This is a genomic window from Bordetella bronchialis, assembly GCF_001676705.1.
In the GTDB taxonomy this organism is placed as follows: Bacteria; Pseudomonadota; Gammaproteobacteria; order Burkholderiales; family Burkholderiaceae_B; genus Bordetella_C; species Bordetella_C bronchialis.
In genome coordinates this window covers 1,366,073-1,422,693 of the sequence record NZ_CP016170.1, presented here as the reverse complement: position 1 = coordinate 1,422,693, position 56,621 = coordinate 1,366,073, and the positions used below count along the sequence as shown (strand labels likewise).

Below are 56,621 nucleotides of genomic sequence, written 5' to 3'. Positions count from 1 at the left end.
GGCATCCGGACCGGCCCGACCGGTTTTTCCTGCCGGTGTCGGGCGCGCCCAGCCGGGTGACGCCGGACGACATCATCGAATACGACATGAACGCCGAGCCGGTCGAGCCCACCGCGGCCGGCCTGTTCTCGGAACGCATCATTCATAGCGCGATCTACCGTGCCCGGCCGGACGTGGGCGCGGTGTGCCATCATCACTCACCGGCGATCATGCCCTTCGCGCAAACCGGCGCGCCGCTGCGACCCAGTTGCCAGACCGGCGCGGCCATGGGTGCGCAAGTGCCTTACTGGGACAGCCGCGACGAGTTCGGCGACACGCGACTGCTGGTGGTCACGCAGGCCGAGGGCGACTCCCTGGCGCGCGCGCTGGGACCCTGGTGGACAGTATTGATGCGGCGGCACGGCGCGACGGTGGCCGGCCGCACCTTGCACGAATGCGTCTTCCGCACGGTACATGGCTGCGCCGATGCGGCCAACCAGATCCGCGCCGCGGCCCTGGGCGCGGTGCAGCCATTGAGCGAACAGGAACAGAACCTGGCCGGCACCCTGCGGCCCGACCCCATCCTGCGCTGCTGGTCCCACTGGCTGGCGGTGATGGCGCCGCAATTGCGCCTGGAAGCCTGAGGTTGCAGTCCGGAAGCCTGTCTGGCAGTGCGAGCGCCGTCGACACGGCGCATCCCTATCGCCTCAAGATCCCGAACGCAGCGCCGCGCCGCCCGCCCCCTTGGCGCGCCCGCCCTTCTCGCGTCCGGCCTCGTCCGCGGCCAGCAGGCCGCGCAGATACTGGACGGCCGCCGCGCCCTTGAGCGCGGTTTTCCACGCATCCTTGACGATCTGGTCGTGCAGCTTCAACGCCTCCGGCGCCGAAGTCAGCATCGCCACGCCCACGCGGATATTGGGCTGCGCACCCAGGCGGAAGGGGCTGATCGTCAAGGTGCTGCGCTCGGCCTGGCGGAAAATCTGGAAGCCGTTCAAAGGCAGGGTGTCCGTCACCACGCCGATCTGCACGCCCAGGTTGTCGGCTTCGATCAGGCCGGCCAGATGTTCGATTTCGGCGCGGGTCGCTTCGTGGCGCGCGCGCAGCACCTTCTCCGGCACGTCGGCGCGGCCCAGCAGGCCGCCGTTCAGGAAGCGTTCGATCTGCTCGGCGGAAATCAGATTGACGATGCTGGGGCGCCGCCGCATATAGGTGCGTTTGCGCTCGCGCAGGATCTCCATGATCAGGTCGATATCCTGCATCGTGCGCTTGCGGCGCGGCGCATCTTCCGGGACGCTTTCGCGCAGCACCTGTTCCAGGTTGCCATCGAACTCGTCCGAAGCCAGCAAAAAGGACACCGGCCCGGCCAGCACGATGATCTGGTCGGCGCTTTCCTCCAATTGGCGGGTGCGTTCGAAATAGCTGACCGCGGAAGCCATGTACTCGATGCCCACGCCCAGCAAGGTGGGCATGGACACGTCCAGCAGCTCGGACAGGCGTTCCAGGGTTTCGACCTTGGCGATCTCCCCTTTTTCGACGCGGTACAGCGCCGTCCGTGAAATGCCGATCTTCTGCGCGACCTCGTCGGCGCTCAGGCCCGACGCCATGCGAAAGGCTTTTACCCGTTTTCCTATGTCTTCGTAGCGCCAGCGCATTCCCGAAACTCCTGTCCCCCGTGGGCGCGCGGAGGGCTACGGCGGCATCCCGCCGTAACGGCACCCCGCCGCGCAGTGTGCAAATTGTATAGCGCTGGACCAATTCTGGTACGGCGGCGCTGGGCGCCCGGCCAAGCGCTTCGGGCACCCGCGCCGGCGACCACCGGACATGGCGGCGGCCGGGGATCGGCGACCGCCGGCCGGTGATGTCGAGCTACCCCGCCAGCTTCGCGATCCAGGGCGCGAGCTCGGCCTTTTCCTCCAGCCCGAAGCCCGGCGCGGACGTGGGACGCACCCGCCCTTGCGCCAGGCCGCAACCCGGCGGATAGCCGCCAAAGGGCTGGAACACGCCGGGATAGGCCTCGCAGCCGCCCAGCTCCAGTCCCACGGCGATGTGCAGATTGATCAAGTGCCCGCCATGGGGATACGCCTGGCGGCGGCTATGGCCGCGCGATTCCAGCAGGTCGAGGATGGCGGCGTACTCGGTCAATCCATAGCACAGCCCCGCATCCATCTGGAAGATGTCCTTGCCACTGCGCGGGCCGCCGTAGTCCAGCAGATTCACGACCTCGCGGATCGAAAACAGGTTCTCCCCGGTGGCCAGCGCGCCGCCATAGGCCTGCGACAGCTCGCGGTTCAGGGCGTAGTCCAGCGGATCGCCCGGCTCTTCGTACCAGCGCAGGCCGTAGGGGGCGATGGCCTCCGCATAGCGCAGCGCGGCAGGCAGGTCGAAGCGGCCGTTGGCATCCACGGACAGGCGCTTGCCATCTCCCGCGATGGCAAGCGCTTCTTCGATGCGCGCCAGGTCCGCGTCCAGGGACGCGCCACCGATCTTGATCTTGTACGCGTCGAAACCCTGCTCGCGATAGGACAGGAGTTCGGCCCGCAGGGTATGGCCGCTGCCGGCAGGATAGTAGTAGCCGCCGGCCGCGTAGACGTCGACGTCGGCGCGGGCACCCTGGCGCTTGAACCGGCGGGCGATGGTGACGTGCGCGGGCTCGTCGGCCAGCTTGGCGTTCAGGTCCCAGATGGCCAGTTCCACGGCGGCCACCGCGCAAGCGCGGTCGCCGTGCCCGCCGGGTTTTTCATTGCGCATGGCGACGGCCGCCACTTTCGCCGGATCGAAGGCGCTGCCGCTTTCGTCCAGCAGCGACGCCGGATCCGCCGCCAGCACGCGCGGAATGACGCGATCGCGCAGGATGCCGCCCTGCGCGAATCTGCCGATGGAATCGAAGGCGTAGCCGACGACGGCGCGGCCGTTGCGGACGATGTCCGTTTCCACGGCAACCAGCGACACGGTGTGCTGTGAGAAGTTGACCAGCGCGTTGGCGATATTGCCGGCGAGCGGGACGGTGATTTCCTTGATGGCGGTGATGCGCATGATGATTGGCTTCCTGCTAGTCGATGGTGGCGCCCGATTCCTTGACGATCTTGCCCCATTTGGCGATTTCGCCGGACAGGAATGCGTCGAAGCGGGCGGGATCCTGGCGCGGCGCGGGCGTCACCGCCATCGTCGCCAGCTTGTCCCTTACCGCGGCGTCGCCCAAGGCCGCCTTGACGGCCTCGTTCAGCGTATCGATGGCCTCCGGCGGCGTGCCGGCGGGCGCGGCCAGTCCGAACCAGCCTATGGATTCGAACCCGGGATAGCCCTGTTCGGCCACCGTCGGCACGTCGGGCAGGAATTCCGAACGCTGCAGAGAGGTCACCGCGATGGCCTTCAGCCGGCCCGCCTTGATCTGCGCCAGGGATGCCGGCACGGAGTCGACCAGCATGGGGATCTGCCCGCCCAAGACCTGCGTCTGCGCATCCGCGCTGCCGCGGAACGGCACGTGCATCAGTTGGATGTCGGCCGTCTTTTCGAAATACTCCATGGTCAGGTGCTGCGTGGAGCCATTGCCCGACGAGCCGAAGGTCAGGCTTTTTTGCCTGGCCAGCGCAACCAGTTGCTTGATATCGCCGAAACCCGCCTGCGGGTTCGCGGCGAATACCTGTGGCGAGGTGCCCAGCAAGGCCACGCCTCGCAGATCCTTGCCGGGCCGGTAGCTCAGCTTGGGATAAAGGGCCGGTGCGATGGCGTAAGGACCGTTGCTGACCAGCACCAGCGTATAGCCGTCGGCCGGCGCGCGAGCCGCCACGTCGGTACCCAGCGTGCCGCCCGCGCCGGGACGGTTCTCGACCACCACGGATTGCCCCAGCCGCCGGGTGATCTGCTCGGCGAACACCCGGCCGATCAGGTCGCCGGATTGGCCCGCGGGAAAGGGCACGATAAGGCGTATGGGCTTGTCGGGATATTGCGCCGCGCCGGCGCTGCCCAGGGCCGCCAGCGACAGGGCGGCCGCGCCCAGGATGTGCTTGAACATGTCGTCCTCCGGATGCCGGGCACGACGAACGGCCCGTTCCTCATTGGTTTGCGTTGGGCACCCTGCCGCGCACGCGCCTGGCGCGCCCGCGCGGGACCCTGCCGGAAAGGCCCTCACGGACCTGTAGAATAGTACGTACCATTGAATGGTACGAACCAATAGTACGAAGGGCCGGCGACGCATGTCAAGTACAATCCCGGCCCATGCCGTGACGGAAAAAAGCAATGACCACGCGCTACGCGGAACTTGCCGAGACCATCGTGAAGGAGATCGGCGCCGGCCGGATGGCGGTCGGCGACCGCTTGCCCAGCGAGGTCGATATGGCGCAACAGCATGGCGTCAGCCGCGCCACGGTGCGCGCTGCGCTGGATATCGTCGAAGGACTGGGTTTGATTTCACGGCGGCGCCGCTCGGGCACCCGCGTGGAAGCCGTGGCGCCGGCCGCGCGCTATGCGCGCTCTGTCGCCACCGTGGAAGACCTGGTGCAATATGCCGCGGAAACCGAGCGGCACGTCCGGCACATAGAGGAAATCGTCGCCGACGACACACTGGCCGCCCGCCTGGACTGCCGGCCCGGCCAACGCTGGCTGAACGTAAAGATGCTACGCACCGAACCCGGCGACGGTCCCGCGATCTGCTGGACGGAGGTCTACCTGGAGCCGTCCATCGGCCAGCGTATCCGCCGCCACGTCAGGCAGGAAAAAGGCCTGATCTGCGACCTGATCCAGGCCACGTGCGGCGTAGTGATCGTGGACATCACCCAAACCATGCGCGCCGTGAAGATGGACGCGCGCCTGTCGCAAGTCCTGGGCTGCGCGCCGGACGACGCGGCCCTGGAAATCACCCGCCATTACAAGGACAGCTCGGGGCGCGTATGCCAGATCACCATCAGCACGCACCCCGGCGACCGCTTCCAGTACCGGCTGGGCCTGCAGCGCTAGGCCGTCAGCCGAAGCGGCCGGTGATGTAGTCTTCGGTTTCCTTGCGCTTGGGCTTCACGAAGATCTGGTCGGTTTCGCCGAATTCCATCAGTTCGCCCAGGTACATATAGGCCGTGTAGTCCGAGCAGCGCGCCGCCTGCTGCATGTTGTGCGTGACGATGACCACGGTGTACTCGTTCTTGAGTTCGGCGATCAGCTCTTCGATCTTCGCGGTGGAAATCGGATCCAGCGCCGAGCAGGGCTCGTCCAGCAGCAGGACTTCCGGCTTGATCGCCACGCCGCGCGCGATGCACAGGCGCTGCTGCTGGCCGCCGGACAAGCTGTTGCCGCTCTGATGGATCTTGTCCTTGACTTCGTTCCACAGCGCGGCCTTGGTCAGCGCCCATTCCACGCGTTCGTCCATTTCGCCCTTGCTCAGGCGCTCGAACAGGCGCACGCCGAAGGCGATGTTGTCGTAGATGCTCATGGGAAAAGGCGTGGGCTTCTGGAAGACCATGCCGACCTTGGCGCGGATCAGCGAGATATCCGTCCTGGTGGTCAGCAGGTTCTCGCCGTCCAGCAGGATTTCGCCTTCCGCGCGCTGTCCCGGGTACAGCTCGAACATGCGGTTGAAGGTACGCAGCAGCGTGGACTTGCCGCAGCCGGAGGGCCCGATGAAGGCGGTGACCTTCTTTTCCCGGATCGACATGTTCACGTTGCGGATGGCGTGGAACTTGCCGTAGTAGAAATTCAGGTTCTTGACCTCGATCTTCGAGGCGAGCGTTTGTGCGGTGTTTTCCATATCGTTTCCCCAGCGCCTGCGGCGCGAGCGGCGTATCAGGTCGGTCGGGTCAGGACTTGCGGAACATGTTGCGGGCGACGATGTTGATCGCCAGGACGACCAGCGTGATCAGGCCGGCACCGGCCCAGGCCAGGTTGTTCCATTCCTTGAACGGGCTGGCCGCGAACTGGTAGATCACCACGGGCAGGTTGGCCATGGGCGCGTTCATGTTCAGGGACATGAATTGGTTGGACAGCGCCGTGAACAGCAGCGGCGCCGTTTCGCCCGAGATACGGGCGATGGCCAGCAGCACGCCGGTCATGATGCCCGAGCGCGCGGCGCGATAGCAGACCATGGTGATCATGCGCCACTTGGGGCAGCCCAGCGCGGCGGTGGCCTCGCGCAAGCCATTGGGCACCAGCAGCAGCATATTGTCGGTGGTGCGTACCACCACCGGCACCACCAGGATCGCCAGGGCCAGCGAACCGGCCCAGCCGGAATAGTGGCCGACCTGCGCCACGTACACGGCGTAGATGAACAGGCCGATGATGATGGAAGGCGCCGACAGCAGCACGTCGTTCAGGAAGCGCGTGGCGGGCGCCAGCCAGCCCGTGCGGCCATATTCGGCCAGGTAGGTGCCGGCCAGGATGCCCACCGGCGTGCCGATCAGCGTGCCGACGCCGACCATCAGCAGGCTGCCGGCGATGGCGTTGATCAGGCCGCCCGCCTGCCCGGGCGGCGGCGTGATTTCGGTGAACAGCGCCAGCGAGATCGCCGCGCCGCCCTTCAGCACCAGGGTAACGATGATCCAGAACAGCCAGAACAGGCCGAATACCAGGGCCGCCATGGACAGGGTCAGCATGACCTTGTTGACGACACTGCGGCGCCGGTAGGTGGCGTTCTGCATATTGATGACGGATACGGCCATGACGATTTTCCGACGCCTCAGTTTTTCTTGCCTTCCTGCAGCGCCAGCCGGGCCAGCAGCAGCTTGGACAGCGCAAGGACGATGGTGGTGATGATGAACAGCACCAGGCCCAGTTCCAGCAGCGCGGACTTCTGCAATCCGCCTGCTTCGTTGAACTCGTTGGCCAGCGCGGAAGCGATGGAGTTGCCGGGAGAGAACAGCGAACCGCTCAGCGAGAAGGAATTGCCGATGACGAAGGTGACCGCCATGGTCTCGCCCAGCGCCCGTCCCAGCCCCAGCATGATGCCGCCGATGACGCCCGACTTGGTGAAGGGCAATACCACCTTCCACATCACTTCCCAGGTGGTGCTGCCCAGGCCGTAGGCGGACTCCTTGAGCATGGGCGGCACCAGCTCGAAGACGTCGCGCATCACCGCCGTAATGAAGGGAATGATCATGATGGACAGGATCAACCCCGCGGTGAATATGCCGATGCCGAACGGCGGGCCGGCGAACCAGCCGCCGATCAGCGGGATATTGCCCAGCACCTCGATCAGCGTCGGCTGCACATACTGCTGGAACACCGGCACGAAGACGAACAGGCCCCACATGCCGTAGATGATGGACGGGATGGCGGCCAGCATCTCGATGGCCGTGCCCAAGGGGCGGCGCAGCCAGGTGGGCGAGAGCTCTGTCAGGAAGATGGCGATACCGAAGGAGACCGGCACGGCGATGATCAGCGCGATGGCCGAGGTGGCCAGCGTGCCGTAGATCGGCACGACGGCGCCGAAGCTGCGCTTGACCGGGTCCCAGTCGTTGATGAACAGGAACGACAGGCCGTACTCCGCCAGCGTCTCCCGGCTGCCGTAGATCAGCGAGATCAGTACCGCCGCCAGCAGGCTGAAAACCAGGAAGGCGAATGCACGCGTCAGGTTCTTGAACAGCGCATCCATCAGCGCGTTGTTGTTTTGCTTCATTGGGGAAGGTGTGCCGTGAACGACAGAAACGTCCGCGTCATGCGGAATCGGCACTTTATTATCCACTACCGCGCTCATGGATGGGCTTTCCTTGGGGTAGAGAAAGGTCCGGGCGACCTTGCCCGGACCTTGCTGGGACGGCTTTTACTTCCAGACAGCCTTGCCGTCGGCGGATTTGATCTCGCTCCAGGAGGCGCGGATCTGGGTCGTCACGGCGTCGGGCAGGGGCACGTAGTCCAGCGCGGCGGCGGACTGCTGGCCGTTCTTGAAGGCCCAGTCGAAGAACTTCAGCACGGCCTCGCCCTGGGCCGGCTTGTCCTGCACCTTGTGCACCAGGATGAAGGTGGCCGAGGTCACGGGCCAGGACTTTTCGCCGGGCTCGTTGGTCAGGACCACGCCCATGCCGGGGGCGCTCTTCCAATCGGCGTTGGCGGCGGCGGCGGCGAAGGCGGTCTGCTCGGGCTGCACGAACTTGCCGGCTTCGTTCTTCAACTGCGTCCAGGCCAGCTTGTTCTGCTTGGCGTAGGCGTATTCGACGTAGCCGATGGAGTTCTTCAGCTGGCCGACGTAGGCGGAAACGCCTTCGTTGCCCTTGCCGCCCTGGCCCACGGGCCACTTCACGGCCTTGCCTTCGCCGACCTTGGATTTCCACTCGGCGGAAACCTTGGACAGGTAGTTGGTCCAGCCGAAGGTGGTGCCCGAGCCGTCGGAACGGTGGACCACGATAATGTCGGCCGACGGCAGCTTCAGGTCGGGGTTCATGGCCTTGATCTGGGCGTCGTCCCACTTCTTGATCTTGCCCAGGAAGATGTCGGCCAGCACCGGGCCGGACAGCTTCAGTTCGCCGGCCTTGATGCCGTCGATATTGACCACGGCGACGGTGCCGCCGATCACGGCGGGGAACTGCAGCAGGCCGTTCTTGTCCAGGTCCGCGCCGCCCATGGGATCATCCGAGGCGCCGAAGTCCACCGTCTTGGCGATGATCTGCTGCTGGCCACCGCCCGAGCCGATGGATTGGTAATTGACCGCGGTACCCGTCGCCGCCTTGTAATCCGAGGCCCACTTGGCATAGACCGGATAGGGGAACGAGGCGCCGGCACCGGTGATGTCGGCGGCTTGCACGGCAAAAACCGCAGCGCTCAGGGCAATGCCCAGGGAGATCTGCTTGAACACACGCATTGTGGTTTCCTTATCGTCTGAGGGAGGAATGACCGGGGAACGGACCCCGCTTGCGTCATGCCAGGCATGTTAAGAGCCGAAAATGACAAGATAGTGACAGTCATATACCGGTCAAACTGCGGTCGGCCGGGCCCTCGCCCGACGGGAAGCGGGTAGGCTTCGTGACAAGTGGCATTTTACCCGGGTGATTATCTGCCGTCCGGTCTGATGGCGCGCACGGGGCCGCCGAGGGAGCGGCCCCGGTCGACGCGTGGGTGTGCCCAGCCGCGCAGGCAACCCAGCCCCCGGGGACCAAGCCCGGGCGGCCCATGGGCAGGCGCGGCCGCCGTGGGGGGACGGCCCTGGGGCGCGCGACCGCCGCCCAGGCTCAGCCGGCGCCGTTGCCCAGCTTGCGCATCAGATGCTCATGCAGGTTGAAAGGCGCCGCCCGGCTGCGCACGCGTACGTAGTCGCCGTCGGGCTGCTGCTGCCAGGCGAGCTGGTTGTCCCGCAGGGCATAGGTGAAGGCCTCGTCCACGACGCGCTTCTTCAGCGCCTTGTCGCGCACCGGGAAGGCGATCTCCACCCGGCGGAAGAAATTGCGGTCCATCCAGTCCGCCGAGGACAGATAAACCGTTTCCTCGCCATCGGCGTGGAAATAGAACACACGCGAATGCTCCAGGAAGCGCCCGACGATGGAGCGCACGCGGATGTTCTCGGACAGCCCGCGCACGCCGCTGCGCAGCGCGCAAACCCCGCGCACGATCAGGTCGATCTTGACGCCGGCCTGGCTGGCCTCGTACAGCTCCTCGATCACGGCGGTTTCCAGCAGCGAGTTCATCTTCGCCATGATGCGGGCCTTGCGGCCCGCCCGCGCGGCCTGCGCCTCGGCGCGGATCAGGGCGACCATGGTCTCGTGCAGGGTGAACGGCGACTGCAGCAGGGACTTCAGCGGGCGGCGCGCGCCCAGTCCCGTCAACTGGGCGAAGACCTTGTCCATGTCCTCGCAGATGGCCGGGTCGGCCGTGAGCAGGCCGAAATCCGTGTACAGGCGCGCGGTACGCGGGTGGTAGTTGCCCGTGCCCAGGTGGGCATAGCGCCGCAGCCGCCCTTTTTCGCGCCGCAGCACCACCGCCATCTTGGCATGGGTCTTGTGCCCCACCACCCCGTATACGACGTGGGCGCCGACTTCTTCCAGGCGCGCCGCCCAGTTGATATTGGTCTGCTCGTCGAAGCGCGCCATCAGCTCCACGACCACGGTGACTTCCTTGCCGGCACGGGCGGCGGCCAACAGGATCTGCATCAGTTCGGAATCCTCGCCCGTGCGGTAGATGGTCTGCTTGATCGCCATTACGTCGGGATCCAGCGCCGCCGCCGTCAGGAAGTCGATCACCGGCTGGAACGACTGATAGGGATGATGCAGCAGCCGGTCGCCCGCCGCGATCGCGGCGAACATGGCGGCCGGGTTTACCGCCGACTGGCCGAAGGGCTCCGGCACCGGCGCCCGGTATTCCGGAAACAGCAGGCCCGGACGGTCGCGGACGTTGCACAGTTGCATCAGGCGCGACAGGTTGACGGGGCCGCCCACCCGGTACGTATCGCTGGGGGCCAGCGAGAACTCCCGCTGCAGGAAGGCTTCCAGCTCCGGCGGCGTGAGCTTGTCGATTTCCAGGCGCACCGCCGAGCCGAAGTTGCGCTGCGACAGTTCGCCCTGCAGGGCCTGCCGCAGGTTCGTGACTTCTTCCTCGTCCACGAACAGATCGCTGTTGCGGGTCACGCGCCACTGGTAGCAGCCCTGCATTTCCATCCCGGGGAACAGCTCGCCGACAAAGGCCCGCATCAGCGAGGTGAGCAGCACATAGCCGTCGGGATGGCCGGACAGCTCGGGCGGCATGGCGATCAGGCGCGGCAGCGCCCGGGGCGCCTGGACAATGGCGATCGAGGCCTTGCGGCCGAAAGCGTCCACGCCGCGCAGGGCCACGATGAAGTTCAGGCTTTTGTTATAGACGCGCGGAAAGGGATGGGCGGGATCCAGGCCGATGGGCGTCAGCAGCGGCATGACATCCCGATGGAACGTTTCGCGCGCCCAGACCTGCTGGGCTTCGTTCCATTCCGAGGCGTGATGCAGCACGATGCCCTGTTCATGCAGCCGCGGCAGGATGTCGTCGTTCAGCAGGTCGTATTGGCGGTCCACCAGTACGTGGACGGCCTCCTGGACCTGGGCGTAGGCCTCGCCCGGGGTCAGGCCGTCGGCGCCCAGCAGATTGGGGGTCTGCCGCTGTTGCTCCTTCAGGCTGGAAATACGGATTTCGAAGAACTCGTCCAGGTTGGAACTGACGATACAGACATAACGCAGGCGTTCCAGCAGGGGCGTGGCGGGGTTCTCCGCCATGGCGAGGACGCGTTCGTTGAATTTCAGCAGCGACAGTTCCCGGTTCAAGAATAAAGGCTGCGACGCCACATTCGATGTCATTCGGATTCCGTTTTGTGAGCCAGCTGACGGGTTTTACGTCAATTTGATGACCATTCCATGACAGCATCGTGTCTACCCACGCAAGCGTACGCCGAAATTCCGGCCGGTGCGACGTGGGCAGAGGCGCAGTCTCTATAATGGCGCGTCACCCTGCTTTCTTGCCTTCCGCCGCATGGATCATTTACTGGCCGCCGTCGACCTTGGTTCCAACAGTTTCCGTCTGTCCATCGGGCGGGTGGTCCAGCAGGAAGGCGCGGCCCAGATCTACCAGATCGACAGGCTGAAGGAAACCGTGCGGCTGGCCGCCGGCCTGGATGCCGACAAGCGGCTCTCCGCCCCGGCCGTCGAGCGCGCCATCGAAGTCCTGGAACGCTTCGGCGAGCGCCTGCGCAGCTTCCATCCCAGCCGTGTGCGCGCGGTGGCCACCAACACCTTCCGCGTGGCCCGCAATACGGGCGAATTCCTGCCGCGTGCCGAAGCCGCGCTGGGCTTTCCCATCGAGGTCATCGCCGGCCGCGAGGAAGCCCGCCTGATCTTCTCCGGCGTGGTCCATACCCTGCCCCCTTCCCCGAACAAGCGCCTGGTCATCGACATCGGCGGCGGCTCGACCGAAGTCATCATCGGCAAGGGCTACGAACCGGGCCTGATGTCCTCGCTGTACATGGGCTGCGTCAGCTATAGCCGGCAATTCTTCCAGGATGGCGTGGTGGACGCGCACCAGATGAAGCTCGCCGAACTGGCGGCGCGCCGCGAGGCCGAAGTCATCGCCAAGCAATACCGCAAGATGGGCTGGAAGGAAGCCTACGGCTCTTCCGGCACGGCCAAGGCCCTGTATGCCATCCTGACGGAATGCGGGTTCTCCAATCGCGGCATCACCCGCGCGGGCCTGAACAAACTGAAAGAACGCATCATCCGCTCCGGCCGCGTCATCCCGTCCGAGCTGCCCGGCATCAAGGTGGAACGGGCGGACGTGCTGCCCGGCGGCCTAGCCATCATGAGCGCCCTGTTCGACGAGCTGAATATCGACGTCATGCACACCGGCGACGGCGCACTGCGCCTGGGGGTGCTGTATGACCTGCTGGGACGCGACGACCGGCACGACAAGCGCGACGAGTCGGTCCGGCAATTCATGAAGCGTTATCACATCGACGCCAACCAGGCCGCCCGCGTGCGGCGCGCCGCGCTGACCCTATTCCGCGAGTCCGGCATCCAGGACGCCACGGACCGCCAGGAGCTGTCGCATGCGCTGGGTTGGGCCGCCGACCTGCATGAGATCGGCCTGTCGATCGCCCACAACGATTACCACAAGCATTCCGCGTATGTGCTGGGCAACGCCGACATGCCGGGGTTCTCGCGCGACGACCAGCGCCTGCTGGCCTTGCTCGCCCTGGGCCACCACGGCAAGCTGGGCAAGCTGGAGCCGCTGGTGCGCAGCCGGGAGGAATGGCTGGCCATTCTGTGCCTGCGGCTGGCGGTCCTGCTGTTCCGCCGCCGGGAAGACCTGGACACCCTGCCCCTGACGGTGTCCGTGCGCGGCGATTCCATCGTCGTGCGCGTGCAGCACGACTGGCTGGCGGAACATCCGCTCAGCGATTTCACCCTGCGCGCCGAAGAATCGGAATGGCGCAAGGTGGGGTTTTCGTTCGAGCTGCTGGAGTTCTAGCCGGCCGCGGGACTCGGGCCGGCCTCGGGACTCAGGCGGCCTTGCGCACCTGGCCCCCGGCGGCCGGGTCGCCCGCCGCCATATCCAGCGGCGTGGATAGGCCGAAGTGCCGGCGATAGCGTTCGTCCATGCGGTTCATTTCGAGCAGGACGGGAAAATCCGCGGCATTGAAATCGGGATCCCAGGCCGGCTCGCCGCAGATCTGGGCGCCCAGCTTCAGGTAGCCCTTGATCAGCGGCGGCACCCGGGCGGGCAGCGTGGTGCTATTGAGCTTTTCCAGCGGATAGCGGTGCAGGGGCTGCACGCGCGGCAGCGTGGCGTCGCCCAGGTGGCCCGATACCGCGCGCCAGACTTCCGCCGCCGTGACGCCGTCGTCGCGCAGGCTGACGCTGGCGCAGCCCAGCAGATAGTCGTAGCCGCCGCGCCGCATGACCTCGGCGACGCCGGACCACAGCAGCATGATCACCGCACCGTTGCGGTAATCCGGGTGCGTGCAGGAACGGCCCGCTTCCACCATGCGGTCGCGCACGGCGCCCAGCCCGGACAGGTCGAATTCCGATTCGGAATAGTACCCACCCGCTTCGCGGGCATTTTCGGGGGTCAGCAGGCGATAGGTGCCGACCACGCGCCCGGTATGCAGCTCGCGCACCATCACGTGTTCGCACCAGGCATCGAAACGATCCTGGTCTATGCCATCGTCGGCGTCCGGGAAGACGGCACCCATGTCTTCGGTGAAGACCCGGAAGCGCAATCGTTGGATTTCCTCGATCTCTTCCGCGGTACGCGCCAAGCCGACAACGAGGCCGCCCGCGGCGGGATTGGTCCACGTATCGGGCGTGGCGGTACGATCAGGGTCGATGCGGACTAGTTCAAGCATTCGGCCAACTCCTAGGTGTCCGGGTAGTGTGGGCGTCATGTATGTCAGGTTTTTGACCGTCATGTTACGTGACTGTGAAGCATCCTGCTTCAACCCCCGGCCTGGAAGCGCGGTTTTTCCAGTGCGATAAAAAGTGACGAGCTAGCCTGCCGCCAGGCTGGCGGCCAGATTCTGCGCGCATGTCATGGCCAGCCCGGATTCCTCCGCTTCGACCATAAGGCGCAACTTCGGTTCAGTACCGGAAGCGCGAATCAGGACGCGCCCCCTGCCCGCAAGTTCCCCTTCGACCTCGCGGCGGGCGGCCAGCAGCCCCGGGTGGGTGCGCCAGTCCAGCCCCGGCGCGAGCGGAACATTGATCATCTGCTGGGGATACATGCGCAGATCGGCGATCCAGTCGGCCAGCGTGGTGTCGTTGCGGCGCAGGGCCGTCAGCACCTGCAGCGCCGCGATGATGCCGTCGCCAGTGGTGTGGCAGTCCAGGCAGATAAGATGGCCGGAGCTTTCGCCGCCGTAGAGCCAGCCGTGGGCCTGCATCTGTTCCAGGACGTAGCGATCGCCGACGTCGGCACGGTGGAAGCCCACGCCCAGCTCCTGCAGCCGCCGCTCCAGGCCGTAATTGGTCATCAGCGTGCCCACGACGCCCCCCACGGCGCCGCGCTGCATGCGCTCCTTGACGATGGCGTAGAGCAGCTCGTCGCCGTTGTAGATGCGCCCGCTGGCGTCCACCATCTGCAGGCGGTCGGCGTCGCCGTCCAGGGCGATGCCCAGCTGCGCCCCGCGCGACCGCACTTCGGCGGCCAGCGCTTCCGGATAGAGAGCACCGACCCCTTTATTGATATTGAAGCCGTCCGGCTGCACGCCGACCGCATGGACATCGGCGCCCAGTTCGCGGAAGACGTGCGGCGCGATGTGGTACGCCGCGCCGTGGGCGGCGTCCACCACCACGCTCAGGCCGTTCAGGTCCAGGTCGTTGGGAAAGGTGCTCTTGCAGAACTCGATGTAACGCCCGGCCGCGTCATCCAGGCGCCGGGCCCGGCCCAGGCCCTCGGACGCCACGCAGCCCAGGGGCTCGTCCAGGGCGGCCTCGATGGCGGCCTCGGTGTCGTCGGGCAGCTTCATGCCCAGGCTGGAAAAGAACTTGATCCCGTTGTCGTGATAGGGATTGTGCGATGCGCTGATGACTATCCCCGCGGTCTGGCGCAGCACCCGCGTCAGGTAGGCAATGGCGGGCGTGGGCAGCGGCCCGGCCAGCAGCACATCGATGCCGGCGGCGGAGAAGCCCGCCTCCAGCGCGGATTCCAGCATGTATCCTGAAATCCGGGTGTCCTTGCCGATCAGCACCTTGGGGCGGCTGCCGCCGCGCGTGCCGCGCGCCAGGACCTTGCCCGCCGCATAACCCAGCCGCAGCGCGAATTCGGCATTGATGACCGGACCGCCCACTTCACCTCGCACGCCGTCCGTGCCGAAGTATTTGCGTTGACTCATGGATGTCGATTCCTGTGGCGTAGCGCCAGTTACTTGCCGGTTTCCCGGACGGGACTCCGGCTATCGGAAGGGATACCGCCCTGTTCGACGGCCTGCCAGACCTTGAGGGCGTCCACCGTGGCCGCGACGTCGTGCACACGGACGATGGCCGCGCCTCGCGCCACGCACGCCAGCGCGGCGGCGATGCTGCCGGGCAGGCGGTCGCGGACCTCGCGCCCCGTGGCATGGCCGATCATCGATTTGCGCGACACCCCCACCAGCAAAGGGTAGCTGGAGACGCGCAAACTGCCCAGCCGCCTGGCAAGCTGGTAATTCTGGTCTGGAGTTTTGCCGAAACCGAAGCCCGGATCCAGGACAATGCGGCGCGGATCGACCCAGGCGCTGCGCAGCTTCTGCGCACGCGCGCCCAGGAACAAGCCGATCTCGCCCAGCAGGTCGCCGTATTCGGGCTTCTCCTGCATCGTCCGGGGTTCGCCTTTCATGTGCATGACACACAGGCCGCAACGCGAATTCGCCACGGCCTCGATCGCCCCCGGCTGCCGGAACCCGTAGATGTCGTTGATCATATCGGCGCCCGCATCCAGCACGGCCCGCATCACCGCCGGCTTGAAGGTGTCGATGGAAAGCGGTACGCCGCAATCGCGCAGTCCTTCGACCAGGGGCAGCACACGGGCCAGTTCGTCCTGTTCGGACACCGGGGCGGCGCCGGGACGCGTGGACTCGCCGCCGATGTCCAGGATGTGCGCGCCTTCGTCGACGAGCTGGCGGGCATGGCGCAGGGCGGCATCGGTGCTGTCATGCTGGCCGCCGTCCGAGAACGAATCCGGCGTGACATTCACGATGCCCATGACCAACGGGCGCTCGAGATCGAACTCGTAGCGCCCGCAAAGGAAAGTATTCGCCATCTATCGCAGTCGCGAACTAACCTTGGTCAGACCGCCGGCGCGGTGCTGCTGCCGCCGGGCGCCAGGCCGCTGGGCGGGCTGTCGGCGGTGTCGGAGGGCCCTTGAGGGGTCTTGGGCGGGCGCGGCGGGCGTCCGGCGATGATGTCGTCGATCTGGTCCGCATCGATGGTTTCCCATTCCAGCAGGGCCGCCGCCATCGCTTCCACCTTGTCGCGGTTGCCGTCCAGGATCTTGCGCGCCACGTCGTATTGCTCGTCGATGATGCGGCGGATGGAAGCGTCCACCTTCTGCATCGTGGCTTCCGAGACGTGGGTCGTCTTGGTGACGCTGCGTCCCAGGAAGACCTCGCCTTCGTTCTCGGCATACACCATGGGACCCAGTTCCTGGTCCATGCCATAGCGCGTGACGATGTCGCGGGCGATGGCGGTGGCACGCTCGAAGTCGTTCGAAGCGCCGGTCGTCATCTGGTTCATGAACAGCTCTTCGGCGATGCGGCCGCCGAACAGCACGGCGATGGTGCTCAGCAGGCGCTGCTTGTCCATGCTGTAGCGGTCGCTTTCAGGCAGCTGCATGGTGACGCCCAGCGCGCGGCCACGCGGGATGATGGTGACCTTGTGCACCGGATCGGTCTTGGGCAGCATGCGCGCCACGATGGCGTGGCCCGACTCGTGGTACGCGGTGTTCTTGCGTTCTTCTTCCGGCATCACGATGGAGCGGCGTTCCGCGCCCATGATGATCTTGTCCTTGGCCTTTTCGAAGTCCGACATATCCACCGTGCGGCCGTTGCGGCGCGCGGCGAACAGGGCGGCCTCGTTGACGAGGTTGGCCAGGTCGGCGCCGGAGAAGCCGGGCGTGCCGCGCGCCAGGACGGAAGCGTCCACATTGGGCGACAGCGGCACCTTGCGCATGTGCACCTTGAGAATCTGTTCGCGGCCGCGGATGTCGGGCAGCGGCACCACGACCTGGCGGTCGAAGCGGCCCGGACGCAGCAGCGCGGGATCCAGCACGTCGGGACGGTTGGTCGCGGCGATGACGATGACGCCCTGGCCGGACTCGAAGCCGTCCATTTCCACCAGCATCTGGTTCAGCGTTTGTTCGCGTTCGTCATTGCCGCCGCCCAGGCCGGCGCCCCGCTGGCGACCCACGGCGTCGATTTCATCGATGAAGATGATGCACGGCGCATGCTTCTTGGCGTTCTCGAACATGTCGCGCACGCGAGCCGCGCCCACGCCGACGAACATTTCGACGAAGTCGGAACCGGAGATGCTGAAGAAGGGCACCTTGGCCTCGCCCGCGATGGCCTTGGCCAGCAGCGTCTTGCCGGTACCCGGCGAACCCACCATCAGCACGCCGCGCGGGATGCGTCCGCCCAGCTTCTGGAACTTGCTGGGGTCGCGCAGGAAGTCCACCAGTTCCTGCACATCTTCCTTGGCCTCGTCGCAGCCGGCGACATCGGAGAACGTGATCTGGTTGGTGTTCTCGTCCAGCATGCGCGCGCGCGATTTGCCGAAGCTGAATGCGCCGCCGCGCCCGCCGCCCTGCATTTGCCTCATGAAGAATATCCACACGCCGATAAGCAGCAGCATGGGGAACCACGAGACGAAGATATTCATCAGCAGCGACTGCTCTTCGCGCGCCTTGCCGGATACCTGGACGCCGTACTTCAGCAGATCGGAAACCATCCACAGGTCGCCCGGCGAGGTCAGCGTATACGGACGGCCGGCATCCGGCGTCACGTAGAGCATGTCGCCCTGCACGTCGACCTTGCGGATGCGGCCCGCCTTGGCGTCGTCCATGAACTGGGTGTAGCTGACGCCGTCCTGCGATTGGGTGCGTCCGTCGAATTGCTTGAAGACGGTGAACAGCACCAGGGCTATCACCATCCACACCGCAACTTTGGAAAATGAATTATTCAAGGTCGATCTCCTGCTTTCGATTCCGACCGGTGATTGCGGCAGCCTCTGCCATAGGACACAACCACAAGTATGTCAATACCGATTCTACCCCGACGAGGGGCATGCGTGTGGCGTTCCCCGCGGAACGCCGGTTATAGGGGTTTTCGGGGCTTTTGACCGAATACAAATGTAAAAAGCCGGCGGATGAGGCAGGATCGCCACGCCCGGGCCCAGGCCCGCCACGCGGCGGTGAATCCGGAATATCAGCCTGGCTGCTTGAGGTTCCTCGCGACAAGAAAAGTTTCCGACGAATTGGGCCGGGAGGCTTTCGGCTTGCGCTCCACCACCCGCTTGAAGTGCTGCTTGAAAGACTGCACGATCTGGGAAAACCCGCTCCCGTGGAAGGCTTTGACGATCAGCGCGCCATCCGGTTTCAAATGGGCCAGGGCAAACTCCAGGGCCAGATCGCAGACATGCTGGATACGGGCAGCGTCGGCGACCCCCACACCGGACAGGTTGGGGGCCATATCCGAAATCACAAGGTCCACCGCCTGGCCGTCCAGGGTTTTCTCCAGGATCTGCAGCACGGACTCCTCGCGGAAGTCGCCCTGGATGAATTCCACGCCCGCCACGGGCTCCATGGGCAGGATGTCCAGCGCGACGATGCGTCCGTCCACCACCCCGCCCGGCCCGACCAGGCGTTCGCGCGCGACCTGCGACCAGCTGCCGGGGGCGGAGCCCAGGTCCACCACGACGTCGCCCCGCCGCATCAACTTTTCGGTTTCCAGGATTTCGATCAATTTGAAGGCCGCGCGGGCGCGGTAGCCCTTTTGCTGGGCCATCTTCACATAAGGATCGTTGATGTGCTGGTGCAACCAATCCTTGGAGAATTTATTCTTGGCCATTCCCGTACAATTCCGACATGCCTATATTAGAAATCACATCTCGCGAGCGCAGTGCGTTGCGGTCGGCCGCCCATGCCCTCCGCCCCGTCGTCCTCATTGGCGACAAAGGGCTGTCGGACGCAGTCCTCAAGGAAATCGACGCCAACCTGACCTCGCACGGCCTGATCAAGGTACGCGCGGGCGGCGAGGATCGCGACACCCGCGAGGAAATGCTGGCGTCCATTTGCGATGCCCTGTCCTGCGCGCCCGTCCATCACCTGGGCAAGGTTCTGATCCTGTACCGGCCGCGGCCCGGCATGCCCTTCCCGGCTGCCGGTCCCGCCCCGGCCGCGCAGCCCAAGCGCAAGCCGTCGGAACCCTACACCCCGAAGAAAATGGCGGCTGAAGGTAAAACCCTGGCCAGGCCGGCCCGCGCGCCGCGCAAGACCGCCGCGGACGACGACACCCGGCGTCCGGGCCAGGCGGAACTCAACAAAGCCGGCAAACCGGTCCGTCCCAGCACCCGCAAGGCGGCCGCGCCCGCCCACGGAATCCCGCGCCGCGCGGGCAGCGCCCTCAGCCTGCGCGCCGGCGCCCGCGGCGCCGTGAAGCGCCCCGCGGCACGGGTCGCCCGCAAGACCGCCAAGCGGTAGATCGTCGGGGCGCCGCCGCGCCGGGCGCCGGTGCGCCGGGCGCCACCGCGCCGGGCGAAACGGCGCCGCCCGTGGCCTGCGGGACCGCGGGCACCGGCTGCTCACAGGTACCGTACGCTGATCACCTCGTATTCGCGCACGCCCGACGGCGCCTGTACCTCGACGACGTCGCCCTCGGTTTTGCCGATCAGGGCACGCGCCACGGGGCTGGAAACCGAAATCTTGTTCGCGCGGATGTCGGCCTCGACGTCGCCGACGATCTGGTAGACCACCCGCTCGCCCGAATCCAGATCCTCGATTTCGACGGTCGCGCCGAAAACCGCGCGGCCATCGGCGTCGAGTTCCACCGGATTGATGACATGGGCGTTGGACAGGGTGGCCTCCAGCTCGGCGATGCGCGCCTCGATGAAACCCTGCCGTTCGCGCGCCGCATCGTACTCGGCGTTTTCGGACAGGTCGCCCTGTGCGCGGGCCTCCGCGATGGCACTGATCACGGCGGGCCGCTCAACGGTCTTGAGACGGTGCAGTTCGTGTCGCAGGCGCTCGGCGCCGTCGACCGTCAACGGAATGGCTGACATATCGCAATCTCTAATAAAAGTGGAAAACGCCCCGCCGGGGCGTTTCGGTAACAGTCAAAGCAGGCGGCTTCATGCCGGCCGGTAGCGCCCGGAACAGGGGCGGTGTATTCGCGTACGGCGGCAGGAAAAACACGGTACGGGGCGGCGCCCCATTGCCCTCTTGGAAGGCTGGCCTGCCGGATCTCCTCGCCATGCCCGCTCTTTCCAGCCGGCGTCCACGCCGGCGGCGGCAAGCTTCGACCAAAACAAAACCCCGGCTCGGAAACCGGGGCGATCAAGTGACATTGTGGGCAAAGTCAGACCGAATTGCAAGCCAGGGGGTGGCCTAGGTGTGAACATTCAATAGGTTGTATCCATGGTTCATCCGAACCGGATTTGAGAAACCGGAAATCGCCAAACCCCCAGTTCACTCAAGGACTCCAGCCGGATGAACACTCATAAGCATGCCCGATTGGCCTTTCTATGTCGACTCCAGATGGTTCAGCAGCTCACTGCCAAGCAAGTCAGCGTTTCTCAGGCAGCGCATGTCTATGGGGTGACTACGCCGACGGTACGTAAGTGGCTAGGGCGGTTCCTGGCGCTTGGCCAGGCGGGACTGGCCGATGCATCGTCGCGGCCTACTGTCTCGCCCAGGGCAATTGCACCGGCCAAGGCGTTGGCGATCATCGAGCTGCGTCGCAAACGTCTGACCCAGGCCCGTATCGCCCAGGCGCTGGGCGTGTCGGCCAGCACGGTTAGTCGGGTGCTCGCTGGCGCGGGGCTGTCGCACCTGTCCGATCTGGAGCCTGCCGAACCCGTGGTTCGCTATGAGCACGATGCGCCTGGCGAGCTTTTGCATATCGATATCAAAAAGCTTGGACGTATCGTGCGGCCCAGCCATCGGGTCACAGGCGATCGACGCGACAAGGTCGACGGCGCCGGCTGGGATTTCGTCTTTGTAGCCATTGGCGGGGGGCATCCCGGCCATGCGCCGGCCGCAGCCCCCTGGGCCGGCTGCACGGCCCAGCCTATGTGGGCGAACCCGGCGATCAAAGGCGCCAATCCCCGGGGTCTTCGGCTGCTGGCGCCATGCCGGCGCGGCCCGCCCGGCCGTTACGATCATCCGGCCACACGCCTCAGGGGCCGCAACAAGGCATAGAGGATGATCGCGCCAAAAGTCGCGGTACCGATACCGCCCAGCGCGAATCCGCCGAGCCGCACCGTGAAATCCCCGGCCCCGAGGACCAGCGTGACGGCCGCGACGATCAGGTTGCGGTTGTCGCTGAAATCCACCTTGTTGACCACCCAGATACGGGCGCCGGCCACCGCGATCAGGCCGAAGACGACCACCGACATGCCGCCCAGCACGGGACCCGGGATGGTCTGGATGAGCGCGCCGAACTTGGGGGAAAAACCCAGCAGGATGGCGATCAGGGCGGCCACCGCGAAAACAACGGTGGAGTAGATGCGCGTAACCGCCATCACGCCGATATTCTCGGCGTACGTCGTCACGCCCGTGCCGCCCACGGCGCCAGACACCATGGTCGCCACGCCGTCGCCGACGAAGGCGCGTCCCAGGTAGCGGTCCATATCGCGGCCGGTCATGGCGCTGACGGCCTTGATATGTCCCAGGTTCTCCGCCACCAGGATGACCGCCACCGGCACCAGCAGCCCCATGGCGGAAAGCTGGAAAACCGGCGCGGCGAAATGCGGCAGCCCCAGCCATGCCGCCTGCGCCACGCCGGAGAAGTCCATGGGCTTGCCCAGGCCCAGCCCATTGGCGCAGACCGCGTAAATGACGCAGGCCAGGACCAGTCCGGCCAGGATCAACAGCCGCTGCAACATGCCGCGGGTATAGACCGCGATCCCGCCCACGCACAGAACGGTGACGATGGCCATGGCGGCATCGAAGCCGGATGCGCCCATGGCACCCTTGGCGGCAACCGGCGCCAGGTTCAGGCCGATGACCGCGACCACGGCGCCCGTTACCACCGGGGGCATCAGCGCCTCGATCCAGCGGGCCCCGCCGCCGGCCCCGGCGCTGGCGGCCCACACCAGTATCCCTATCAGGGTGTAGGCCAGGCCGCACAGGATAATGCCGCCGAGGGCGACGCCGATATTGGGATTGGGGCCGGCACCCGTGTATCCCGTGACCGCGATGACCCCGCCGATGAAGGCAAAGCTGGAGCCCAGGTAACTGGGCACGCGGCCGCCCACGAACAGGAAGAAAATCAGCGAGCCGACGCCGGACATCAGGATGGCGACGTTGGGGTCGAAGCCCATCAGCAAGGGCGCGAGTACCGTGGACCCGAACATCGCGACCACATGCTGCAGCCCCATGGCGACGGTTTTGGGCCAAGGCAGGCGCTCATCGGGCGCCATGACGGCGTCGGACGGGATTTCGCGCACCAGGCGCCAACGCGGAAAATACGAACCGGACATGCCTTCCCCTCGCTTGTGTATTAAGGCGGCCGCAAGTTTATCGGGGCTCAAGTTTTTGCGGTAGCGTGCCGTTACTCATCCATGGCGGCCCCGGCCCCGTTTCGACGCCGGCGCGCCAGGGTATCCGGCGCCCCGCGGCGCCGACACATCAGGGAAAAAGGCATGACGATCTCGGTGATTTCCTCCACGCTCGGCTCGGCTTACGCGTCGACGCTGCTCGGCCCCCGATCCGTCCAGAACAATACGGCCGCGCAAGACGGCGACGCGGCCACCAAGGCGGGCGATGCGTCCCAGGCCGGCAGCGGCGCGGCGTCCTCGGCCGGCGGCGACGCCAAAAGCCGGAATTTCTCCGCCCGGGCGGCGGCCGGCGGCCAGGCGTCGTCCACCGACACCGAAGGCGGCGATGCCACCACCCAGACGATCAAGCAGCTGCAACGGCAGCTGAAGCAGGTGCTGTTGCAGATCCAGCGGCTGCAGGCCAGCCGCATACCGGACGAGCAGAAGGCGCCGCAGCTGCAGGCGCTGAACGCGGAGGCGGCCACCCTGCAGGCACAGATCGCGACGCTGATCGCCAAGCAGGCGCAAGAAGCCAAGGGCGGCGTCACCGCCTGAGGGCGCGCACAGCGGCCGGCCGGGCCGCGTACCGCGCCGCCGCCCCTTGACCTGGACGATGCGTGGGCCCGCCGGACGGTACGGGCCAGGGCCGATGGGCCGGTCATTCGGCCTCGTGCCCATCCACGACGCCATACCCGGGACGGCAACGCCATTGCCGGGTTTTGTGGATACTATCGAGGTTTGCCCGCGGCGCCCGCATGCCAGGCGCCGGGCCATCCTTTTCCCCAATGTCATGACAGAAATCTGGCTGATCCGCCACGGTGAGACCGACTGGAACCGTGCCCGCCGCCTGCAAGGCTGGCAGGACACGCCCTTGAACGCGCACGGCCGCAACCAGGCGCAACGCCTGGCAGAACGCCTGCACCACGAGGCGCGCAACGGCCCTTTCGACGCGCTGTACAGCAGCGACCTGCAACGCACGCTGCAAACCGCCGAGCCCGCCGCGGCGCGCCTGGAACTGCGGGTGCGGCCCGTACCCGGACTGCGCGAACGCTGCTATGGCGTGTTGGAAGGCGTCACGATGGACCGGCTGGACATCGAGCAGCCGCAGGCCGCTGCCGCATGGAAAAGCCGTGAACCGGACCGCATCCTGGATGGCGGCGAAACCCTGCGCCAGTTCCACAATCGCATCGTCGCCACCATCGACGACATCGCCCAGCGCCATCAGGACGAGCGCGTGCTGGTCTTCACGCACGGCGGCGTGCTGGATATCGTCTGGCGCCATGCCCATGGCATTCCGCTGACGCGCCCCCGCGATGCCGCGCTGCTGAATGCGGGCGTGAACCGCGTGGCCATCGAGAACCGCCGCTGGCAGGTCATGGGCTGGGGCGACGTCGCGCACATCGCCACGCTGGCAAAGGACGACGTCGTCTAGGCGCCGCGGGCGCTAGCCCTGGCGCGGTTTGCGCGGCGCGTTGCGCGCCAGCCTGTCGTACAAGGCATTGGGCAGCAGGCGCATCATCCGGGCCACCAGGCCCATCTGCCAGGGAATCACCGTATAACGCCGCCCACGCGCGATAGCCGCGGCCGCGCGCGCCGCGAAGGCATCGGCGTCCATCAGGAAAGGCATGCGGTACGGGTTGTCCGCCGTCATGGCGGTACGGATATAGCCCGGCGCGATGGTGACCACCCGGATGCCGTCGCGCGCCAACTCCGTGCGCAGGCTTTCGCAATAGACCGTGACGGCCGCCTTGGAAGCGCTGTAGGCGCCCGCCCCGGGCAGCCCGCGCACCCCCGCCACGCTGGAAATACCCACCAGGCGGCCCGTGCCCGCGCGGCGCATGGCGGCGATGAAGGGCTCGAACGTGGCCACGGTTGCCAGCAGGTTGGTCTGGACGATGGACTGGAAGACCTCGAAATCGCGCGTCTCTTCCGTAAGCGTGCCGGCGCTGATTCCGGCGCTGGCGATCACGCCGTCGACCATGCCGCCGCTGCGCGAGAGGAAATCGGCGGCCGCGGCGTGCAGGGCCGCCCGGTCGCGCACATCGAGCGCATACCAGGCGTGGGCGCCCGGCAGCGTCGCCGCCAGCTCCCGCAAGGCGTCCTCGCGGCGGCCGACCAGGCCGACGGTAGCGCCCTGCGACGCATAATGCCGCGCGAGCGCGCGGCCCAGACCGCTGCTGGCCCCGGTGATGAAGACATGCCTCATGCCGGCGGCGCCCCGGGACTCAAGGCCAGAAGATCCAGGCCAGGATGGCCAGTACGATGCCCCACTTCATGACGTAGTAGGCCGTCTTGTTCTTCTTCTTGATCTTCTTGCCGAAGCGGCGCACGGCGTAGACCGAACCGAAAATCCGGTTGATGCCGCCGGTGCGGTCGCCTTCCTGGTTGGGAGAGGTGGCCGCGCGCAACAGGACGCTGCCGATGAAATGGTTGACCGCCTGCGCCCAGCGATAGCGCATGGGGCGCTCGATGTCGGCGAACAGGATGATGCGGTTGATATCGGTCTTGTTCTCGGCGTAGTGGATGAAGGTTTCATCGAACACCACGGCCTCGCCGTCACGCCAGTAATACGTCTGGCCATCGACGTCGATATAGCAATCGGCGTCGTTGGGCGTGATCAGGCCCATGTGGAAACGCAGCGACCCCGCATACGGGTCGCGATGACGCGGCAGCCGGCTGCCGGGCGGCAGCGCGGTGAACATCGCGCCCTTGATGGACGGAATATCCGCCAGCAGGCTGGTCGTCACCGGGCACAGGGCCCGCGCGGAGGGATGGTCGGTGTCGTACCACTTCAGGTAGAAACGCTTCCAGCCACTCTTGAAGAAAGAATTGAAGCCCGCGTCGTTGTAGGTGTTGGACACCTTGATATGCCCGGCCGAAAACAGCGCCTCGGCTTCGGCGCGGATATCCTGCCAGCGCTGCTGCAGGATCTTGAGCTCGGGAAATTCGGACAGCGCCAGATAGGGCTGGTTGGGTACGCGCGAAAACGCGTACATGAAGACATTGATCGGCGCCGTGAAAGTGGAGTGATCGAGAACCTGGCGGGAAAAGCGATGCCGTACCCTGCCGCGATAATGCACCACCATCGCGCAGACGATGAACAGCGCGAGTATCCACCATTTCATTTCGACCTCCAGCGCGTGGCGCTGCCTTACTTGACCTGACGGCCGACCTGGCTAAGGCATCCGGGCCGTGTATGGGCGGCCCGTGTGCATCACGCAGCCGGCACCAGCGACGCATGCAATGTCTGCAGAGGATACACCTGCAAGCCATGCCCTTGCCGCAAATACTGCATCCCTTCCACGGCCGCGCGCGCGCCGGCGATCGTGGTGTAGAAGGTGACCCGCGCCGCCAGCGACTGCGTGCGGATCGCCCGCGAGTCGGCGATGGCGTTGCGGCGTTCTTCCACCGTGTTGATCACCAGGGACACTTCGCCGTTTTTCAGCATATCGACGATGTGCGGGCGCCCTTCCGTGACCTTGTTCACCACCTGGACCGGAATACCGGCGGCGTCGATCTCGGCGGCGGTACCGCGCGTGGCGACCAGCTTGAAGCCCAGCGCATGCAGGCCGCGGGCGACTTCCACCGCGCGCGGCTTGTCCTGCGGCTTGACGCTGATGAAGGCCGTGCCGCTGTCCGGCAGGCGGATGCCCGCCGCCATCTGCGACTTGACGAAGGCTTCGCCGAAGCTGGCGCCCACGCCCATGACTTCACCGGTCGACTTCATTTCCGGACCGAGGATAGTATCCACGCCCGGGAACTTGACGAAGGGGAAGACGGCTTCCTTGACGGAGAAGTAGCTGGGCACGATCTCGCGGGTCACGCCTTGCGAGGCCAGCGTCTTGCCCGCCATGGCGCGCGCCGCGATCTTGGCCAGTTGCAGGCCGGTGGCCTTGGATACGTAGGGCACCGTGCGCGAGGCGCGCGGATTGACTTCCAGGACGTAGACGTCGCCGTCCTGGATGGCGAACTGGACGTTCATCAGGCCGGAGACGTTCAGCGCCTTGGCCATCATGGTGGTCTGCCGCTTGATTTCCGCGATGATGTCCTCGGACAGCGAATACGGCGGCAGGCTGCAGGCGGAATCGCCGGAGTGCACGCCGGCCTGTTCGATATGTTCCATGACGCCGCCGATAAAGACGGTTTCGCCATCGGCCAGGCAATCGACGTCCACCTCGGTGGCGTTGTTCAGGAAGCGGTCCAGCAGCACCGGGGAATCGTTGCTGACCTTGACGGCTTCGCGCATGTAGCGTTCCAGGTCCTGCTGTTCGTGCACGATTTCCATGGCGCGGCCGCCCAGCACGTAGCTGGGGCGCACCACCAGGGGATAGCCGATCTCGGACGCATGGGCCAGGGCCTCGGCTTCCGTGCGCGCGGTGCGGTTGGGCGGCTGGCGCAGGCCCAGCTTGTTCAGCAGCTTCTGGAAGCGTTCGCGGTCTTCGGCGACGTCGATGGATTCAGGGCTGGTGCCGATGATGGGCACGCCGTTGGCTTCCAGCGCGCGGGCGAGCTTCAGCGGCGTCTGCCCGCCGTACTGCACGATCATGCCCACGGGATTTTCCTTGTGGACGATCTCCAGCACGTCTTCCAGCGTCAGGGGCTCGAAGTACAACCGGTCCGAGGTGTCATAGTCGGTGGACACCGTCTCGGGGTTGCAGTTGACCATGATGGTCTCGTAGCCGTCCTCGCGCAGGGCCAGGGCGGCATGCACGCAGCAGTAGTCGAACTCGATGCCCTGCCCGATGCGGTTGGGGCCGCCGCCCAGCACGATGATCTTCTTGCGGTCGGTGGGCGCGGCCTCGCATTCCTCTTCGTACGTGGAATACATGTAGGCGGTCCGCGTGGCGAATTCCGCCGCGCAGGTATCCACGCGCTTGTAGACCGGGCGCACGTTCAACTGGTGGCGCAGGCGCCGCACTTCCGCTTCCGAGGTATCCAGCAGGAAGGCCAGCCGGCGGTCGGAAAAGCCGCGGCGCTTCAGGTGCCACAGGGTGTCGTAGTCCAGCTCGGCCAGGGTCTTTTGCTCCAGGGCCAGCTCGATGTCGACGATTTCCTTGATCTGCGCCAGGAACCACGGGTCGATGTGCGTCAGGTTGTGCACCTCTTCCAGCGTGAAGCCCTGGGCGAAGGCGTCGCCCACGTACCAGATCCGCTCGGGACCGGGCTCGCCCAGTTCGACCTGCAGCTTTTCGCGGTCGGTGGTCTTCTGGTTCAAGCCGTCCACGCCCACTTCCAGGCCGCGCAGGGCCTTCTGGAAGGACTCCTGGAAGGTGCGGCCGATGGCCATGACCTCGCCCACGGATTTCATCTGCGTGGTCAGGCGCGCGTCGGCGGCGGGGAATTTCTCGAAGGCAAAGCGCGGCACCTTGGTGACCACGTAATCGATGGTCGGCTCGAAGGACGCCGGCGTGGCGCCGCCGGTGATTTCGTTGCGCAGTTCGTCCAGCGTATAGCCGACGGCCAGGCGCGCCGCCACCTTGGCGATGGGGAAACCGGTGGCCTTGGACGCCAGCGCCGACGAACGCGACACGCGCGGGTTCATCTCGATGACGATCATGCGGCCATTGGCGGGATTCACGGCGAACTGCACGTTGGAGCCGCCGGTATCGACGCCGATCTCGCGCAGCACCGCGATGGAGGCGTCGCGCATGATCTGGTATTCCTTGTCGGTCAGCGTCTGGGCCGGCGCGACAGTGATGGAATCCCCGGTATGCACGCCCATCGGATCCAGGTTCTCGATGGAGCAGACGATGATGCAGTTGTCGGCGCTGTCGCGCACGACTTCCATCTCGAATTCCTTCCAGCCCAGCAGCGATTCCTCGATCAGCAGCTCGCTGGTGGGCGAGGCTTCCAGGCCGCGGCGGCAGATGGTTTCGAATTCCTCGGCGTTGTACGCGATGCCGCCGCCGGTGCCGCCCAGCGTGAAGCTGGGCCGGATCACGGCGGGGAATCCCGACGTGCCCAGTTCGGACGCGATGCGCTTCTGCACTTCCCAGGCCTCGTCCATGGAATGGGCGACGCCGGACTTGGCGGATTCCAGGCCGATGTCGGTCATGGCCTGCTTGAACTTCTGGCGATCCTCGGCCTTTTCGATGGCCTGCTCGTTGGCGCCGATCAGTTCGACCTTGTAGCGTTCCAGCACGCCGTTGTGGGCCAGGTCCAGCGCGCAGTTCAGCGCGGTCTGGCCGCCCATGGTGGGCAGCAGCGCATCGGGCCGTTCACGCTCGATGATTTTCTCGACGGCCTGCCAGGTGATGGGTTCGATGTAGGTGACGTCCGCCGTTTCCGGGTCCGTCATGATGGTGGCGGGATTGCTGTTGACCAGGATGGTGCGATAGCCCTCGGCCTTCAGTGCCTTGCAGGCCTGCGCCCCGGAGTAATCGAACTCGCAGGCCTGGCCGATGATGATGGGGCCCGCCCCGATGATCAATATGCTTTTTATGTCTGTACGCTTCGGCATGGTGCAATCTTTACGCGGTCTTGGCTTGGCCGGCCATCTGGCTGATGAACTTGTCGAACAGCACGAGGATATCGTGCGGGCCCGGGCTGGCTTCGGGGTGCCCCTGGAAACAGAACGCGGGCCGGTCGCTCAGTTCGAAGCCCTGCAACGTGCCGTCGAACAAGGAAATATGGGTGATGCGGGCATTCTTGGGCAGGCTGGCCGCATCCACCTCGAAGCCGTGGTTCTGGCTGGTGATGAATACGCGCTTGCTTTCGACGTCCTGCACGGGATGGTTGGCGCCGTGGTGGCCCGTCTTCATCTTGCGGGTCTTGCCGCCGACGGCCAGGCCCATGATCTGGTGACCCAGGCAGATGCCGAACACGGGCAGCTTGCGGTCCAGGAACGCGCGCGTGGCCTCGATGGCGTAGTCGCAGGGCTCGGGATCGCCGGGGCCGTTGGCCAGGAACAGGCCGTCCGGCTTGAGCTTGAGCGCTTCATCGGCCGGCGTCTGGGCCGGCACCAGCGTGATGTGGCAGCCGCGGTCGGCCAGCAGGCGCAGGATGTTGCTCTTGACACCGAAATCGTAGGCCACGACGTGGAACTTGTCGCCCTTGGGATGGCTGTAGCCCTGTCCCAGGCGCCACGTGCCTTCGGCCCATTCGCCCTGCTTGTCGATCGACACCGTCTTGGCCAGGTCCTGGCCCGACATGCCGGGGAAGCCGCGCGCCAGCTCCAGGGCACGGTCGGCGTCGTCGCCGGTCAGGATGCAACCGCCCTGGGCGCCTTTTTCACGCAGGATGCGCGTCAGCTTGCGGGTATCGATGCCGGCGATGGCGACGATACCCTGCGCCTTCAGGTAGTCGGGCAGCGAGCTGGTGGCACGGAAATTCGACACGCGCGCGGGACAGTCGCGCACGATCAGGCCGGCGGCGAATACCTTGCGCGACTCGACGTCTTCGGCATTGACGCCGGTATTGCCGATGTGCGGATAGGTCAGCGTGACAATCTGGCCGGCGTAGCTGGGATCGGTCAGGATTTCCTGATAGCCGGTCATGGACGTGTTGAACACGACCTCGGCCACGGTATGCCCGGGTGCCCCGATGGAAATGCCTCGGAACACAGTACCGTCCGCCAGAGCCAGGATTGCAGGAGAAGGCCGATGCATTCCATCGGACCCCTCGGGAAAGAGTTGCGGCAGCACGATAAACCCCGGTTTCAGAATCAGTAATCAAACCTTGGGATTATAACCTGAACCGCTTTTTTGCCCGGGATGACCCTTCAGGCAGGCCCGCAGCCCCGTGCCGGCGGGCCGGAAATCAAAGCTTTTCCGTTTCGCCGGCCCGCGGCTGCCACTTCATCAGGCGGCGTTCGACCAGCGTGACGATACCGTCGAGCACCAGCGCAAAAAGGGTCAGTACGACGATGCCGGCGAACACCGTGTTGACGTCCAGGGTGCCCTCGGCCTGCAGGATGAGGTAGCCGACGCCGCTGGCCGAGCCCAGGTACTCGCCCACCACGGCGCCGACGAAGGCCAGCCCCACGGAGGTATGCAGGCTGGAGAACACCCAGCTGGTGGCCGAGGGCAGGTAGACGTAGCGCAGCAGCTGGCGGCGGTCCGCGCCCAGCATGCGCGCATTGTCGAGCAAGGTGGTGCTGACTTCCCGCACGCCCTGATAGACGTTGAAGAACACGATGAAGAACACCAGCGTGACCGCCAGCGCGACCTTGGACCAGATGCCCAGGCCGAACCACATGCCGAAAATCGGGGCCAGGATGACACGCGGCATGGAGTTCGCGGCCGTGATGTAGGGATCGAGGATGGCGCTGGCACGGGGCGACAAGCCCAGCCACAGCCCGCACGCCAGCCCCGACACGGTGCCGATCACGAAGGCCAGCACGGTTTCGGCCAACGTCACCGACAGATGGCGGTAGATATCGCCGTCGGTGACGAACCAGGCCCATATCCGCTGGGCGACCTCCCAGGGCTGGCCGAAGAAAAACGCGATGTTGGGACTGCGCGAGGCAAGGTGCCAGGCCAGCAGCAGGATGACCAGCAGCAGGATCTGCCACAGGCGCAGGGATTTGGATTTCATCATGGTCGACATGGGCAGCCCGAGCTCCTTCCGTTGGGGCCGCTAGGCCTTTTTCTGCTGGGCGTAGCCCTTGAGCACTTCTTCCCGCAGCACGTCCCAGATGGCGGCATGCAGCTCGATGAAGCGCGGATGCGTGCGCACTTCGGCCACGTCGCGCGGCCGCGGCAGATCGATGGCGAACTCGCCGATGGGATGGGTGGCCGGACCGGCGGACAGCACCACCACGCGGTCGCTCATGGCGATGGCCTCGTCCAGGTCGTGCGTGATGAACAGCACCGCCTTGCGCTTGGCCATCCACAGCTCCAGGACTTCGTTTTCCATGAGCTGGCGCGTCTGGATATCCAGCGCGGAAAACGGCTCGTCCATGAGGATGATGTCCGGATCGCGTATCAGCGTCTGGGCCAGCATCACGCGCTTGCGCATGCCCCCGGACATCTGGTGCGGATAGCGGTGTTCGGAGCCGCCCAGCCCGACCCGGCGCAGCCATTCGCGGCCACGCTCGCCCGCTTCCTGCGCGGACATGCGGGCGAACTGCAGGCCCGCCGTCACGTTGTCCAGCGCATTGCGCCAGGGCATCAGCGCTTCGCCCTGGAACATGTAGCCGGCGCGGCGATTGATGCCCGCAAGCGGTTCGCCGAACACCCGCACCTGCCCCGAGGACGGCGCCAGCAGGCCGGCCCCCACATTGAGCAGCGTGGACTTGCCGCACCCCGTCGGCCCGACGACCGAGACGAACTCGCCGGGCGCGATGGCCAGGCTGGCTTCCCGGACGGCGGTGTAGCGCGGACCACCTTCCCGGGAAACGAAGGTGCAGGTGATGTTGTCCAGCGACAGTGCTGCGTCAGCCATTCGGATACTTCTGGTTGGCGCGCTTGGCGAACTCGTTGGTCCACATCTTGGACGGGTCGACCTTCTTGGGATCGAAGTCGGGCACGAAAGCGGCCAGGGCCTTCACGGCGGTGGCGGGGCCGTCCTCCGGAATGATGCCGTCCGGCGAGAAGCCGTCCATGCTGGCTTTCAGCGATGCCTTGTAGACCTCCGGCTCGCCCAGCAGGTAGCTCTTGGGCACCGCGTTGACGATGGCGTCCAGGTTGTTCTTCTGCGCCTGGATCCACTTGTCGGCGCGCACGATGGCGTTGGCAAGTGCCTGCACCGTGTTGGGATTGGCGTCGATGTAGCTTTGCGCGCAGTACAGGCAGCCGGCCGGCATATTGCCGCCGAAGATTTCCTGCGTGTCCTTCAGCGTGCGGGTATCGACGATGATCTTCAGGTCGCCCGAAGTCTGCAGCGCCGTCACGACCGGATCGGTGTTGGAGATGGCATCGATCTGGCCGGTCTTCAGCGCGGTGATCGCGCCCGCGCCGGCGCCCACGCCGATGATGGAGACGTCCGACGCCTTCAGGCCGTGCTTGGCCAGGAAGAAGTTCACCACCATATTGGTGGACGAGCCCGGCGCCGTCACGCCGATTTTCTTGCCCTTCAGGTCGGCCGGCGACTTGTAGTTCGGCATGTTCTTGGTCGACACGCCGAAACCGATCATGGGCGCGCGGCCCTGCAGCACGAAGTCGCGGTAGAACTGGCCCTTGGACTGCAGGTTGAGCGCGTGCTCGAAAGCGCCCGAGACGATGTCGGCGCTGCCGCCCACCACGGCCTGCAGCGCCTTCGCGCCGCCGGCGAAGTCGGCGATGGTGACATCCAGGCCTTCATCCTTGAAGTAGCCGCGCACCTCCGCGATGGTCAGGGGCAGGTAGTAGGTCAGCGCCTTGCCGCCGACGGCGATGGCCACCTCTTTCTTTTCCAGCTTCTGCGCCCGCACGATGGCGGGGGCCAGGCCCAGGGCGCCGGCCGCGCCGGCAAGCTTGAGCCATTCACGTCGAGTCACGGACATTTTTCGTCTCCAGGTGAGTATCCTATAGGCCGATGGCGCCCGAAGCTGCCAGGGCGGCGATAGCGGCAGCATCATACCCCAGGGATTTCAGCACTTCCTCGGTATGTTCCCCTAAGCGCGGCCCCAGCCAGCGGGTGCCGCCCGGGGTTTCGGACAGCTTGGGCGTCACCGCGGGCAGCTTGACCGGGCTGCCGTCGGCAAAAGCGTGCTGCTCGATCATGCCGCGCGCGATGAACTGCGGATCGCGGAACATGTCCGCCACGCTGTAGATCTTGCCGACCGGTACATCCGCGCGTTGCAGCGTGTCCAGCGCCTCGTCGATGGTGCGGCTATCGCACCAGGCCTGGATGGCGCCGTCGATATCGTCCACCCTGCGCGCGCGCCCGTCGTTGCGCGCCAGGGCGGGATCGTGGGCCAGGTCGTCGCGCCCGATGGCCAACATCAGCCGATGGAAGATGGCATCGCCATTCCCCGCGATGACGATGTTCTGGCCGTCGCGCGTCGTGTAGGTATTGGAGGGCACGATGCCGGGCAAGGCGCCGCCGGTGCGCTCGCGCACCACCCCCGCCACGTCGTATTCGGGCACCAGGCTTTCCATCATGTTGAACACGGCCTCGTACAGCGCCACGTCCACCATCTGCCCCTGGCCGCCCGCCGTGCCGTTCCAGCGCCCGCCCGTGGCGTCGCGATGGCGCAGCGCCATCATGGCGCCGATGACGCCGTGCAAGGCGGCGATGGAATCGCCGATGGAGATGCCCACGCGCACCGGAGGACGGTCCGGATGGCCCGATACATAGCGCAGCCCGCCCATGGATTCGCCGATGGCGCCGAAGCCGGGGCGGTCGCGCAACGGACCGGTCTGGCCGTAGCCGGACAGCCGCACCATGATGGTGGCGGGGTTGATCGCGCGCAGCTGTTCATAGCCCAGGCCCCACTTTTCCAGCACGCCGGGGCGGTAGTTCTCGATGATTACGTCGGCATCCAGCGCCAGCTTCAGGGCCACTTCGCGCGCGGCGGGATCCTTCATGTTCAGCGCCACGGATCGCTTGTTGCGGGCCTGCACCGTCCACCACAGCGAGTTGCCCTCGTGCAGGTGGCGCCAGGTGCGGATGGGATCGCCGCCGCCCTTGCCATCGGGGCCATTGGGGGTCTCTATCTTGATGACGTCGGCGCCGAATTCGCCGAACAGGCGGGCCGCGAAGGGGCCCGCGATCAAGGTACCGAGTTCTAGGACTTTCAGTCCGGCCAAGGCCGACATGGCGGCTGTCTCCGTGATGGTCTATGCGAAGGAACAGGGCCTTGCCGGCCTGCTCGGGTATGTCTGTCCCGGGCGCCCCGGGGGCTGGGCAGGCGACGCCCATGGCGCCGGATCGCCGCTAGGTGGACTTGCGCTCCATGAGCGCCCAGGCGATGGTCCCGGCATCCACGTATTCCAGTTCGCTGCCCGCCGGCACGCCGCGCGCCAGCCGGGTCACCGACAGGCCGCGTTCGCGCAGCGCCTCGCCAAGGAAATGCGCCGTGGTCTCGCCTTCCGCCGTGAAATTGGTGGCCAGGATGACCTCGGTCACCACGCCGTCGCCGGCGCGCGCCAGCAGGCGCTCGAAATCCAGCTCGCGCGGGCCGATGCCTTCCAGCGGCGCCACCCGCCCCATCAGCACGTAGTACAGGCCGCGATAGCCATGGCTGGACTCGATCATGTTCTGGTCCGCCGGCGTCTCGACGATGCACAACTGGCTGGGATCCCGCTTGGGATTGCTGCAAGTCGCGCAGATCTCGTCTTCGGTGAAGCTATTGCAGCGCGCGCAGTGCCGCAGGTTCTGCACGGCCGAGGCCAGCGCCTGTCCCAGCAGGTCCGCGCCGCGCGGATCGTGCTGCAGCAGGTGATACGCCATGCGCCGGGCCGAGCGCACGCCGACGCCGGGCAGGCGCCGCAGCGCCTCGATCAGGGCGCGCAGGGGTTCGGGTTCGGGAAGCGAAGGTTCCATGGGTCGCGGGGACGCCCGTATGAAAGCGGACCGCACACCCCGACGGCCCCGTCAGGGGTCGCGGCCTGGCGTGCGGACGCAGCGGCCAGGTTCAGAACGGGAACTTCATGCCCGGAGGCATGGGCATGCCCGCCGTCACGGAGGCCATTTTTTCCTGCGCCGTGGCTTCGGCCTTGCGCAGCGCGTCGTTGAAGGCGGCCGCGACCAGGTCTTCCAGCATGTCCTTGTCGTCGCCGACCAGCGTAGGGTCGATGGCGACGCGCTTGACGTCGTTGCGGCAGGACATGGTGACCTTGACCAGGCCGCCACCGGACGTGCCTTCGACCAGGATATCGGCCAGCGCCTCCTGGGCCTTCTTCATGTTTTCCTGCATTTGCTGGGCTTGGCGCATCAAGCCTGCGAGTTGTCCTTTCATCATGATGGAAGCATCCTTTTCAGCGGATAAACGAATAGAGGAAAGCGGCGCCCGCGCTCAGCGGGCCGCCGCGGCGGGCGGGTCGACGTGGCGGATGGAGCCGGGCACCACCTGGCCGCCGAAATCCGATAACAGCGCACGCACGAAGGGATCGGCCTCGACCGCGGCTTCCGCGGCGCGCTGGCGTTCGGCGCGTTCCTGCTGCGCCACGGCGTGGGCGGTGGCTTCTCCGGTGGCGCCGACCAGGACCTCCAGCCGCAGGCTTTGGCCGAAGTGCTCGCACAGCACCGTCTGCAGCCGCACCCGGCTGGCGCTGTCGGCCAGGGTACGGACGGCCACGCGCAATATGACGGTATCGCCTTGCACGCCATGCCATTCGCTCTGGCGCGCCAGTTCCGCCGCCAGGCCGGTAACGGGCAGGCGGGCCGCCAGCTCGGGCCAGGTGGCTTCCGACATATCGGTCACGCGCGGCCCCTGGCGGGAACGGCTGCCCGCGCCGGACGCGCGGCGCGCGGGCTTGGCGACCGGCACATCGGCGGCCCGGCTGCCGCCGGCCATGGTTTCGAACTCGTCGTCGTCCGGGCTGGCGATGAAACCCTCGTCGGGGCTGTCGAAACCCTGGTAACCGCCTTCGGCATCGTCCGGGATGACTTCATCCACCCAGGCGGGCGGGCCATCGTCCTGGGAAGAGGATGCGGGCTGCGCCGAGGGCGCGGCGGGTGTTGCCGCTGCCGTGGGTGCTGCCGCTGCCGTGGGTGTTGCCGCTGCCGTGGGCGTTGCCGCTGCCGTGGGTGCTGTTGTTGTCGTGGGCGCTGTCGTTGTCGTTGGCGCTGCTGCTGCCTTGGGCGCTGCCGCCGTGGGCGCCGCCACGGCCGAGGGTGCGGACTGGGGCGCGGAAGCTCGCGCGGCGACGGGCTCGGACGCCGCGGACGTTAACGAGACATCCGCGCGCGGAACCGATGCCGAAGACGTTACGGCGGCCGCATCGGGCTCGGCTCCGGCCACGGGTGCGTCGTCCCATGGCGCGACACCGGCTGACGGCATGCCCTGCCCCGCCATGGCGCCATGCCCGTCAGCGGATGGCGTCGCCCGCACGGAGGCGGCAGGCGGCGTCGAAGCCAGCGGGGCTGTCTGTGTCGAGGCGCCCCCCGGCACGGACGCGGAACCGGCTGGCGGCGTGGCCGGGGACGGCGATGCGGCGGCCGCCACGTCTGCCGACGCCGACGCCGACGCCGACGCCGATCCCGATCCCGACGGCGCTGGCGATGTCGCTGCTTCCGGCGCTGGCGATGTCGCCGCGGCCGCGGAGGCCGTGGCCTGCGGCACTACTGCCGGCCCGGGGGCACTCGGAGCGTCCTCGGACGTCGCTCCCGGCGCCGTCGAGGCAGCCGGCGCGGCGGTGGAAGCATCCGGCGCCATCGAGGCAGCCGGCGCGGAATGAGATGGCGCGGCGGCTCCCGCAGCGGACGGGGCCGCGACGGACGCAGATGGCGCCGGTCCAGCCGCCGTGGCAGCCGGCACGGCCGTGGGCTGCGCGGCGCTGGCCGCGGGCGGCGTCGCCGGCAGCGGCAGCGGGCCGGCCTCCCCGCTGAGCGACAGCATGCGCAGGCAGGCCATCACGAAGCCGGCGTACTCATCCGGCGCCAGCGCGAGTTCGCCGCGGCTGTGCACCGCGACGGAGTAGAACAGCTGCAGGGCATCCGGATGCAGGCTGCGCGCCAGGCGCGCGATGTCCCCCGCCAGCGGATCGTCGGCTGCGATGGCGCCGCTCACACGCTGCTCGATGGCCACGCGCGACAGCAAGGAAGCCAGGTCGGCCAGCGCGCCGCCATAGGACAAGCCGCGTGTGGCGAGCTCATCGGCCACGTCCAGGACCGCGCGCGCATCGCCGGCGCCCAGGGCGTCCAGCAGACGCACCAGATGGCGCTGGTCTATGGTGCCCAGCATGCCCCGCACGGCTTCTTCCGTCAGGTTGCCCGCGCTGTAGGCGATGGCCTGGTCGGTCAGCGACAAGGCGTCGCGCATGGAGCCGGACGCCGCCTGCGCGATCAGCCGCAGCGCCGGCACCTCGAAGCCCAATTGCTCTTCGCCCAGCACCTGGCGCAGATGTCCCACGATGGCGTCGGGCGGCATCTGCTTCAGGTTGAACTGCAGGCAGCGGGACAGGACCGTCACCGGGATCTTTTGCGGATCCGTGGTGGCCAGGATGAATTTGACGTGCGGAGGCGGCTCTTCCAGCGTCTTCAACATGGCGTTGAAGGCATGGCCGGTCAGCATGTGGACTTCGTCGATCATGTAGACCTTGAAGCGCCCCGCCCCCGGCGCGTAGACCGCCTGTTCCAGCAGCTGCGTCATTTCGTCGACGCCGCGATTGGATGCCGCGTCCAGCTCCAGGTAATCCACGAAGCGCCCGGCGTCGATTTCCGTACAAGCCTGGCAAACGCCGCAAGGCTTGGACGTAATGCCGGTCTCGCAGTTGAGCGACTTGGCCAGGATGCGCGACAGCGTGGTCTTGCCCACGCCGCGGGTGCCGGTGAAGAGCCAGGCATGATGCAGCCGCTGCGTATCCAGCGCGTGCGTCAGGGCGCGCACCACATGATCCTGCCCGACCAGGGTATCGAACGAGCGAGGCCGCCACTTGCGGGCCAATACGAGATAGGTCATGGGCGGATTGTAGAGCGGCCGGCGCCGGTAACAAGAAAGGACGGAACGATGCCGCGCACCTGATCCGTCCTTCTTTGGCGTATTCGGGAGGCGAGCCTTACTCCGGCACTGACCCTAAACGGCTATGGCTGCTTCGTTCCCGACCTGACCAGGTTCACCGCCGGACCATGCGAAGGGGCCCGCCAGCCAGCATTCTATCAGGTCGGCGCGAGCCGGCGTCGGAATAGTCCGCGACATGCGGCCCGTGGACGAGGACGCGTCCGCATCGGCAACAGCCCCGACATACGGGGGAACCCTGATCCGCTCGCAGGGACGTACGCCCCGCCTTGAACGGCATCGTGTCACACAACCTACGTCGGAGATCCGGAAAATGACCCTAACCGCGCTGTCGCATAACGTCCCCTACACGGCCGAGACCGCGACACTCTGGCAGGCCCACTTCAAGCAACGCGATGAGTATATGGAGAAGCACCTGTCCGGCCAGGACATCGCGTTCATGAACCATCGCGGAACGAATGGCGCGCCATCCTTCCCCGGCGACAGCGCCATTACGGTGCTGAACTGCCTGTATGGCGATCCCAAGAACCCCGCCGTCGACCGTACGCCCGCCTACTACTCCCCGGAGGCGACGCACCACAACCAGGCGGCGATACAGTCCATGGAGTTCATGCTCCAGCAGCCCTACCTGGACGACAAAACCAAGGCCAGCCTGCGGGACTCCATCGCCGGCCTGCGAAACAGCCAGCAAACGCAAACCCAACGCATGCAAGAGCAAATGACCAAAGTGCTCCAGAGCGCGAAGGATCTGCTCGCGCACCGGCAGGTCGACGGCGAAGCGCGCGTCATCGAATCCATCCAGGTGATCGATGCGGTGCTGCGCAATATCGCCGGCTTCCAGCGGCCCGGCATGTCGGAACAGGCCGCCACGTTCTTCGACGTGTATTCCATGGACATTAAATCCGAGTGCGAACTGGCGCTCGGGATCGCCAGGAATCCCTTCCCGATCCTGAAGGAATTCGCCAAGAACGAGACGAATCCCGCCCGTTTCGACCAGGAATGGCAACGCGCCATGGACGCCGTGCGGCCGGAGGCGCGCGCCATGGCGGAAAAACTGAAGGACCTGCTCGGCCCCTATGCGCGCCTGTCGCCCCCGGCGCAGGGCGAGCCGCGCGGCGCGGGACAGGAGGCGGCACCGTCGCGCCGGCAGGATAGCCGGACGATGATGCAGGTCTAGTGCCTTTGGCCGGGCGCGGCCGCGCCCGGACCATCAATCGGCGCCCGCTGTGCCGGGCGCTAATCCGCCGGTGTGCATGAACGACTGCCTGAGGTGGCACCTTGGTTCCGGGGCGCGATCCGCAGCGCCGAGTACGCACGATTTTCCTGCGTCGCGCATCGAAGATCCAACGCAGGTTGTATGAAATGGCTCGGCAAAACTGATCGGGACCGCGTCAAAGCCGGGGCCGCGGCGGAAACGCCCGTTTCCCACAACCCGGACACCGATCCCTACGACCCGAACGATGAGACTGCGGTATACGCGTATTGGAATACGGCCGAAGTCACGCGGCCTGGCCGGCCTCGCGTCATGGTGAAGCGCCCCACACTGAACATGCGAGTGGATGCGGACGTCATGGAGCACGGGGTCATCGCTATTGGCTCCATGGGCTGGGTCTTTAGCGCAGTCAGATAGCTCTTCCCGGCATGATTGAGGTCATTGCCAATTCGCGTCGAGAAGTCGCTACACTGACCGGAACGCGCCGACTATCTTCGCGCAAACGGACAAACGAAGCCGCCGCAACGCGTCATGGCAGAGGCCAAGTGCGCTCTGCCCCAATGGTAGAATCGCGAGCTTCGCGTGTCTGGCGGCCGCCGCGATCAAGCAGCCCAAGCTTCCTCACGATGCGTTTTCACCTCGCCGTAGTTAAATGGATATAACCGGCCCCTCCTAAGGGTCAATTGGTGGTTCGATTCCACCCGGCGAGGCCAGGTCACCGGCCACGGCGCGCGGCGCCGCGCCGCCTTGGCGGCGGCGCATTCCCTCGCCGGCGGCCCATTCTTCACTCCCTTCCCTCAGCGCCGAGCCGGCCGCATCCTCTCGCATCCCCTCATTGGTTTGCCTTCGTCGCCATGCCATATTGCGGCACGGATGAGCACGCGCGTGCGTGCCGTGCGGCAGAACCGATGAGCATGCCAGCCCCTGCCTGCGCGGCCCTGCCAGCCGTGCCGCGCCCCGTCGCTTAAAAAGATTGTTTAAATTAACGCCCTAACCCTATAATTCGATTCAATTTTCTCGCGAGACGCCGCGCGGCGTCCGCCCCAGTCTTACGGACAAGTCCTACTTATGGCGCAATTTGTGACACGTTCGGTCGTGACGGCGGTCGCTCCGCTGATGGTCGCGGCATCGCTCCTGCTCTCGCCCGGCGCCCGGGCGGCGGCCGATCCCTGCAAGGTCAACGCCAAATCGGCGGCCTGCAAGGCAGCCCAGGCCAAGACGGCTCCCAAGCAAACCACCACGACCACGGTTACCAAGAGCACCACCACCGCCAAGTCCGGCAGCAAGACCACGGTCGCCAAGACGCAGAGCAAGACCACCACGGTGGCGAAGAAATCCGCCAGCGGCAAGACCAGCACCACCACCCGCAAGGAAACCGTCGCCGACACCACCACCAAGTCGGGCAAGAAGGTCGTCAGCCACGCCACCAGCACTACGCGCAGCAAGGTCTCGGCGGCGGCCGCGCCGGCCACGACGTCGGCCCAGGCGGCGGCGCTGCGCTCCAGCGTGGCCTATGTGCAGGACCTGGCCACTTCCACGGTGCTGTTTTCCAAGAACGAAGACACCATCCGGCCGATCGCCTCGATTTCCAAGCTGATGACCGCCCTGGTCGTGGTCGATGCCAACCAGCCCATGGACGACATGCTGGAGGTCACCGACGATGACATCGACCGCCTGCGCCATGCCGCGTCGCGGCTGCCGGTGGGCTCGCGCCTGAGCCGCGCCGACATGCTGCACGTCGCGCTGATGTCGTCGGAGAACCGTGCCGCGCACGCGCTGGGCCGTTACTACCCCGGCGGCATGCCGGCCTTCGTCAAGGCCATGAATGCCAAGGCCCGCGAACTGGGGATGATGGACACCCACTTCGTCGAGCCCACCGGCCTGTCCAGCGAGAACGTTTCCTCGCCGCGCGATCTGGTCCGGCTGCTGCGCGCGGCCTCGCAGCGTCCCCTGATCCACCGCTACACCACGGATACGGAATACGACGTGGACATGGGCCGCGGGCAGATGCGCACCTTCCGCAACACCAACGCGCTGGTGCGCAGCGCGGACTGGGACATCAAGGTCTCCAAGACCGGCTTCATCAACGAAGCCGGGGAATGCCTGGTGATGCTGGCCCATATCCAGGGCCGCGACCTGGCCATCGTGCTGCTCGATTCGCAAGGCAAGTATTCGCGTATCGCGGATGCGGTCCGCATCCGCAAGTTCGTGCAAAACGAAGTCGCGATGATGTAATGGCCGGCGGGGCAAGCCCGCCGCCTACGCGCGCCAGGCCGACCCGCGTATCACGCTGCAGAAGTTGCCGCGATGGAAATGCGGCTCCTTGTCGGCGATGACATCCGCCTTGACGTTGCCGAAGGTCGTCTGCGGCTTGTGCTTGATGCCGTCGTAGAAGGTCTGGATGATGTTCTCCTTGAAGTTGTCGCCGCGCGGATGCGCGTGCACGACGGCTTCGCGGTCGGCATCGCTGAATCCCGCATAGTCGATACCCAGCACATCCATTTCAACGCCCGCCGTGACCAGCGCGATCACGGGGTGCATGTGTTCCGGGACACCGGGCGTGGTGTGCAGCGCGATGGCGGTCCACACCAGGTCTATGTCCTGTTGCGAAATACCGTGGCTGCGCAGGAAGTCGCGCGCGACGTTGGCGCCGTCCACTTCGAAGCGCAGGTCCTGGCTGGCGTGCGCATGGGTCAGCCCCATGTCGTGGAACATGGCGCCGGCATACAGAAGCTCCGCATCGAACTTCAAGCCGCGGCGCTTGCCGGCCAGCGCGCCGAAGTAATACACGCGGCTGGAATGATGGAAAAGCAAAGGCGACTCGGTGTCACGGACCAGGTCCGTGATTTCGCGTGCCAGTTGGCTGTCGGGGATGGCGATACCGCCTATGGTCAGGCTCATGATCCGTGCTCCGGAATGATTGCGTGGAATCATTGTGCGAGCTGGAAACCCTGGCATCAATCGGCGTAACACGTCATATACTGCCATTTCACCCCTCATCGCGACATGGCGGACCCGACGCGGGAGCATCGACGAAAAATGGCCAAATCGATCGCCGTCCTGGCACTGCCGGGCGTACAGCTGCTGGACGTCTCCGGCCCCTTGGATGTCTTCGCGCAGGCGAACCTGGAGGCCGGCCAGGACTATTACGAACTGCGCGTGGTCGCCTGCGAGCCGGGGCCATTGCGCAGCTCCTCCGGCACGCGGATCCTGCCGGATCTGGTCGCCGGCCAGGCACAGGACCGTTTCGACACGCTGCTGGTTGCCGGCGCGCCCCACGCCCATAGGCTGCAACTGCCCGCCGGCATCATCGAATGGCTGCGCGCCAGCGCGCGCCGCTCACGGCGCTACGGCTCGGTATGCACCGGCGCCTTCGTACTGGCCGCGACCGGCCTGCTGGATGGCCGCCGCATCACCACCCACTGGGCCGCCGCGGAGCCGCTGGTCCAGTCCTATCCCTCGATTACCGTGGACGAAGATGCGCTATATGTGCGCGACGGCAAGGTGCGCACCGCCGCCGGCGTGACGGCCGGCCTGGATCTGGCCCTGGCCCTGGTAGAAGAAGACCTGGGCCGCGACATCGCGCGGCAGGTCGCCAGCCAGCTGGTGATGTTTTTCAAGCGGCCCGGCGGACAACTGCAATTCAGCCGCAAGGGTGAAACCCATCCCGCCGGACGCTCTGTTTTGCAGGAGGTGCAGCGCTGGGTCGCCGCCCACCCCGGATTGCGGCATGACGTGGCCAGCCTGGCGCGGCATGCGGGCCTGAGCCCGCGCCACTTCGCACGGCTATTCCGCACCGAGATCGGCATCACGCCGGCGGCATGGGTGGAAGCGGCGCGCGTGTCCGCTGCCCGTTCGATGCTGGAATCCGGTTCCCGGACACCCAAGCAGGTTGCCGCGGAGTGCGGCTTCGCCAACGCCGACACGCTGCGCCGCGCCTTCTACAAGCATGTCGGCGTGACGCCGGCCGAATACCGGCGGCGCCACGCGCACGCGTACGACGCATGACCAGGTACCGGAGCCGTTCGAGCACGCGGGGCGGCCGCGTGCCCCTATTCCAGCGCGGCTGCGGCCGCGTACGCCCATCCCGGCGCTCGTGCGGCCGGTTATCCGCCTACTCCAGCGCGACGGACACCGGCCGCGCGCCCAGCAGATCCACCAGCGCGCCAGGCGCGATGCCGACCAGATAGCCGCGCCGCCCGCCGTTCACATACACGGTCGGATAATCCAGCACGCTGGCTTCCACCCACACCGGCATGCGCTTGCGCGTACCGAAGGGCGAGGTGCCGCCCACCTGGAAACCGGAATGGCGCTGCGCCACGTCGGGATGGCAGGGAACGACCTTTTTCAAGCCGGCCTGCCGGGCCAGGTTCTTGGTGGAGACCTCGCGATCGCCATGCATCAGCACGATCAGCGGTCGCGCGGCCTCGTCCTCCATCACCAGCGTCTTGACGACGGCATGCGGGTCCAGGCCCAGCTGGCGCGCGGCCTCGCCCGCGCCGCCGTGGTCGACGTAGTCGTAGGTGTGTTCCGTGTAGGCAACCTTGTGCTGCTTCAGGAACTGCGTCGCGGGGGTTTCGGAGACGTGTCGGGCCTTGCTCATGGCGGGAAAAAAGTGACATTAAAAAAACCAGGCCCGCGGGCCTGGTTTTCCCTCCGCGGCAGGCTTGCCCGCCGCGGCGCGTACACCGCGCGCGATGTTACTCGAGCTTGATGTTCTGCTTCTTGACGATTTCCTTGGCCCAGTCGTACTGCGACTTGATTTCCTTGGCGAATTCCTCGGGCGTGTTGCCGGAGGGCTCGGAGCCCTGTTCGTCCAGCGCCTTGATGACCTTGGGGTCCTTCAGCGCCACCACGGCCGCGTCGCGCAGCTTGTTGACGATGTCCATGGGGGTGCCGGCGGGGGCCAGCAAGCCATACCATACCGGCTGGTTCACGGCGGGGAATCCGACTTCCGCGAAGGTGGGCACATCGGGCATGCTCTTGATGCGCGTGGGCCACGCCACCGCCATCGCGTTGATGGCCTTGGCCTGGATCTGCGGCATGGACGACGGCAGGTTGTCGAACAGGATTTCGATCTGCCCGCCCACCGCGTCGGCCAGCGCCGGACCCGATCCCTTGTAAGGCACGTGCACGATGTCCGTACCCGTGGCCAGCTTGAAGGACTCGCCCATCAGGTGCAGCACGCCGCAGGTGCCCGAGCTGCCGTAGGAATACTTGCCCGGGTTTTTCTTCAGCACATCGAGGAATTCCTTGAAATCCTTGACGGGCATCTTCTTGGGATTCACCGACACGACGTTGGCCGTGTTGGCGAAGTTGGTGACCGGCTGGAAGTCCTTGATGGGATCGTAGGGCAGGTCGTTGGGGCGGCAGGCCGGGTTCACGGCCATCGTCGACACCGTGGCGATGGAAAGCGTGTAGCCGTCCGGAGCGGCCTTGGCGGCCTCGGCCGCGCCAATCGCGCCACCGGCGCCGCCCTTGTTCTCGACCACCATGGGTTGGCCCAGCTCCTGGCTCATGCGCTGCGTGACCAGGCGGGCAATGATGTCGGTGGACCCACCGGGCGCGAACGGCACGATCACGCGGATGGCATGGCTGGGATACTTATCGGCGGCCTGGGCGGACGCGGCCAGTGCGCCGGTGCCCAACGCGATAGCCACGGCCAGCGTGCGGATTTTCATCATTGAAGGATCTCCTGTATGTTCTTCAACCCGCCCGTTGCGGGCTGATTTGGCTGCGGGCATGCAATTCCCGCGCCTCTTGGGGCGGATGCACACTCCTGCACAATCGCGCAGAATAGCAGCATTTGTTTACAGCAGGTACCGGGACTAGCCCTTGCCCCGCGGATGGACCGGCCGCGCCAAGCGCCGCGCTGGCGCGTGCTCTTCCGCACCGCGTCCCCGGGCCGGCCCGTACAAGGCCGCCCAGCTTGTCTTCGTCCCGGGCCACAGGCATGCGGCCCGCGCACCGCTCAGGACTTGCGCTTGGCGTTGGTCATGGCCGCCGGGACGACCCACTCCTGGAACTGCGCCTCGGTGACATGGCCCAACTGCAGCGCCGCCTCTTTCAGCGAGAGGTTTTCCTTGTGCGCTTTCTTGGCGATCTGCGCGGCCTTGTCGTAGCCGATGTGCGGATTCAGCGCCGTCACCAGCATCAAGGAACGGTCGACCAGTTCGGCGATGCGCTCGCGGTTGGGCTCTATGCCCTTGGCGCAATGCTCGTTGAAGCTGTTCATGCCATCGGCCAGCAGGCGCACCGACTGCAGGAAATTGTGGATGAGAAGCGGCTTGAATACGTTGAGCTCGAAGTTGCCGCTGGCGCCGCCGATATTGATGGCGACGTCGTTGCCCAGCACCTGCGCGCCGAGCATGGTGATGGCCTCGCACTGCGTGGGGTTGACCTTGCCCGGCATGATGGAACTGCCGGGCTCGTTCTCCGGAATGCTGATCTCGCCCAACCCCGAACGCGGGCCGCTGGCCAGCCAGCGTACGTCGTTGGCCAGCTTGATCAGGCCGGCCGCCAGCGTCTTCAAGGCGCCGTGCATGAACAGCAGCGCCTCGTGCGAGGCCAGGGCCTGGAATTTGTTCGGCGCGGACACGAAGGCGGCGCCGGTATCGTGTGCCAGTTGCGCCGACACGCGCGCGCTGAACTCGGGATGCGCGTTCAGCCCGGTCCCCACGGCGGTGCCGCCGATGGCCAGCTGGTGCAGCCCCGGCAGGGCCGCGCGTATCTGCTGTTCGGACAGGTCCAGCTGCGCGACATGCCCGGAAAACTCCTGCCCCAGCGTCAAGGGCGTGGCGTCCTGCAGGTGGGTGCGGCCGATCTTGACGATGTCGTAGAAGGCCGCGCTTTTTTCGGCCATCGTGGCGCGCAGCGCCTTCAGCGCCGGCAGCAGGTGTTGTTCGACCTGCACCGCGGCGGCCACGTGCATGGCCGTGGGAAAGGTGTCGTTGGAGGATTGGCCGCGGTTCACATGGTCGTTGGGATGCACTTTGCGGCCTTCCCCGCGCTCGCCGCCCAGGATCTCGGACGCGCGATTGGCCAGCACTTCGTTCATGTTCATATTGCTTTGCGTGCCCGAGCCCGTCTGCCACACCGACAGGGGGAACTCGCCGGGCCACTTGCCGGCGATCACTTCGTCGGCCGCCTGCACGATGGCGTCGGCGATGCCGCCATCCAGCTCGCCGAGTTGGGCATTGACCTGCGCCGCGGCTTTCTTCAGGCGCGCCATGGCGTCGACCAGCGGAACGGGCATCTTCTCCGTGGAGATGGCGAAGAACTGCAGCGATCGCTGCGTCTGCGCGCCCCAAAGATGGTCGGCCGGGACGTCGATGGGGCCGAAGGTGTCTTTTTCGGTGCGGGTCTTCATGTGATGCGGCTCCGTTGTTCGCCGGCGCGGCGCGCCTCGGCGGTTCCTATAATCCCCTGTTTTTACCACTCGCCCCGCGTCATGTCCGCCTCCCGCAGCCTGACCCTGCACCTGCCCGACGAAAGCGCCACCGACGACCTGGCGCGCCGGCTCGCGCCCCTGCTGGATGGCAGCGCCGGCGCCGCCCCGCCCGGCGGCCGTATCCACCTGTCCGGGGACCTGGGCGCGGGCAAAACGGCCTTCGTCCGGGCACTGTTGCGCGCAAGCGGCATTAAGGGCCGGATCAAAAGTCCGAGCTATGCCTTGCTTGAAAGCTATAAAGTTTCTAACTTATACTTCTATCACTTTGATTTTTATAGATTTAGCGATCCGCGCGAGTGGCTGGACGCAGGATTCCGCGATTTACTGCGGGACGATGTGGTCGTCTTGATCGAATGGCCGGAGCGGGCGGCGGGGCTTTTGCCCCCTCCCGATCTGCACATCGGCCTGGCTTACGCCGGGCCAGGACGCGATGCCACGTTGACCGCGCATACCGCTCGAGGACAACTATGGCTGAACGCGATTGTCCCCCCGCAAGCGCCCCCCTCCGGCGGAGCGCCCTCTCCCGACGCCGCCTGATCGGCGCGGCGGCCACGCTGCTCGTCCTTCCCGTCATCCCGCGCCTGGCGCAGGCCGCCACCATCCTGGCGGTGCGCACCTGGCCCGCCGACGAATACACCCGCGTCACGCTGGAGCTGGACAGCGAGCTCAAGGCGGAACAATTCACCCTGGAAAATCCCGACCGGCTGGTCGTCGATATCCAGGGCCTGTCCATGAGTCAGTCCCTGAACGAGCTGGCCGCCAAGATCCGCAAGGACGATCCCTACATCAGTTCCCTGCGCATCGCCCAGAACCGGCCCAATGTCGTGCGCCTGGTCTTCGACCTGAAGCAGGCGGTCGCGCCGCAGATCTTCACGCTCAAGCCCGTGGCGGACTACCAATACCGCCTGGTGCTGGACCTGTATCCCAAGGTGGCCCAGGATCCGCTGATGGCGATCCTGAAGAAGCCGCCCGGTCCCGACGTGGAGGACCCTCTCGCCCGCATCCTGGAAGACATCTCGCGCAATCCGCCCGGCCCGGGCACGGCGACGATCCCCTCCCCGCCGCCGCTGCCCAACACGCCCCCGGCGGTGGCGCTGCCGCGCCCCAGCGATCCCGGCCCCAAGCTGGGGGGGCGCAAGCGCATGCTGACCATCGCCCTGGACCCCGGCCATGGCGGCGAGGATCCCGGCGCCAGCGGCCGGACCGGCCTGCGCGAAAAAGACGTGGTGTTGCGCATCGCGCATCGCCTGAAGGCGCTGATCGACGCCCAGCCCAATATGCGGGCCTATCTGACGCGCGATGACGATTACTTCGTGCCCCTGCACGTGCGCGTGCAGAAAGCGCGGCGCGTCCGTGCCGACCTGTTCGTCTCCATCCACGCCGATGCCTGGATCAAGCCGACGGCCAGCGGTTCTTCGGTGTTCGCCTTGTCGCAACGCGGCGCATCCAGCGCGGCCGCGCGCTGGATGGCCAACAAGGAAAACGCGGCGGACCTGATCGGCGGCGTCAACCTGGGCGCGCATGACGAACAGGTGGCCAAGGTGCTGCTGGACCTGTCGACCTCTGCCCAGATCCACGACTCGCTCAAGCTGGGCAGCGTCCTGCTGGAAGAGATCAAGAAGATCAACCGGCTGCACAAGGACGACGTCGAACAGGCGGGTTTCGCGGTGCTGAAGGCGCCGGACATTCCTTCCATCCTGGTGGAAACCGCCTTCATCAGCAATCCCAACGAAGAGGCCCTGCTGAAATCCAGCAGCCACCAGGACAAGCTGGCCATGGCGATGTTCACCGGCATCCAGCGCTACCTGACCACCAACCCGCCGCTGGCGCGGGTGGGGGACGTCAGCTAGCGCCGCCCTATTCCGGCTTTTTCGACACGTGCGTTGCCACGCCCTGGCGGCGACGCACGATTTTCCACAGCCCGGCCAGCACCAGCGGCGCGATCGCCGCCGCCAGGCCGATGAGCACAATCAGGTTCAGGCGCTCCTTGACCATCGGAATGTTGCCGAAGAAGTAGCCTGCCGCCACCAGGCTGCCCACCCAAAGGATGGCGCCGGTGATATTGAACAACTGGAAGCGCGCCACGCTCATTTCCGCCACCCCCGCCACGAAGGGCGCGAAGGTGCGCACCAGGGGAATGAACCGTGACAGCACGATGGTCTTGCCGCCGTGCTTCTCGTAGAACGCATGCGTGCGCATCAACGCCGCCCTATCCAGGAAACGCACGTTCATGGAAAACACCCGCGGGCCGATGTAGCGGCCGATCGCATAGTTCAGGGTATTGCCGGTGATGGCCGCCACGATCAGCAGCACGGCAAGGATCACGGGATCGATGTGCCCCGAAGCGCCGAAGGCGCCGGCGATGAACAGCAGCGAGTCCCCCGGCAGGAAAGGCAGCACCACGAAACCGGTTTCGCCGAAGACAATCAGGAACAGCACCAGGTAAACCCAGGAGCCGTACTGTGCGACCCAGACGCCAAGAGTCTGGTCGATGTGCAAAACCATGTTGACTAAATCGAGCATGCCGGCGAAATCACAGAAGGAAAGGGGGGCGTAGCCCGCGACTATAGCCGACGCGACACCAGGGCTAAAATCAATCGCAAACCCTGAGTCACCATCGTCCATGTCCGACCGCCGCCCCATTGCCGCCCTTCCCGACCTTCTGATCAGCCAGATCGCCGCCGGCGAGGTCATCGAACGCCCGGCGTCCGTCCTGAAGGAGCTGCTGGAAAACGCCATCGATGCCGGGGCGCGGGCAATCGAAGTACGGCTGGAGGGCGGCGGCATCCGCCGCATCGCCGTGACCGACGACGGCGGCGGCATCCCGGCCGAGGAACTGCCGCTGGCGCTGCGCCGCCATGCCACCAGCAAAATCGCCAGCCTGGACGAACTGGAGGCCGTGGGGTCGATGGGGTTTCGCGGCGAGGCCCTGGCATCCATTGCATCGGTCGCCCAGCTGACGATTATTTCCCGCACCCGGGACGCGGCGCATGCCTCGCAGATCGATGCCGGCAGCGGCGAGCTCGCGCCCGCCTCCGGCCCGCCGGGCACCACCGTGGATGTACGGCAGTTGTTCGATTCCGTCCCGGCGCGCCGCAAGTTCCTGCGCGCCGAAGCCACGGAGTTCGGCCACTGCCTGGACGCCCTGGAGCGCATCGCCCTGGCCCACCCGCACATCGCCTTCCGTCTCTTCCACCATGACCGCGCCCACCGCCAATGGCTGCCGGCCGATCCGCCGCAACGCATCCGCGACGTGCTGGGCGCGGAATTCGCGGACCAGGGCCTGCTGATCGAGCGCGCGCTGGGACCGGTGGCGCTGACGGGCATGATCACGCGGCCCACCGCGGCGCGCGCGCGCGCCGACCGCCAGTACTTGTATGTCAACGGACGCTACGTGCGCGACCGCACCGTCAGCCATGCCTTGCGCAGCGCCTACGCGGACGTCCTGCATGGCGATCGCCAGCCGGCCTACGTGCTATTCCTGCGCATCGATCCGGCGGCCGTCGATGTCAACGTGCATCCCGCCAAGCACGAGGTGCGCTTCCGCGACAGCGGTGCCGTCCACCGCTTCGTATCCCAGGCGGTTTCCGATACGTTGGCGCAGACCGGTGGCCAAGGCGTGGCCGGCGTCTCCGGCGCGCCCGCCGGCACGCCGCGCAACGACGCATTCGCGCCGGCGGGTGCCACGGTCGCGCCGCCCGGCGCCGCCCCGTACGAGCGGGACGGCCGCGCCATGGCGGCTGGCGATACGCCGTCGCGGCTTTACGCCGGCCGTGAGGGCCACGCGACCGCGCCAGCCAACGCGTATCGCGGGCTGGGCGCCGGCTTTCCGCCGCCGCGGCCTCATACGCAGGTTCCCTTCCGCCTGCACGGCACGTCGGCCAACGCCGCCGATTGGCAAAGCCTGTACCGTCCGCTGGAAGCGCCGGGACGGGACAACGCGGTATCGCGGGATCCGCACGCGGATCCGGAGGGCGCCGCCGTCCGCGGCCTGGACGGCCAGGGACAGGCAGGCATCGTCGGCGATGCGTGGGCCATGCGGGATGCCGCCGGCGGCGCGCCGGTGTTGCGCGAGACGGCCCCCGGCAACGCCACGCTATCCGAGACCGAAGAGCACCCGCTGGGCATGGCGCTGGGCCAGCTGCACGGCATCTACATCCTGGCGCAGAACAAGCGGGGCCTCGTGCTGGTGGACATGCACGCCGCCCACGAGCGCGTCGTTTACGAGCAGCTGAAAACAGACCTGGACGCGCGCAGCATGCCGCGCCAGGACCTGCTGGTGCCGGTGGTATTCAATGCGCAGGAAAAAGACGTCGCGCTGGTGGAGGAATGCGAAGCGCAGCTGGAAGAACTGGGTTTCCGCATGCGGCCGGCGGGCCCGGCCTCCATCGCGGTGCGCTCCGTGCCGGCGCTGCTGGCGCGCGGCGACGTGGAGTCCCTGGCGCGCGCGGTGCTGCGCGATCTGGCGACGGTGGGCGTTTCCCGCCTTCTGACGGAGCAGCGCAATGAATTGCTTGCCACCATGGCGTGCCACGGCTCGGTGCGCGCCAACCGCCGCCTGACCATCGAAGAGATGAACGCGCTGCTGCGCCGCATGGAAGCGACGGAACGCGCCGACCAGTGCAATCACGGCCGGCCCACCTGGGTGCAATGGTCGGTATCGGAGCTGGACCGGCTCTTCCTGCGCGGCCAATAGCGCGATGACGCAGCGCGCCCGGGCATGACGGCCTCCCCCATACTTTGCCTGACCGGCCCCACGGCGGCCGGCAAGAGCGCCGCCACGCTGGCGCTCGCGCGGCGCTGGCCGCTGGAAATCGTCAACGTCGATTCCGCCACCATCTATCGCGGCATGGACATCGGCACCGCCAAGCCCAGCGCGCAGGAACGGGCCAGCGTGCCGCAGCACCTGCTCGATATCCGCGACCCGGCGCAGGCCTATTCGGCGGCGGAGTTCCGCGCCGACGCGCTGCGGCTGATCGACGACATCCGCGCACGCGGCCGCGTGCCGCTGCTGGCGGGCGGCACCATGCTGTACTTCAAGGCGCTGCGCGACGGGCTGGACGACCTGCCCTCGGCCGATCCCGTGCTGCGCGCCTCGCTGGAAGCCCGCGCGGCGGAAATCGGCTGGCCCGCCATGCACGACGAGCTGGCGCGCCTGGACCCGGTAACGGCGGCCCGGCTGGCGCCCAATGACAGCCAGCGCATCCAGCGCGCACTGGAGATATGCATCGTCAGCGGACAGCCCATGTCGGCGCTGCTGCGGCGCGCCGCCGACCGTCCTTCTGGCCCCGGGGCGAACCATCGCTACATCACGATCAGCCTGGAGCCCTCGGACCGGGCCGTCCTGCACGACCGCATTGCACGGCGCTTCGACCTGATGCTGCGACAGGGCCTGGTGGAAGAGGTTCGTGCCCTGCGGGCGCGGGGCGATCTGCATACCGCCCTGCCGTCGGTACGCTGCGTGGGCTACCGGCAGATCTGGAGCCACCTGGACGGAGAGATCGACCTGGCCACCGCGCGCGAACAAGGCATCGCCGCCACGCGCCAATTGGCCAAGCGCCAGATCACATGGCTGCGCGCGCTGCCGGACCGTACGGTCGTGGACTGCCTGGCGCCCGACGCGGCCGCGCGGGTCGAGGCGGCCTGTGCGCGCATCCTGGACGCGCCGCAGGGCCGGTAGGGACGAGCCTGGATGTCATGGGCGCCGGCAGCGCAACCGGCCTATAAATTTCGCGGCAGCATAAGGTCACGGCACATCAAGGTCACGGCACATCAAGGTCACAGCACCTTGAGATTACGGCGCCATAAGGCCCCATGCCGCCTGCACCGACGGCCCATGGATCACCAGGGCCCTCGGTGTCATGCAGCCGGGCGGACGCCCGCCGCGGCCTCAGCGAACGACGGTTTGGGGCGCGTCGCCCTGCCGGGCAACGATTTCCCCGATGCGTTCCACCGTTTCACCCTGCGCGCGCAGGGTGGCCGCCACGGCGTCGGCATGGGCCGCATCCACAACGATGACCATGCCGATGCCGCAATTGAACACTCGGTGCATTTCCGCATCCGCGACGCCGCCTTGCTGCTGCAGCCAGCCGAACAAGGGCGGCATGCGCCAGGCGTCGCGGTTCAGCACCGCCGCCACGTCGCTCTGCAGGATGCGGGGAACGTTCTCGACCAGGCCGCCGCCGGTGATATGGGCCAGCCCCTTGATGGCCGCGCCATGGGCCGCCAGCGCGGCCAGTACCGGCTTGACGTAGATGCGGGTGGGCGCCATGACGGCATCGCCCAGCGTGCCGCCATGGAATTCCTGCCCGGGCGTGGCGCCGGCGCGATCCAGGATCTTGCGCACCAGCGAATAGCCGTTGGAATGCGCGCCGCTGGACGCCAGCCCCAGGATGGCGTCCCCGGGACGTATGGACTTGCCGTCGATGATGGCGGACTTTTCCACCGCGCCCACGGCGAAGCCGGCCAGGTCGTATTCGCCGTCCGGGTACATGCCGGGCATTTCCGCCGTTTCGCCGCCGATCAGCGCGCAGCCGGCCAGTTCGCAACCGCGCGCGACGCCGCCCACCACCGCCGCGGCGGTATCCACGGCCAGCTTGCCGCAGGCGAAGTAATCCAGGAAGAACAGGGGCTCGGCGCCCTGGACCAGGATGTCGTTGACGCTCATGGCGACCAGGTCGATACCCACGGTATCGTGCCGGTTCCATTGGAATGCCAGCTTCAGCTTGGTGCCCACGCCGTCGGTCCCGGACACCAGCACGGGCTCGCGGTATTTCCCGGGAACCTGGAACAGCGCGCCGAAGCCCCCTATGCCTGCCAGCACGCCGGGCCGCATGGTGCGGGCGGCCAGCGGCTTGATGCGGTCGACCAGGGCGTCGCCCGCGTCGATATCGACACCGGCGTCGCGGTAGGTCAACGGGGCGGAAGGTTGATTTGTCATGAGGAAAACCGTGGGGTATGTAAAAATTGCGGGATTTTTCGAGTCAGCCTTCCTGATTTTACGATGAGCCCACCATTTGTCCGCCAACCGGCGCCTGAACGGACTTTCCACCGCGGGAATCCGTGCCGCGCCGCCCGGCCCGCCGGCACCGGTGCGCCCGCCCGATCGCAATGAACCGCCAGCTGCTGCTAGACGTCCTTCCCGAGCCGGCGCCCTCGCTCGGCAACTACATCGCGGGGCCGAACGGGCAGGCGCTGGATGCGGCGCGCCGGCTGGCGCCCGGACACGCGCTGTACCTGTGGGGCCCGGCCGGCTGCGGGCGCAGCCACCTGCTGCGCGCCATCGCCGGCGCGCCGGGAGGCCGCTATATCGGCGCCCGCGATGCCGGCGCGGAACTGGCCGGCCTGGCCCAGGCGCACCCCACGGACGCCATGCCCGCCATCGTGGCGGTGGACGACCTGCACCGCATGGACGACACCGGGCAGGCCGCCCTGTTTGCCCTGTACAATCGCTGGCGCGAATCGGCGGCGACCCAGCATGCGTTCGCCCTGGCCGTCGCGGGCGACCGCGCGCCGCTGGCCATGCCGCTGCGCGAAGACCTGCGTACCCGCCTGGGCTGGGACCTGGTGTTCCGGCTGGATCCGCTGTCCGATGCCGACAAACTGGCGGCGCTCTCCGCGCAGGCCGCCGAACGAGGTCTGCAGCTGGCACCGGAAGTCATCAACTGGATGCTCACCCATTACGAGCGCGACATGCGGCGCCTGGCCGCGCTGCTGGACGCCCTGGACCGCTATTCGCTGGCCACGCGCCGGCCCCTGACCATACCGCTGCTGCGCGCAATGCTGGCGGACCCGGATACCCCTACCTCATGACTGCTGCACGCCTGGCCCTCTTCGATCTCGACCACACCTTGCTGCCCCTGGATAGCGACTACCAGTGGGCGGATTTCCTGGCCCGCACCGGCCGCGCCGGCGACCCGGACGAAGCGCGCGCCCGCAACGAAGAGCTGATGGCGCGCTACAACCGCGGCGAACTCACCGCCGAGCAATCGGCCGAGTTCATGCTGGGGCTGCTCTCCGCCCATACTCCGTACGATCTGGCGCTATGGCACGAGGACTACATGGCGCAGGTCATCCGTCCCGCCATCGAGGCGCGCGCCATACGCCTGGTGGCGCAGCACCTGGAAGCCGGCGACCTGTGCGCCGTCGTCACGGCCACCAACCATTTCGTCACCGCCCCCATCAGCCGGGCCTTCGGCGTACCGCACCTGATCGCCACCGTGCCCGAATACGTCGCCGGCCGCTACACCGGCCGCATCGCCGGCACGCCCAGCTTCAAGGAGGGCAAGGTGGTCCGGGTCAACGAATGGCTGGCCGGAATGGGCCTGGCCCTTGCGGATTTTTCCGAAACGTTTTTTTATAGCGACTCGATCAACGACGTGCCGCTGCTCGAAGCGGTCACGCGCCCGGTGGCGACCAATCCCAGCCCTGCATTGCGACAACTCGCGCAAGCGAAAGGATGGCAGGTGCTGGACCTGTTCGTTCACATGGAAGATGCGAAGTCCTGAATTCGATGATCACGGAAACCATAAGAAAGTTCGTCGCCCGGCTGTTCCCGGCGCGCGGCCCGCAACGTATCGCGAAAGAGCGCCACGGCATCGATCGCCGCAACGTATCGCGGCATGCCATCAAGGTCTGTGAAGTCCTGCGCGAAGCGGGCTTCGAGGCCTACATCGTCGGCGGCGCGGTGCGCGACCTGATCGTCGGCATCGAGCCCAAGGACTTCGACGTGGCCACCAACGCCACGCCGGAGGAAATCCGCCCGCTGTTCCGGCGCGCGCGCATCATCGGCCGCCGCTTCCAGCTGGTCCACGTAGTGTTCGGGCAGGAGATCATCGAAACCTCCACCTTCCGCGCGCCCGCCTCCGAAGACCAGGAAACCGACGAACACGGCCGCATCCTGCGCGACAACGTCTTCGGCAGCCAGGAAGAGGACGCGGCGCGCCGCGACTTCACGCTCAATGCCCTGTATTACGACCCGCTGAGCGAGGTGGTCATCGACTACCACAACGGCGTGGCCGACTTGAAGAAGCGCGTGGTGCGCATGATCGGCGATCCGGCCAGGCGCTACCGCGAGGATCCGGTGCGCATGCTGCGCGCCGTGCGTTTCGCCGCCAAGCTGAATGGCACCATCGACGAGGAAACGCGCGCGCCCATCCGGGCCATGGCGAGCCTGATCGAGAACGTGCCCGCCTCGCGCCTGTTCGACGAAATGCTCAAGCTGCTGACCTGCGGACATGCCATGGACTGCCTGCGGCAGTTGCGCGCGCAGGGCCTGCACCATGGCGTACTGCCCTTGCTGGACGTGGTGCTGGAACAGCCCCAGGGCGAGCATTTCGTCGAACTGGCGCTGGAACGGACCGATGCCCGCGTGCGGGCGGGCAAGACCATCAGCCCGAGCTTCCTGTTTGCCGCGCTGCTGTGGCAACAGGTCGAAGTACGCTGGCGGGAGCTCTGCAAACAGGGCGAGCTGCCGATACCGGCGCTGCTGCAGGCGGCCGATTCGGTGTTGGACGAACAAACCGAAAAACTCGCCATCCAGCGGCGCTTTTCCTCGGACATGCGGGAAATCTGGTTCATGCAGCCGCGCTTCGAGCGCCGCGTGGGCAAGACGATCTACCGGATGCTGGAACAGCCGCGCTTCCGTGCCGCCTGCGATTTCCTGCAATTACGGGCCGCCGCCGGCGAGTTCGACAGCGTGCTGGCGCAGTGGTGGATGGACCTGGCCAATGCCGACGACATCACGCGCGCCCAGATGATAGACGAGGCATCCCGCGCCCCGCGCACCAA

48 protein-coding genes, 1 tRNA gene, 1 other RNA gene and 1 pseudogene (2 of these 51 running past the window's edge) are annotated in these 56,621 nt (G+C 66.6%); 18 read left to right on the top strand and 33 right to left on the bottom strand.

Annotated features, from left to right (window positions below):
- Positions 1-623: the 3' portion of a class II aldolase/adducin family protein gene (locus BAU06_RS06310; protein ID WP_066345659.1), read on the top strand. The gene continues 100 nt to the left of window position 1, outside the view; 623 of the gene's 723 nt are visible here — the last part of the coding sequence; the start codon falls outside the window, past its left edge; the stop codon is at positions 621-623.
- A gap of 63 nt (positions 624-686) precedes the next feature.
- Here BAU06_RS06310 and BAU06_RS06305 read toward each other — a convergent pair whose 3' ends face one another.
- From BAU06_RS06305 to BAU06_RS06295, 3 genes are all read right to left on the bottom strand, one after another.
- Entirely contained in the window at positions 687-1,631 is a 945-nt protein-coding gene (locus tag BAU06_RS06305; RefSeq protein ID WP_066345654.1) for a helix-turn-helix domain-containing protein, read from the bottom strand.
- 214 nt (positions 1,632-1,845) lie between these two features.
- Positions 1,846-3,012: an enolase C-terminal domain-like protein gene (locus tag BAU06_RS06300; RefSeq protein WP_066345653.1), complete on the bottom strand. Its 1,167-nt coding sequence runs from the start codon at positions 3,010-3,012 to the stop codon at positions 1,846-1,848.
- Between the two features lie 16 nt (positions 3,013-3,028).
- A complete protein-coding gene (locus BAU06_RS06295; protein WP_066345648.1) occupies positions 3,029-3,991 on the bottom strand; it encodes a Bug family tripartite tricarboxylate transporter substrate binding protein in 963 nt (320 codons plus the stop codon).
- A 224-nt stretch (positions 3,992-4,215) separates the two neighbouring features.
- Between BAU06_RS06295 and BAU06_RS06290 the strand changes: the two genes are divergently transcribed.
- Positions 4,216-4,932, top strand: a complete 717-nt coding sequence (locus BAU06_RS06290) for a GntR family transcriptional regulator (protein ID WP_066345647.1) — start codon at positions 4,216-4,218, stop codon at positions 4,930-4,932.
- A gap of 4 nt (positions 4,933-4,936) precedes the next feature.
- Here the strand turns inward: BAU06_RS06290 and pstB are convergent, their stop codons facing one another.
- From pstB to ppk1, 5 genes are all read right to left on the bottom strand, one after another.
- Positions 4,937-5,713, bottom strand: coding sequence for a phosphate ABC transporter ATP-binding protein PstB (gene pstB, locus BAU06_RS06285; protein WP_066345646.1), 777 nt, complete (start codon positions 5,711-5,713; stop codon positions 4,937-4,939).
- A 49-nt stretch (positions 5,714-5,762) separates the two neighbouring features.
- Positions 5,763-6,620, bottom strand: coding sequence for a phosphate ABC transporter permease PstA (pstA, locus tag BAU06_RS06280; RefSeq protein WP_082988014.1), 858 nt, complete (start codon positions 6,618-6,620; stop codon positions 5,763-5,765).
- Between the two features lie 17 nt (positions 6,621-6,637).
- Positions 6,638-7,654 carry a phosphate ABC transporter permease subunit PstC gene (gene pstC / locus BAU06_RS06275; RefSeq protein ID WP_066345645.1) on the bottom strand — a complete coding sequence of 339 codons (1,017 nt, stop codon included), beginning with the start codon at positions 7,652-7,654 and terminating at the stop codon, positions 6,638-6,640.
- A gap of 66 nt (positions 7,655-7,720) precedes the next feature.
- Positions 7,721-8,755 carry a phosphate ABC transporter substrate-binding protein PstS gene (gene pstS, locus BAU06_RS06270; RefSeq protein ID WP_066345643.1) on the bottom strand — a complete coding sequence of 345 codons (1,035 nt, stop codon included), beginning with the start codon at positions 8,753-8,755 and terminating at the stop codon, positions 7,721-7,723.
- Between the two features lie 367 nt (positions 8,756-9,122).
- The gene (ppk1, locus tag BAU06_RS06265; protein ID WP_066345641.1) at positions 9,123-11,207 is read right to left on the bottom strand and encodes a polyphosphate kinase 1; all 2,085 of its coding nucleotides are present in this window, start codon (positions 11,205-11,207) and stop codon (positions 9,123-9,125) included.
- A 172-nt stretch (positions 11,208-11,379) separates the two neighbouring features.
- On the opposite strand from ppk1, the gene ppx reads away from it, so the two are divergent.
- Positions 11,380-12,870 (top strand): exopolyphosphatase, encoded by a 1,491-nt coding sequence (ppx, locus tag BAU06_RS06260; RefSeq protein WP_066345640.1) that lies wholly within the window; start codon positions 11,380-11,382, stop codon positions 12,868-12,870.
- A 31-nt stretch (positions 12,871-12,901) separates the two neighbouring features.
- On the opposite strand, the gene BAU06_RS06255 is transcribed toward ppx, so the two are convergent.
- From BAU06_RS06255 to BAU06_RS06235, 5 genes are all read right to left on the bottom strand, one after another.
- Positions 12,902-13,747 carry a GNAT family N-acetyltransferase gene (locus BAU06_RS06255; RefSeq protein ID WP_066345639.1) on the bottom strand — a complete coding sequence of 282 codons (846 nt, stop codon included), beginning with the start codon at positions 13,745-13,747 and terminating at the stop codon, positions 12,902-12,904.
- A 141-nt stretch (positions 13,748-13,888) separates the two neighbouring features.
- Positions 13,889-15,232 carry a phosphoglucosamine mutase gene (glmM, locus tag BAU06_RS06250; protein ID WP_066345638.1) on the bottom strand — a complete coding sequence of 448 codons (1,344 nt, stop codon included), beginning with the start codon at positions 15,230-15,232 and terminating at the stop codon, positions 13,889-13,891.
- Between the two features lie 29 nt (positions 15,233-15,261).
- Entirely contained in the window at positions 15,262-16,137 is an 876-nt protein-coding gene (gene folP / locus BAU06_RS06245) for a dihydropteroate synthase (protein ID WP_066345636.1), read from the bottom strand.
- Between the two features lie 26 nt (positions 16,138-16,163).
- Positions 16,164-18,053 (bottom strand): ATP-dependent zinc metalloprotease FtsH, encoded by a 1,890-nt coding sequence (gene ftsH / locus BAU06_RS06240; protein WP_066345634.1) that lies wholly within the window; start codon positions 18,051-18,053, stop codon positions 16,164-16,166.
- 242 nt (positions 18,054-18,295) lie between these two features.
- A complete protein-coding gene (locus BAU06_RS06235; RefSeq protein WP_066345632.1) occupies positions 18,296-18,937 on the bottom strand; it encodes an RlmE family RNA methyltransferase in 642 nt (213 codons plus the stop codon).
- A gap of 17 nt (positions 18,938-18,954) precedes the next feature.
- Between BAU06_RS06235 and BAU06_RS06230 the strand changes: the two genes are divergently transcribed.
- Positions 18,955-19,569 carry a YhbY family RNA-binding protein gene (locus tag BAU06_RS06230; protein WP_066345631.1) on the top strand — a complete coding sequence of 205 codons (615 nt, stop codon included), beginning with the start codon at positions 18,955-18,957 and terminating at the stop codon, positions 19,567-19,569.
- Between the two features lie 101 nt (positions 19,570-19,670).
- Here BAU06_RS06230 and greA read toward each other — a convergent pair whose 3' ends face one another.
- On the bottom strand, positions 19,671-20,147 hold the full coding sequence (greA, locus tag BAU06_RS06225; protein ID WP_066345630.1) for a transcription elongation factor GreA: 477 nt from the start codon (positions 20,145-20,147) through the stop codon (positions 19,671-19,673).
- 427 nt (positions 20,148-20,574) lie between these two features.
- On the opposite strand from greA, the pseudogene BAU06_RS25985 reads away from it, so the two are divergent.
- A pseudogene (locus tag BAU06_RS25985) lies at positions 20,575-21,093 on the top strand (leucine zipper domain-containing protein); the annotation flags it as partial.
- Between the two features lie 152 nt (positions 21,094-21,245).
- Here BAU06_RS25985 and BAU06_RS06215 read toward each other — a convergent pair.
- The gene (locus BAU06_RS06215; RefSeq protein WP_066345628.1) at positions 21,246-22,568 is read right to left on the bottom strand and encodes a solute carrier family 23 protein; all 1,323 of its coding nucleotides are present in this window, start codon (positions 22,566-22,568) and stop codon (positions 21,246-21,248) included.
- Positions 22,569-22,730: 162 nt separating this feature from the next.
- On the opposite strand from BAU06_RS06215, the gene BAU06_RS06210 reads away from it, so the two are divergent.
- Together BAU06_RS06210 and BAU06_RS06205 are read left to right on the top strand one after the other, a co-directional pair.
- Positions 22,731-23,180, top strand: a complete 450-nt coding sequence (locus tag BAU06_RS06210; RefSeq protein WP_082993535.1) for a FlxA-like family protein — start codon at positions 22,731-22,733, stop codon at positions 23,178-23,180.
- Between the two features lie 235 nt (positions 23,181-23,415).
- Complete coding sequence (locus tag BAU06_RS06205; protein WP_066345627.1) at positions 23,416-24,057, top strand: histidine phosphatase family protein; 642 nt, start codon at positions 23,416-23,418, stop codon at positions 24,055-24,057.
- Positions 24,058-24,069: 12 nt separating this feature from the next.
- On the opposite strand, the gene BAU06_RS06200 is transcribed toward BAU06_RS06205, so the two are convergent.
- From BAU06_RS06200 to ffs, 12 genes are all read right to left on the bottom strand, one after another.
- Entirely contained in the window at positions 24,070-24,831 is a 762-nt protein-coding gene (locus BAU06_RS06200) for an SDR family oxidoreductase (RefSeq protein ID WP_066345622.1), read from the bottom strand.
- A 19-nt stretch (positions 24,832-24,850) separates the two neighbouring features.
- Positions 24,851-25,750 carry a lipid A hydroxylase LpxO gene (gene lpxO, locus BAU06_RS06195; RefSeq protein WP_066345616.1) on the bottom strand — a complete coding sequence of 300 codons (900 nt, stop codon included), beginning with the start codon at positions 25,748-25,750 and terminating at the stop codon, positions 24,851-24,853.
- 89 nt (positions 25,751-25,839) lie between these two features.
- Entirely contained in the window at positions 25,840-29,085 is a 3,246-nt protein-coding gene (carB, locus tag BAU06_RS06190) for a carbamoyl-phosphate synthase large subunit (protein WP_066345614.1), read from the bottom strand.
- Positions 29,086-29,095: 10 nt separating this feature from the next.
- Positions 29,096-30,232: a glutamine-hydrolyzing carbamoyl-phosphate synthase small subunit gene (gene carA, locus BAU06_RS06185; protein WP_156770161.1), complete on the bottom strand. Its 1,137-nt coding sequence runs from the start codon at positions 30,230-30,232 to the stop codon at positions 29,096-29,098.
- A 151-nt stretch (positions 30,233-30,383) separates the two neighbouring features.
- Positions 30,384-31,172: an ABC transporter permease gene (locus BAU06_RS06180; RefSeq protein WP_066345610.1), complete on the bottom strand. Its 789-nt coding sequence runs from the start codon at positions 31,170-31,172 to the stop codon at positions 30,384-30,386.
- A gap of 30 nt (positions 31,173-31,202) precedes the next feature.
- Positions 31,203-32,009, bottom strand: coding sequence for an ABC transporter ATP-binding protein (locus BAU06_RS06175; protein WP_066345607.1), 807 nt, complete (start codon positions 32,007-32,009; stop codon positions 31,203-31,205).
- Positions 32,002-33,048, bottom strand: a complete 1,047-nt coding sequence (locus tag BAU06_RS06170) for an ABC transporter substrate-binding protein (RefSeq protein WP_066345605.1) — start codon at positions 33,046-33,048, stop codon at positions 32,002-32,004. Before BAU06_RS06170 ends, BAU06_RS06175 begins: the two co-directional genes overlap by 8 nt.
- A gap of 22 nt (positions 33,049-33,070) precedes the next feature.
- Entirely contained in the window at positions 33,071-34,306 is a 1,236-nt protein-coding gene (locus tag BAU06_RS06165) for a CaiB/BaiF CoA transferase family protein (protein ID WP_066345599.1), read from the bottom strand.
- 118 nt (positions 34,307-34,424) lie between these two features.
- A complete protein-coding gene (gene recR, locus BAU06_RS06160) occupies positions 34,425-35,033 on the bottom strand; it encodes a recombination mediator RecR (RefSeq protein WP_066345598.1) in 609 nt (202 codons plus the stop codon).
- Positions 35,034-35,124: 91 nt separating this feature from the next.
- Positions 35,125-35,451, bottom strand: coding sequence for a YbaB/EbfC family nucleoid-associated protein (locus BAU06_RS06155; RefSeq protein ID WP_066345597.1), 327 nt, complete (start codon positions 35,449-35,451; stop codon positions 35,125-35,127).
- A 54-nt stretch (positions 35,452-35,505) separates the two neighbouring features.
- Entirely contained in the window at positions 35,506-38,112 is a 2,607-nt protein-coding gene (dnaX, locus tag BAU06_RS06150; RefSeq protein WP_066345592.1) for a DNA polymerase III subunit gamma/tau, read from the bottom strand.
- Positions 38,113-38,198: 86 nt separating this feature from the next.
- Positions 38,199-38,296: signal recognition particle sRNA small type (ffs, locus tag BAU06_RS06145), an RNA gene on the bottom strand.
- Positions 38,297-38,482: 186 nt separating this feature from the next.
- Between ffs and BAU06_RS06140 the strand changes: the two genes are divergently transcribed.
- The 3 genes from BAU06_RS06140 (at position 38,483) to pbpG (ending at position 41,617) form a co-directional block, all read left to right on the top strand.
- Positions 38,483-39,346 carry a hypothetical protein gene (locus BAU06_RS06140; RefSeq protein ID WP_066345590.1) on the top strand — a complete coding sequence of 288 codons (864 nt, stop codon included), beginning with the start codon at positions 38,483-38,485 and terminating at the stop codon, positions 39,344-39,346.
- 674 nt (positions 39,347-40,020) lie between these two features.
- Positions 40,021-40,095, top strand: a tRNA-Arg gene (locus BAU06_RS06130).
- Between the two features lie 403 nt (positions 40,096-40,498).
- A complete protein-coding gene (pbpG, locus tag BAU06_RS06125) occupies positions 40,499-41,617 on the top strand; it encodes a D-alanyl-D-alanine endopeptidase (RefSeq protein WP_415834847.1) in 1,119 nt (372 codons plus the stop codon).
- A gap of 24 nt (positions 41,618-41,641) precedes the next feature.
- Here the strand turns inward: pbpG and BAU06_RS06120 are convergent, their stop codons facing one another.
- A complete protein-coding gene (locus BAU06_RS06120; protein WP_066345585.1) occupies positions 41,642-42,283 on the bottom strand; it encodes an HD domain-containing protein in 642 nt (213 codons plus the stop codon).
- Between the two features lie 138 nt (positions 42,284-42,421).
- Here BAU06_RS06120 and BAU06_RS06115 point away from each other — a divergent pair, with 138 nt between their 5' ends.
- Complete coding sequence (locus tag BAU06_RS06115) at positions 42,422-43,390, top strand: GlxA family transcriptional regulator (RefSeq protein WP_066345583.1); 969 nt, start codon at positions 42,422-42,424, stop codon at positions 43,388-43,390.
- 106 nt (positions 43,391-43,496) lie between these two features.
- On the opposite strand, the gene ybaK is transcribed toward BAU06_RS06115, so the two are convergent.
- From ybaK to fumC, 3 genes are all read right to left on the bottom strand, one after another.
- Positions 43,497-43,985, bottom strand: coding sequence for a Cys-tRNA(Pro) deacylase (gene ybaK, locus BAU06_RS06110; protein ID WP_066345581.1), 489 nt, complete (start codon positions 43,983-43,985; stop codon positions 43,497-43,499).
- A gap of 97 nt (positions 43,986-44,082) precedes the next feature.
- On the bottom strand, positions 44,083-45,066 hold the full coding sequence (locus BAU06_RS06105; RefSeq protein ID WP_066345578.1) for a tripartite tricarboxylate transporter substrate binding protein BugE: 984 nt from the start codon (positions 45,064-45,066) through the stop codon (positions 44,083-44,085).
- Between the two features lie 287 nt (positions 45,067-45,353).
- The gene (gene fumC / locus BAU06_RS06100) at positions 45,354-46,751 is read right to left on the bottom strand and encodes a class II fumarate hydratase (protein WP_066345574.1); all 1,398 of its coding nucleotides are present in this window, start codon (positions 46,749-46,751) and stop codon (positions 45,354-45,356) included.
- Between the two features lie 81 nt (positions 46,752-46,832).
- Here fumC and tsaE point away from each other — a divergent pair, with 81 nt between their 5' ends.
- The gene (gene tsaE / locus BAU06_RS06095) at positions 46,833-47,369 is read left to right on the top strand and encodes a tRNA (adenosine(37)-N6)-threonylcarbamoyltransferase complex ATPase subunit type 1 TsaE (protein WP_066345569.1); all 537 of its coding nucleotides are present in this window, start codon (positions 46,833-46,835) and stop codon (positions 47,367-47,369) included.
- Positions 47,300-48,682 carry an N-acetylmuramoyl-L-alanine amidase gene (locus tag BAU06_RS06090; protein ID WP_066345567.1) on the top strand — a complete coding sequence of 461 codons (1,383 nt, stop codon included), beginning with the start codon at positions 47,300-47,302 and terminating at the stop codon, positions 48,680-48,682. The genes tsaE and BAU06_RS06090 overlap by 70 nt, the downstream gene beginning before the upstream one ends.
- Before the next feature lie 7 nt (positions 48,683-48,689).
- Here BAU06_RS06090 and BAU06_RS06085 read toward each other — a convergent pair whose 3' ends face one another.
- Positions 48,690-49,355 (bottom strand): VTT domain-containing protein, encoded by a 666-nt coding sequence (locus BAU06_RS06085; protein ID WP_082988012.1) that lies wholly within the window; start codon positions 49,353-49,355, stop codon positions 48,690-48,692.
- Positions 49,356-49,455: 100 nt separating this feature from the next.
- On the opposite strand from BAU06_RS06085, the gene mutL reads away from it, so the two are divergent.
- Positions 49,456-51,528, top strand: coding sequence for a DNA mismatch repair endonuclease MutL (mutL, locus tag BAU06_RS06080; RefSeq protein WP_066345562.1), 2,073 nt, complete (start codon positions 49,456-49,458; stop codon positions 51,526-51,528).
- A 24-nt stretch (positions 51,529-51,552) separates the two neighbouring features.
- Positions 51,553-52,512, top strand: coding sequence for a tRNA (adenosine(37)-N6)-dimethylallyltransferase MiaA (gene miaA / locus BAU06_RS06075; protein WP_066345561.1), 960 nt, complete (start codon positions 51,553-51,555; stop codon positions 52,510-52,512).
- Positions 52,513-52,722: 210 nt separating this feature from the next.
- Here the strand turns inward: miaA and purM are convergent, their stop codons facing one another.
- Positions 52,723-53,772, bottom strand: coding sequence for a phosphoribosylformylglycinamidine cyclo-ligase (gene purM / locus BAU06_RS06070; protein WP_066345555.1), 1,050 nt, complete (start codon positions 53,770-53,772; stop codon positions 52,723-52,725).
- A 170-nt stretch (positions 53,773-53,942) separates the two neighbouring features.
- Between purM and hda the strand changes: the two genes are divergently transcribed.
- The 3 genes in view from hda to pcnB are tightly spaced (at most 5 nt apart) and all read left to right on the top strand, a layout consistent with a single transcriptional unit that may run on beyond the window.
- Entirely contained in the window at positions 53,943-54,644 is a 702-nt protein-coding gene (hda, locus tag BAU06_RS06065; protein WP_066345554.1) for a DnaA regulatory inactivator Hda, read from the top strand.
- Positions 54,641-55,339, top strand: coding sequence for an HAD family hydrolase (locus BAU06_RS06060; protein ID WP_066345553.1), 699 nt, complete (start codon positions 54,641-54,643; stop codon positions 55,337-55,339). Before hda ends, BAU06_RS06060 begins: the two co-directional genes overlap by 4 nt.
- Positions 55,340-55,344: 5 nt before the next feature.
- Positions 55,345-56,621 carry the 5' portion of a polynucleotide adenylyltransferase PcnB gene (pcnB, locus tag BAU06_RS06055; RefSeq protein ID WP_066345547.1) on the top strand. Its footprint extends 109 nt past the window's final position, so only the first 1,277 of its 1,386 coding nucleotides appear in the window; it begins with the start codon at positions 55,345-55,347; the stop codon falls past the right edge of the window.

What these genes read in the sequence shown, in the direction of transcription:
- BAU06_RS06305 (WP_066345654.1), bottom strand. Translation starts at nt 1,631, where the DNA reads ATGCGCTGGCGCTACGAAGACATAGGAAAACGGGTAAAAGCCTTTCGC.
- BAU06_RS06300 (WP_066345653.1), bottom strand. Translation starts at nt 3,012, where the DNA reads ATGCGCATCACCGCCATCAAGGAAATCACCGTCCCGCTCGCCGGCAAT.
- BAU06_RS06295 (WP_066345648.1), bottom strand. Translation starts at nt 3,991, where the DNA reads ATGTTCAAGCACATCCTGGGCGCGGCCGCCCTGTCGCTGGCGGCCCTG.
- BAU06_RS06290 (WP_066345647.1), top strand. Translation starts at nt 4,216, where the DNA reads ATGACCACGCGCTACGCGGAACTTGCCGAGACCATCGTGAAGGAGATC.
- pstB (WP_066345646.1), bottom strand. Translation starts at nt 5,713, where the DNA reads ATGGAAAACACCGCACAAACGCTCGCCTCGAAGATCGAGGTCAAGAAC.
- pstA (WP_082988014.1), bottom strand. Translation starts at nt 6,620, where the DNA reads ATGGCCGTATCCGTCATCAATATGCAGAACGCCACCTACCGGCGCCGC.
- pstC (WP_066345645.1), bottom strand. Translation starts at nt 7,654, where the DNA reads ATGAGCGCGGTAGTGGATAATAAAGTGCCGATTCCGCATGACGCGGAC.
- pstS (WP_066345643.1), bottom strand. Translation starts at nt 8,755, where the DNA reads ATGCGTGTGTTCAAGCAGATCTCCCTGGGCATTGCCCTGAGCGCTGCG.
- ppk1 (WP_066345641.1), bottom strand. Translation starts at nt 11,207, where the DNA reads ATGACATCGAATGTGGCGTCGCAGCCTTTATTCTTGAACCGGGAACTG.
- ppx (WP_066345640.1), top strand. Translation starts at nt 11,380, where the DNA reads ATGGATCATTTACTGGCCGCCGTCGACCTTGGTTCCAACAGTTTCCGT.
- BAU06_RS06255 (WP_066345639.1), bottom strand. Translation starts at nt 13,747, where the DNA reads ATGCTTGAACTAGTCCGCATCGACCCTGATCGTACCGCCACGCCCGAT.
- glmM (WP_066345638.1), bottom strand. Translation starts at nt 15,232, where the DNA reads ATGAGTCAACGCAAATACTTCGGCACGGACGGCGTGCGAGGTGAAGTG.
- folP (WP_066345636.1), bottom strand. Translation starts at nt 16,137, where the DNA reads ATGGCGAATACTTTCCTTTGCGGGCGCTACGAGTTCGATCTCGAGCGC.
- BAU06_RS06235 (WP_066345632.1), bottom strand. Translation starts at nt 18,937, where the DNA reads ATGGCCAAGAATAAATTCTCCAAGGATTGGTTGCACCAGCACATCAAC.
- BAU06_RS06230 (WP_066345631.1), top strand. Translation starts at nt 18,955, where the DNA reads ATGCCTATATTAGAAATCACATCTCGCGAGCGCAGTGCGTTGCGGTCG.
- greA (WP_066345630.1), bottom strand. Translation starts at nt 20,147, where the DNA reads ATGTCAGCCATTCCGTTGACGGTCGACGGCGCCGAGCGCCTGCGACAC.
- BAU06_RS06215 (WP_066345628.1), bottom strand. Translation starts at nt 22,568, where the DNA reads ATGTCCGGTTCGTATTTTCCGCGTTGGCGCCTGGTGCGCGAAATCCCG.
- BAU06_RS06210 (WP_082993535.1), top strand. Translation starts at nt 22,731, where the DNA reads ATGACGATCTCGGTGATTTCCTCCACGCTCGGCTCGGCTTACGCGTCG.
- BAU06_RS06205 (WP_066345627.1), top strand. Translation starts at nt 23,416, where the DNA reads ATGACAGAAATCTGGCTGATCCGCCACGGTGAGACCGACTGGAACCGT.
- BAU06_RS06200 (WP_066345622.1), bottom strand. Translation starts at nt 24,831, where the DNA reads ATGAGGCATGTCTTCATCACCGGGGCCAGCAGCGGTCTGGGCCGCGCG.
- lpxO (WP_066345616.1), bottom strand. Translation starts at nt 25,750, where the DNA reads ATGAAATGGTGGATACTCGCGCTGTTCATCGTCTGCGCGATGGTGGTG.
- carB (WP_066345614.1), bottom strand. Translation starts at nt 29,085, where the DNA reads ATGCCGAAGCGTACAGACATAAAAAGCATATTGATCATCGGGGCGGGC.
- carA (WP_156770161.1), bottom strand. Translation starts at nt 30,232, where the DNA reads ATGCATCGGCCTTCTCCTGCAATCCTGGCTCTGGCGGACGGTACTGTG.
- BAU06_RS06180 (WP_066345610.1), bottom strand. Translation starts at nt 31,172, where the DNA reads ATGTCGACCATGATGAAATCCAAATCCCTGCGCCTGTGGCAGATCCTG.
- BAU06_RS06175 (WP_066345607.1), bottom strand. Translation starts at nt 32,009, where the DNA reads ATGGCTGACGCAGCACTGTCGCTGGACAACATCACCTGCACCTTCGTT.
- BAU06_RS06170 (WP_066345605.1), bottom strand. Translation starts at nt 33,048, where the DNA reads ATGTCCGTGACTCGACGTGAATGGCTCAAGCTTGCCGGCGCGGCCGGC.
- BAU06_RS06165 (WP_066345599.1), bottom strand. Translation starts at nt 34,306, where the DNA reads ATGTCGGCCTTGGCCGGACTGAAAGTCCTAGAACTCGGTACCTTGATC.
- recR (WP_066345598.1), bottom strand. Translation starts at nt 35,033, where the DNA reads ATGGAACCTTCGCTTCCCGAACCCGAACCCCTGCGCGCCCTGATCGAG.
- BAU06_RS06155 (WP_066345597.1), bottom strand. Translation starts at nt 35,451, where the DNA reads ATGATGAAAGGACAACTCGCAGGCTTGATGCGCCAAGCCCAGCAAATG.
- dnaX (WP_066345592.1), bottom strand. Translation starts at nt 38,112, where the DNA reads ATGACCTATCTCGTATTGGCCCGCAAGTGGCGGCCTCGCTCGTTCGAT.
- BAU06_RS06140 (WP_066345590.1), top strand. Translation starts at nt 38,483, where the DNA reads ATGACCCTAACCGCGCTGTCGCATAACGTCCCCTACACGGCCGAGACC.
- pbpG (WP_415834847.1), top strand. Translation starts at nt 40,499, where the DNA reads ATGGTCGCGGCATCGCTCCTGCTCTCGCCCGGCGCCCGGGCGGCGGCC.
- BAU06_RS06120 (WP_066345585.1), bottom strand. Translation starts at nt 42,283, where the DNA reads ATGAGCCTGACCATAGGCGGTATCGCCATCCCCGACAGCCAACTGGCA.
- BAU06_RS06115 (WP_066345583.1), top strand. Translation starts at nt 42,422, where the DNA reads ATGGCCAAATCGATCGCCGTCCTGGCACTGCCGGGCGTACAGCTGCTG.
- ybaK (WP_066345581.1), bottom strand. Translation starts at nt 43,985, where the DNA reads ATGAGCAAGGCCCGACACGTCTCCGAAACCCCCGCGACGCAGTTCCTG.
- BAU06_RS06105 (WP_066345578.1), bottom strand. Translation starts at nt 45,066, where the DNA reads ATGATGAAAATCCGCACGCTGGCCGTGGCTATCGCGTTGGGCACCGGC.
- fumC (WP_066345574.1), bottom strand. Translation starts at nt 46,751, where the DNA reads ATGAAGACCCGCACCGAAAAAGACACCTTCGGCCCCATCGACGTCCCG.
- tsaE (WP_066345569.1), top strand. Translation starts at nt 46,833, where the DNA reads ATGTCCGCCTCCCGCAGCCTGACCCTGCACCTGCCCGACGAAAGCGCC.
- BAU06_RS06090 (WP_066345567.1), top strand. Translation starts at nt 47,300, where the DNA reads ATGGCTGAACGCGATTGTCCCCCCGCAAGCGCCCCCCTCCGGCGGAGC.
- BAU06_RS06085 (WP_082988012.1), bottom strand. Translation starts at nt 49,355, where the DNA reads ATGCTCGATTTAGTCAACATGGTTTTGCACATCGACCAGACTCTTGGC.
- mutL (WP_066345562.1), top strand. Translation starts at nt 49,456, where the DNA reads ATGTCCGACCGCCGCCCCATTGCCGCCCTTCCCGACCTTCTGATCAGC.
- miaA (WP_066345561.1), top strand. Translation starts at nt 51,553, where the DNA reads ATGACGGCCTCCCCCATACTTTGCCTGACCGGCCCCACGGCGGCCGGC.
- purM (WP_066345555.1), bottom strand. Translation starts at nt 53,772, where the DNA reads ATGACAAATCAACCTTCCGCCCCGTTGACCTACCGCGACGCCGGTGTC.
- hda (WP_066345554.1), top strand. Translation starts at nt 53,943, where the DNA reads ATGAACCGCCAGCTGCTGCTAGACGTCCTTCCCGAGCCGGCGCCCTCG.
- BAU06_RS06060 (WP_066345553.1), top strand. Translation starts at nt 54,641, where the DNA reads ATGACTGCTGCACGCCTGGCCCTCTTCGATCTCGACCACACCTTGCTG.